We start from the raw sequence: 55,910 nt of genomic DNA, 5'->3' as shown, positions 1-55,910 counted from the left end.
CCATCGCCTGCGATGTGTCCGACGCCGCAGCGGTGACGTCGCTGCGCGACGCGACAAAGGCGGCGTGGGGCGGCCTCGATGTGCTCGTCCATTGTGCGGGCATCATCCACGAGGCCCCGCTTCTGGAAACCCCTGTGGCGGACTTCGACCGGGTCATTGCCGTCAACTTGCGCGGCAGCTTCCTGATCGGGCAGGCGGCGCTCGGCCTGATGAAGCCGGACGCCGCCAGCCCGCCGAGGGTCATCCTGATCGCCTCGGACATGGCCTACTACGGGCGCGAGACATTTTCGCCCTATGTCGCCTCGAAGCATGGCGTTCTCGGGCTTGTCCGAAGCTGGGCGAAGGAGTTTGCCCCCGGCATTCTGGTCAACGCCATCTGCCCCGGACCGATCGACACCGAGATGCTGGGTGCCGCCCAGATGAGCGCGGAATGGCGCGCAAAGGAGCTTGCCATCCCGCTGGGACGGTTTGGCCGACCAGAGGAAATCGCCTCGGTCGCGACCTTCCTTGCGGGCGACGGCGGTCGGTTTTTCACCGGGCAGGGTATTGGCCCCAACGGCGGGAGTATCATGCCATGATCGCCAATCCGATCCCCTGGCCGAACGGCGCAACATGCGCGGCCTGCATCACCTTCGACATGGACGCCGACAGCCTTGTCCACCTGGCCCATCCGAAAGACGGCCACAGCCGCGTCGCGGCGATCTCGATGCTGCGCTACGGGCCCGAGATTGCCATCCCGCGGATCGTCGAGAGCTACCGTCAGCTTGGCATCCGCCAGACCTTTTTCATTCCGGCCTGGTGCATCGAGACCTATCCCCAAGCGGTCGAGACCATCCTGGAGGGCGGGCACGAGATCGCCCATCACGGGTTCCTGCACGAACATCCGCGCGAGCTTTCCGCCGAGGATGAGGCGCATTGGCTGGACCGCGGCATCGAGGTGATCGTCAAGGCCACAGGCCAGCGCCCGCGGGGCTGGCGCGCGCCGCTCTACAACTTTTCGCACCGGTCCGCCGACCTTCTGGCCGAACGCGGCTTTGTCTACGACGCCTCGCTGATGGGCGACGATCAACCCTATCTGCTCGAAAGCGCGGCGGGCCGTCTGGTGGAACTGCCGTCGCACTGGGGCATGGATGACTGGCCACAATACGTTCAGTCGATGGATCTCGACTACATGATGCCGATCCGCGCGCCAGAGCAGGGTTTTCTGCCCTTCGCGCAGGAATTCGAGGCGGCCCGACGTCACGGCGGGCTTTGGGTGCCGGTGGTGCATCCCTTCGCAACCGGCCGCCTGGCCCGTTGGGAGGTCGTGCACCGGTTCCTCGAACAGGCAGCGACGCAGGGCGACGTGTGGTTCGCACCGATGGAGGAGATCGCGGCCCACGTTCTGAACGTCGTCAAGCAGGGCGACTGGCGACCGCGAGTCGACAGGCTGCCCTATTACGCGGACCCGGTCCGGGTGGGATGACGCCGCACGGCACGGGAACTGAGGAGATGCGGGCCAGGGCGGCCCGCCTGAACGGGAGGAAACCATGGAAAGATCGAGTGCCGACTGGCGCGCCGAGATCGGCAGACGCGCCGAAGTCTACGAAGCCATCGGGGACGAGGCCGAAGGCCGCATGACTGCGGTCGATTATCTCGGGATAGCCGCGCTGGTGCTGTCGCTGACCGTTGGTTTCTGGATGTGGGTGGCCTGACATGACAACAGATACGCTGCAAGACACCTTCCCGCAGTCCCCGACGCCACAGACATCGGCACAAGACTATTCCGCCGCTGCCGAACGCGGCGACGCGCCGCTTCTGCCGCGCGAACGTCTCTGGGGATTCAAGGAATTCACCTTCGCCAATTCCGCATTGGCGATTGCCACCTGGGCCTTCCTGATCGGCGGCGCGGTCGGGCTGTTCGTAGGCCCCAAGGAGGGCATCGCGGCCATCGTGATCGGCAACATTTTCGGCGTCGTGCTGACCGCTCTGGCCACCACCGTGATGGCGGGGCGCTACGGGGTCGAACAGTTCACCGGCATCCGCAGCCAATACGGCTACAACGGCAGCCGCCTTGTCTATCTTCTGGCGGTGATTGTCCTGACCATGGGATGGCTCGCGGTGCTTGCCATGATGTTCGGGCGCTCCATCGACGGGCTGACCGCGCTCGCGACCGGAGGAACTGCGAACCCGACCGGGGTCAAGGTCGCGATTGCGGCGGTCGGGGCGATCCTTCTGACCTGGCTGATCGTCGCGCGCGGACCGACCTCGATCAAGATGTTCAACATGATCGTGTCGCCGCTTCTCGTGCTGCTGATGATCGGCATGCTCTGGCTGATCTTCCGCCAGCACAGCTTTGCCGAACTGATGGGGATGGAGGCGCTCGATCCGCCCTTCGACGACAAGCGCCTGAACTTCATCATTGCCATCGAAATCAACATGGCGGCAGGGTTTTCCTGGTGGCCCTACATCGGCAATCTTGCCCGCCTGACCAAGACCGAGCGCACCGCCTTCTGGCCGAATATCTTCGGCATCTTCGGCGCGGCGGTCCTGGGCGAGATTGTGGGTCTTTTCGCGGCGGTGTCGATGGGCGACAGCGACCCGACGGTCTGGATGACGCAGATCGCCGGCGTGGGTGTCGGGATTACCGCGCTCGGCTTCATCGCCTTCGCCAATGTCACGTCGATGGCCAATATCCTCTACACCTCGATCGTCGGTCTGCGGCAGGTCGGGACGGCGGGCCTGCGCAAGATCGGCTGGGGGACGCTGCTGATTGCCTTCTGCATCATTCCGCTGGTGCTCGTCGTGGCCTATCCGCAGATGTATGACGGGTTCTTCAACTTTCTGGTGTGGACCTCCGCCCTCAACTCGGCGCTGGCCGGGATCGGGATCGCGGACTACTTCTTCCTGCGGCGTCAACGGCTTGACCTGCGCGCCTTGCATGGGCCGCAGACCGGCGGTGCGTTCCAGTTCCTGGGCGGTTTCAATCCGATTGGCCTATTCGCACTGGCCGTGGGCTTTGTCACCTATGTCTGGCTGTTCAATCCGCAGACACTCGATAACGTGACGGCCTTCCGTTACCTGACCGCCTCGCTGCCGTCCTGCGTGATCGCCGGACTGCTCCATTACCTGCTGACCCGGCTGTTCGCCAAGGGGCCGCAGTGGGGCGACTATCCCGGCAACTGAGCCTGCCTCGGGCGGCGGGCGCCTGCGCCCGCCATGCCACCAACCAAGCAATCCAATTTCAACGACGGAAGGTGCTTCATGAGCCAGTCCTTCGACTATATCATCATTGGCGCAGGGTCTGCCGGCTGCGTCCTTGCGAACCGGCTGAGCGAGGACCCGGCGACACGTGTCCTGGTGCTGGAATACGGCGGCTCGGACAGGTCCATCTTTATCCAGATGCCCACGGCGCTGTCGATCCCGATGAACGGATCGAAGTATAACTGGCGCTACCATACGGTGCCGGAACCGGGGCTTGACGGACGGCGGGTGCATTGTCCGCGCGGCAAGGTGCTGGGCGGGTCGTCGTCGATCAACGGCATGGTCTACATGCGCGGTCACGCCCGCGATTTCGACGAATGGGAAGAGCAGGGCGCGAAGGGCTGGGGTTACGCGAACTGCCTGCCGTATTTCCAGCGCGCGGAAAGCTGGAAGGGCGGCGGGGACGACTGGCGCGGGGACAGCGGCCCCCTGGCCACGAATGCCGGCAACGAGATGAAAAACCCCCTTTACCGTGCCTTCGTCGCGGCGGGGCGCGAGGCGGGTTATGTCGCCACCGACGACCCCAACGGCTATCTGCAAGAGGGTTTTGGCCCCATGCACATGACCGTGAAGGACGGCCGCCGCTGGTCCACCGCCAATGCCTATCTCAAGCCCGCGATGGCGCGGCCGAACCTGACCGTCGTGACACGGGCCATGACCCGGAGGATCGTGCTGGAGGGCAAGCGCGCCGTCGGCGTCGAATACGACCATGGGGGCAAGCGCCACATCGCCCGTGCCTCGCGCGAAGTGCTGGTGGCCTCCGGCCCGATCGGTGCGCCGCATCTGTTGCAGCGCTCGGGCATCGGTCCGGCGGACGTGCTGCGCAAGGCGGGCGTCGAGGTGGTGCACGACCTGCCCGGTGTGGGTGAGAACCTTCAGGATCATTCCGAAGTCTACATCCAGTATGCCTGCAAGGAGCCGATCACGCTGAACGGCAAGATGGGCCTCTGGAGCCGTTTCCTGATCGGGGCCGAATGGCTCCTGTTCAAGCGCGGGTTGTCGACCACCAACCATTTTGAAAGCGGCGGTTTCATCCGCTCCGACGCCTCGCTCGAATGGCCCGACATCCAGTTCCATTTCATGCCGGCCGCCGTGCGCTATGATGGCAAGCAGCCGCTCAAGGAACATGGCTTCATGGTCCTGACCGGACCCAATAAGCCGAAGAGCCGAGGTCATGTGCGTCTGCGCTCGGCCGATCCCTATGAACAGCCCGACATCCTGTTCAACTATCTCGACCGGGAGGAGGACCGCGAAGGCTTTCGCCGGTGCCTGCGGCTGACGCGCGAGATCGTGGCCCAGCCCGCCTTCGACCGCTTTCGTGGCGAAGAGATCGCGCCCGGCAACGATGTGCAATCGGCTGACGAGATCGACGCCTGGGTGCGCGAAACCATGGAGAGCACCTATCACCCCTGCGGAACCTGCCGCATGGGTGAGGATGACATGGCCACGGTCGACAGCGAGCTGAAGGTGCATGGCATCGCGGCGCTGCGGGTGATCGACAGCTCGGTCTTTCCCACCGAGCCAAACGCCAACCTAAATGCGCCGACCATCATGTTGGCCGAACGTGCCGCCGACATGGTGCGGGGACGGACGCTTTTGCCGCCGTCCAACGCCGCCGTCGGCACGGCGCCCGGCGTGGGCAAGTCCCAGCGGAGCGGCACGCCCCTGCGCCGGGTCGCTACGCAGTAGCGCGCCCGCGACGTACAAGTCGCGGCAGGCCCGGCATGGTGTCCGGGCTTGCCGTGCACGCCCCCTTGCGGGGCTTTCGCAGGTTTGGCGCCAGACGGCTGACGCTACGTGTCGGCCAGCCTTGCGATCACGGCCGCGTGCAATTCTGCATTCGCGGCCATGACCACGGTGTCGAACCTCCGGGCGTCGGGCAAAGCGCGCCCCTCCCAGTCGGTCACGACACCGCCCGCGCCCTGGATGATGCAAAGCTGGGGCAGGATGTCGTAGTCGTGGACATTCGCCTCAAGCAGCAGATCGACGGTGCCGAGCGCCAGAAGGCCGGCCGCGTAGCAATCGTGCGATGCCCTCTGAAAGCGCGCGTTGCGTGCAACGGCGTCGAAGCGGGCGCGCGTGTCCGCGCCGAAATGGTCGAGGGCGGATGTATAGACCACCGCGTCCTCGATCCGCCGCGTGTCACTGGTGCGGATCGTGACATCGTTGAGCGTGGTGGGGTGACCGGCCTTGCCGATCCAGCGTTCGCCTGTGATCGGCTGGTCGATGATCCCGAGCAAAGGCTCCCCGTCGTGGAGCAAGGCAATCTGGGTTCCGAAGGCGAGCGAGCCCGAGACAAAGGATTTGGTCCCGTCGATGGGGTCGAGAACCCAGCTCCACTCCGCATCCGGCTGGTGCAGCCCGTATTCCTCGCCACGGATCCCGTGGTCGGGGAAACGCGCCATGATCATCTGGCGCATCAACGCCTCGGCCTCGCGGTCCGCGATGGTGACGGGGCTGGCATCGGTCTTGGCATCCACCGTGATCCGGGTGCGGAAATAGCGGCGTATGACCCCGCGCACGGCGTCGCTCATCGTCACGGCGAGGTCCAGCATCGCGGGGGGACAGTCGTGGACGGTGCGGGTGATCATATGCTTGTGCTCCGGTGTTCTGCTTCGGCTGCGATGTCGTGCAGCATGGCCCTGACGGTTTCGACCTGTGTCTGCGCAGCGGCGGCCTCTTGCTTGAGCCGCAGGCCGAGGTCGACCGCGCCGGGGTCGGTGTAACTCTGGCTTCGCGCGGCGATAAATGGGTCGGGATCGTCCGTGGGACAGCGCAGGGCGGGTGCGAAGTACCCGTCTTCCTCTTCCAACCCGTAGGAGGTGACCTGCGGCCGCGTGTCGCCCAGCAGCAACAGTTCGGCCAACAGGGCATGCATGGGCAGATGCCCTTGCCCCGAAATGCAGGCGCGGTGACCCCAGCCGCCCCGGTCGGGAACAACGCAACAATCCTTGACATGCACCTCGGTCACATGCGCCGCCTGCCGTGCCAGCGCGGCCAGCGGGCGCTCATAGGCATTGATCATGTTGCCGAAGTCGAACAGCAGCGTCAGACGCGGATTGCCGACTTGTTCCACGATCCCGACCAGCTCGTCCGAGGTCAGGTCCTCGTGCTGTTCCAGCGTGAAGCACAGCCGACCGTCCGGGTCCAGATTGTCCAGCAGGCGGAGATCCTCTGTTGTCCGGGCGATGATTTCGGAGATGCGGCCCTCATAGCGCGGATAGCAACGTACCGACCGCGCGTTTGTCGACATGGCGATCGTCACAGCCTCTTCCAGCGCCGGGCGGTCGGTGCTGCTGGTTTCCACATGCAGGGCGAGCCCGCGCACTGCCGCAGCGGTGCCGAAGTTGTGCCGGGCTGTCTCGGTCATGGCCCGCAAGCTGGCGTCCTCGCCGTCCTCGACATGGATTTTCACCCCGTCCAGTCGTTGCGCTTGGGCAAAGTCGAGAAGGTCGGCGGGCGTCATCCCGCCAAACCGAAGGTTGAGGTGAAACGCATAGGCATGGGCAAAGAGCGGCGCGCTTCGGGCCCGTCCCGCCAAGACCCTGGCCCGATCCGCAGACAGCGCATGGATCAGCGCCCGCCAGTCGCCGCCGGGTTCCTCAATAGGAGAGTCCGGCCTCATTTCGCGGTCTCCGCGCGTCGTTCGCGTTGGCGCAGGATCGCCCAGCCGACGGCGCAGATCACCGTGACGACGATGAACAGGATACCGATCGCGTTGATCATCGGGCTCATGCCAAACCGCATCCGCGCGCCGATTTCCGTCACCAGCGTATGCCGGCCACCGATCGAAAAGATCGTCGTGTTGTAGTTCTCGAAGCTTTGCAGAAAGGCGATGACCGCGGCGGTGATGATTGTCGGGCGCAAAAAGGGCACGGTAATGCGGCGGAAGGCCTGGGCGCGTGTCGCGCCAAGGTCAAGCGCGGCTTCCTCCAGCGTCGTGTCCTGCCGCTGGAGCCGCGCCATGAACATCAGCATGGAGTAGGACGAGATAAAGGCCGATTGCGCAAGGATGGCGGTCACGATCCCCGCCGAGACCCCCAGATGTCGCCAGAACATCACCGTCGAGATGCCGATGATGAGCCCCGGCGTCAGCAGCGGCGACACCAGGATCGCGTAAAGCAGCCCACCGGATCGGCTGCCGAGCTTCGACAGCAGCAGCGCGCCCGACAGACCCATCGGCAACGAAAGTGCAATGACCGACGCTGCAATGATGAGCGAATTGGCCAGCCCGGTCCACATGCGTGTGTCTTGCCAGAGATCGCCGAACCACCGCAGAGTGAGCCCCTGCCAGACCGTGATCGAGGGCGGCGAATAGTTGTTGAACCCGGCGGCGACCATCACGAAGAGCGGCAGGAACATGTAAGCGAAGAAAAGCGCCATGTAGAGATGCAGCAGGGCCTGGCTGCGCGAAGCTGTCCGGGTCATTTCGCGATATCCTTCAGACTGACCTTCAGGAGCCGCATCATCACAAAGATGAAGACCATGCAGGCGGCCAGCAGGCTCAGCGCATAAGCGGCGCCGACGTTCCAGTTGGTCGCTTCGAAGAAGCGGTTGTAGATAAGCTGCGTGAACCAGGGCGCGGCGGTTCCCCGTGTCATGATGTAGGGCACGGCATAGGACCCCGCCGAGAGCATGAAGGTCATGATACAGCCCACGGCGATGCCGGGACGGGCGTGGGGAATGACGATCCGCATATGGATGCGCCATGTCGGCGCGCCGAGATCGCGCGCCGCCTCGATCAGATTGGTCTCAAGCGTCTCCAGAACGTTGTAGAGCGGGAAGACCATGAACAGGATATAGGCGTAGACCATCGCCACAAAGACGCCCGCCCCGCTTTCGAGAAAGGGAATGGGTTCGATGCCGATCAGGCCAAGGAGAGCGTTGGCGGGACCGCCGTAGTTCAGGATCATCTGCCACGCGAAAATGCGCAGCAACTCGTTGATGGCGTAGGGGATCACCAGCGCCAGCATGATCAGCGCGGCACGGTTCGGCGGCTCCAGCTTTGCCACCGCAAAGGCGATGGGGTAGCAGACCACGAGCGCGATTGCGGTCACCGCGAGAGAGGCCGCTATTGTCTTGAAGAAAATCGCCAGATGTGCCGTCCCCATCTGGGTGAAATTGGCCAGCGTATAGACCTTGACCGGCCTGCTTTCCTGTTCCTCGAGTTCCGCGATTTCGGTCTCGATCTGCGCCCGCGTGGTCGCAAGCTCGGCGAGCGTGGCAGCGCGCCCCTCGGTGTCGGCCCGCGCCTGGGCCTCTGCCTCATCAAGCGCCAGCACGTCGAGACGATTGTAGAGGCCGTCGATCCTGACCGAAATTTCTGCCGACCCGGCCGGGCGTTCCATGCGCCACAGCGACTGCTCGATCATGATGATTTGAGGCGCGGCGATCAGGCCAAGGATCCACGCCCCGGCAAAGAACAATATGAGTGCCGCCAATGGCGCCCCGAAGGCGCGGGTGAGCCTAGTCATGTGCCAGATCCCCTTGTGGCAGAACCAGAGCGTCGGCGGAATTGAACCCGAGCAGGACCTGCCCCTCTGTCCGGTCGACTCCGCCCTGATGCGGCAGGTGAACCGAGATAGAGCAATCTTTGGCGGACAGGGTCAGCGTCGAATAGGCCCCTTCCAGATCGCGACGCACCACCGCTGCCGGGAAACTGTTCTCGGCCGCGTTTGCGCTGTCCACCAGCCGCAGCCGTTCCGGCCGCACCATCAGCAAGGCTTCGCTGCCGACGGAAAGCCCCTTGGGATCGCGGGCGCGGAAGGAGCCCAGCGGCGTCTCCACCCGTGCGAACCCGTCGGCGGCCCCACCGACCCGACCGGGTATGACGTTCATCTCACCGACAAAGGTTGCCGCAAAGGCGGTGTCGGGATGGTCATAGACCTCGTCCGGGGTTCCGATCTGCGCGATCCGGCCTGCATTCATCACCGCGATGCGGTCGCTCATGGTCAGTGCTTCGCCCTGGTCATGGGTGATGTAAACGAAGGTGATGCCGGTGCGGGCCTGAATCTGTTTCAGCTCGGCCCGCATGTGCTGCCGCAATTTCAGGTCCAGGGCCGAAAGCGGCTCATCCAGCAGCAGCACCGAGGGTTCCACCGCAAGCGCGCGGGCAATGGCGACGCGTTGCTTTTGGCCGCCCGAAAGCTGTGCTGGCATCTTCTCGGCATGATCCGACAGCGCCACCGTGGCCAAAAGGTCCATGGCGCGTTCACGCCGCCGGGCCCGTGTCCAGCCGCGCATTTCCAGTCCGAAGGCGACGTTTTCCCAGATCGTCATCAAGGGAAAGAGCGCAAGGTTCTGGAAAATGAGCGCGGTGGGCCGGTCGGATGGACCGATACCCAGCATGGATCGCCCGCCGATGCGGACATCCCCTTCGGTCGGGTCGAGGAACCCCGAGAGGAGCCGCAGCAACGTGGTCTTGCCACATCCCGACGGGCCGAGAATGGAGAAAAATTCGCCTGCGCCGATCCGCAGGTCCGTAGGGTGAACGGCCTGGAAGGCGCCAAAGCGAACCGCGGCACGCTCCAGCTGTATTTCCGTTCCGACGGTGGTTACTGACATTGGACCCCCTATTTGATGCAAGGCGAAGGCCACTGGCGCGGTGACGTGACCGCGCCAGCGGCTGTCGAAACGCTCAGGCGTTGGTGAGCTTTTCGACGTATTCCTCGCGCACGGCCGAGAACCACGGCGTGAACATCGGCCACCACCAGAGGTTTTCGATCGCATCGCCGGCGTAGGCAAAGGCAAAGGCTTCTTTGTTGGCCTCGCTCAGATGCGCATCGGCACCGACCGCCGCCGAATTGTAGCCTGTGTTGTTGGCGAACATGCCGCCGATCTCGGGGCTGAGAAGGAAGTTCAGCAGGGCATAGGCTTGATCGACATTCGCGGCGCCCGAGGGAATCGCGGCAGTATCCATCCAGGCGAGAGCGCCTTCTTTCGGGGTCGTGTAACGCCATTTCCTGTCGACGTCGGAATGCAGCTTCAGCCCCGTCGTGTCCCAGGTCTGGCCGATGGTGCAGCCTGCATCCGTGAAGGCTCCTGTGGCCTCGGTCGCATTGTTCCAGTAAGCGCCGATGTTTTTCTTGCGCTCAGCGGCATAGGCAACGCAGGCCTCGAAGATACGGCGGGTATCCGCCTCGCTCTTGTACAGATCCATCGCGCGGTTCGACGGCACCTCGCCCGTCGCATCGAGATACAAGGCCAGACTGACCAATACCGATTTCTGACGCATCGCCACCTGTCCATCCAGCCCTTCGGCCCAGAGGTCGCCATAGGACAGTTGCCCCGGAGCGAATTCGTGAACGGAACTGTCATAGGTGATGCCCTCAGTGCCCCAGGAGAAAGGGACCAGGAAACGCTTGCCGCGCCGGGCTGCGCCCAGCGTCAGGGAATTGCGCCAGAGCGCCGGCTGAATCCGGTCGACGTCGAGCCGCGACTCGTCGATCTCTGCCAGAAGGTCGCCGGTGTCGTAGTTTGGCCGTGTATCGACCGAGGGAAAGATAAGGTCGAACCCCGTGCCACCGGCGGCGCGAAGCTTGCTGGCGGCCTCTTCGTTGGAGCCGTAGGTCGAGACGTTCAGCTTGATGCCAGTCTTGGACTCGAAAGCCTCCACGATGTTGGGCTGGAAGTAATCGCCCCAGGCGAACACGTTCACCTCCCCGGACGCGGCCAGGGCGCTCCGGACAAAGAGCGGCGCTGCAAGTGTTGCCGTGCCTGCGGCAAGAAGGGTTCGGCGGGTCATTGTGGTCATTGTGGTCATTGGCGTCTCCTCTGCTGGATGGGGCTTGGGTCAGAACCGGATCGAAGGGGTGTCGAAAGAATGGCCGCAACAGGGTCGAAGCGTCCGCGCAACAACGGTCGCGTAGAATGATTTCATCTTAAGGTTCCTCCTCTCCATGGCCGGGCGTGCGTGGCCCGTTGTATTTCTTGCCATGCTTGGTAATCTGGTTTAAACCAACAGTCAATACCTGGTTTAAACCAGATAACAACAGGACCCTGCATGACCGATCCGGCCCGTACCGACGCAACCACTTCCGCCAGTCTGGCGCGTGCCGCCATTCGCGACGCGTTGAGCACTGAAAAATGGCGCCCCGGCGAGCAATTGCCGGCCGAACGGGGGCTGTCGGAGATGCTGGGGGTCAACCGCATGTCGCTCCGCCAGGCGCTGCTGGCGCTGGAAAACGAGGGGGCGGTCTTTAGGGTTGATCGCAAGGGGTGGTTCGTTTCGCAAAAGCGGTTCGACTATGATCTGATGAACCACGTCAGTTTCGAACGCGCTGCTGCGGCGCAGGGAACGGCAACCTGGACGGATCTCGATCAGGACGTCGTCGAAGCGGACGCTGGCAACGCGGCGCTGTTCGGCCTGAACGCGGGCGATCCGCTGCTTCGCATTCGCGGCTGGGGCGCGTTCAATGGACATCGCGCCTTTATGCACGATGTCATGATCAACCTTTCCGCAGCCCCCGACTTTGCGGAACGTCTTGCCGGGCAATCCTTTACCACGGTCTGGATCGAACACTATGGCGTCGATCCCAGACTGTCCGGTCTCCGGATCCGTCCGGTTCGTCTAGAAGGTCTTGCCCAGCAGATCCTTGGCTGCACCAACGGCGCGCCCGGCCTCTACATCCGACGGATCAAGACAAACGCCGATGGTCAGGTCATCCAGATCGACCGTGAGTTCTGGCGCTTCGAATCGCTTGAACTGCATATTTCGCCGGACGCGGTCAGCCCCGGCGGCACAGACCGTTAGTCACCCGGCTCCGCTACCAACAAAGAGAGACAACGATGCACCCATTTGTGATCGTGATTCATCTTGCCGGGGCAGTGATGCTCCTGCTGTGGGCCGTGCGCATGGTCAGGACAGGGGTCGAGCGGGCGCATGGCCACGCTTTGAAACGGGCCCTGAGAGGCGCGCGCGGAGGACATGTCAGTACGGCCATGGCCGGGGCCGTTCTTGCGGTCGTGCTGCAAAGCGCGACGGCGGTCGGCATTCTGGCAGCTGGCTTCGCGTCGAGCGGCATCCTCTCGGTCGGCAGCGGCATCGCCGCGCTTCTTGGCGCCGACCTCGGGTCGGCGCTGGTGGTCAAGATCCTGTCCTTCGATCTCGGCGGGCTGATCCCGGTCCTGCTGTTCATCGGCGCAACGCTGTTTCTCAAGTCCGAACGCCGCACCTTTCGGCAGTCGGGCCGTATCGTGCTGGGCATCGCCTTTATCCTGATGTCGTTGCAGATGGTGGGCGAGGCGACCGAGCCGCTGCGCGAAAGTGCGGCGCTGCCGCAGGTTCTCGGGTATCTGCGCGGTGACCCGCTGACCGCCTTCGCGCTCGCCGCGATACTGGCCTGGATGGTTCATAGCTCTGTCGCGACCCTGCTTCTGTTTGTCACCTTCGCGGGCGCGGGCATGCTGCCTCTGGAGGTTGCCCTTCCCATGGTGCTGGGCGCAAACGTGGGTGGTGGTCTGATCGCTGTCTGGCTCACGCGGGGCATGGGCTATCAGGCGCGCCGCATTCCGTTGGGCAACCTTATCTTCCGCACTGTGGCGGCTCTGGCGGTCCTGCTCGTTCTTCCGCTGGACGTCCTGCCGATCGACCGGCTCGGCCCGACAGAGGGCCAGCAACTGGTGAACTTTCACCTGCTTTTCAACCTGCTGCTCGTGCTGGTCTGCCTGCCGTTCACCCGTTGGATGGAGCATTTGACAGCTTTGCTCCTGCCGGCCTCGCAAAAGCCAGCGCCGCTGCCCGGAGCCGGACGGCCGGCCAGTCTGCTTGACCGTTCGACGATCGGCACACCCGCCCTCGCCATCGCCAATGTCAAACGCGAGCTTCTCCGGATGGGCGAAGCTGTAGAGACAATGCTCGCACCTGCGATCGACCTTCTGGACGGCGGCAACGCAGAGCAGATCGCGCGTGTCCGGGCGCTCGACCAGGACGTCAACCGCCGCCATACCGAAATCAAGCTTTTCATTGCCGAACTCAGGCGCGGAGGGTTGACCGAGGAGGAGGCGCAGCAGGGTATCGAACTGACCGGCTTTGCGATCAACCTCGAACATATCGGCGATCTGGTCGCCAAGTCGCTCTTGACGCTGGCCGAAGAAAAGGCCCGCAAGTCGCTTCGGTTTTCACCCGAAGGCTGGGCCGAGATTTGCAGCCTTCACGCGCGTGTCCAGACAAACATGCACCTCGCGCTGAACGTGCTGGTGTCCGGGGACCTCGGCAGCGCCCGAGCCTTGGCGCGGGAAAAGCAGGAGATGCGCCGCCTCGAACGCGAAAGCCACAATCGCCACCTTGCGCGGTTACAATCCGGCAACGCCGAAAGCATTGAGACAAGCGACATTCACCTGGAATGCGTCCGCACGCTGAAGGAGATCAACTCTCTGCTCGTGAAAGTCGCCTATCCGATCCTGGCGGAAAGCGGCCAACTTCTGGACAGCCGTCTGGTTCAGCCTGCTGAATAGCGTGGGGGGCACCTCACGGTTCTCCTTGGTCTTCGCCTTCATCCCGCCATACGTCGCCCGCCACTTGTAACGTGCAACGCTGATCGGGCCCTGTTCTCAGGTTCGATATGCGGATGCCCGTCAGCGCCGAAACCTCGGCAGGGTCGAACTTGTGCAGCATCTCTGTGCTGTCCGATTGAAAGCTGGTGCGTATTCGGCGGTTCAGGGCATCCGACAGACGCGCCGCGTTGGCAGAAATGGAAACCGCAAGTGTTTCTGCGCCTTGGAAATCCGCCTATGTGTTCTGGCTGCCGTCGCGACCCTGTGGTGGGTCGGTTCTGTTTCGTCGCGCAAGCGCGCGCATTTCGCATTTTTGCGACTAATGCGCGGGTGGCGCGCAACCTGTGCGCACCGCTCACCCACGCATCTCAAGCTCGGCCTCCTGCCGCAAGTGCGGGAACTCAGCGACGCGCACCGCGCCTTCGGCAAACAATATGGGCTGAAGGATCACGGCTATCTTCTGGGCGAGGAAGGGTCCGAAGGCCTTTCCCACGCCATGATGGCAGAAAGCCTGCTGGTCCAACTGGACGGCAAGATGAAACCCGGTGTAACGGCCAAGGACGTGGTGCTGACGTTGCTTGCAGCCGATCTGATCCAAAGAGGTGGCGGCCTTGGCAAGGTCTTGGGGTTTGCCGGACCGGTTGTCGACTCAATGTCTATCGACGAACGCGCCACACTGACAAACATGGTGGCGGAACTCGGCGGGCTGACCGGACTCTGCGCGCCCGATGCAGAAACCATGAGATTTTGGAAGGAGCGTTGTAGGATAGACGTCGAGACAGGGCCGTGGATGTTTTCCGATTCCGGGGCGCATTACGCCAAGAGCGTGACGCTTGATTGCAGCACAATAGGTCCGATGCTGGCCCGTCCTGCGGAGCGTGCGGGCAATGCGGCCCCGATGTTTCGGAACCGGTGGGTCAAATTACAATTTCGGCCATCAACAGGAACTTTCCGGGTCGTGGCGGTCCGGGAACGACCTGGCTGGCAAGTCCTCCGACTGTTGTTGCCAGCGCAATTGCGGGCCGAATAATGGCATTCGACCAATTGAGGGATGAAATGGGCGCGTGACGGGGCACCAACCCCCAAACGGGAATACCGGCCCGGTCTGTCTGAATCATTGCGGGCTCTGCCAAAGTGGCGTTCAGCCACGGGTCTGTCGGAGACCCTCAACTTAGGGAACGATGGTGGTGATGATAAAGGCAAAACGGCAAACCACCGCGCGCCATAGACCGCGCGCGTGTGGCCCTTGCACCCAAGATCGGCTGCATTCGCCGGACCCCGCGTGAAGAGGTCAGCGACTTTACTTGCGTGGCCACCTGGCAGGGGTTTGTCTAAAGGGCCTTTGTGATCGAGATATGCGCCGGTCGTATCGTTGGTTGCAAGACTCGGGGACGGTCTGCCTCACTAGTTGAGGATGACCCGGTTCGCAGGCAATGTGACACCCGATCGGCAAAGGGCACCGCCATAAAGCGGTGCCCTCGGTTCGATCCCTTTGGATAACCGGGAAACTCAGCCAGTCCAGCCGGTGAGCTGCGCCCCGATCACGAAGGCCAGAGCGATGGCCACCCAGAGCCCGAACAGCGGCGCGAAGAAGCGCACCCACCGGTCCCAGCTGACGCCGCCAAGGGCAAGCGTTGCCATAAAGTAGCCGGAGGTCGGGTACAGGATGTTCGAAAGTCCATCGCCCAGCTGGTAGGACAGCACCGCGTTCTGCCGGGTCACGCCGATGATATCCGACAGGGGCGCCATGATCGGCATCGTCACCAGTGCCTGTCCGGAACCCGACGGGATGATGAAGTTGAAGCCCAGTTGGCTTATGAACATGCCGGCGGCGGACAGCGTGTCAGGGAAGGACCCCACCAGCCCGCCCAGACCATGAACCAGTGTATCCATCACCTGGCCCTGCTCAAGCATCACCGCAACGGCACGGGCGATCCCGACGATGATCGCGCCAACCAGCACGTCGCGGAACCCTTCGTTGAAGGCTTCGCAGATCCGGGTGGGTGTCAGCCCGGCGATCAGGCCCACGGTGATGCCCATCAGCACGAACAGCCCGGCCATCTCCATCATGAACCAACCGCGGGTCAGCACGCCCCAGACCATCACGCCAAAGAAGGCCAGCGCCGCGAGCCCCGCCCAGAACTGGCGCGGGGTGAAATGCATGGCCGCGCCTGCCTCACCGTGCTGGTAAAGCTTGCGCTTCTCAAGTTCGCGGGCTGAATCGGCCATCAGGCTTGCGTCCGGATTGGCGCGCACCTTGAGCGCGTAGATCACAACGTAGACAACCGCCGTACCCAGAAGCGCCAAGAAAAGCGCCGCGCGCAGGCCGGCCCCGGAATAAAGCGGCACCTCGGCAATGGTCTGGCCCAGCCCGGTGTTGATCGGATTGAGCACGCCCGCGGTGAAACCCGCGGTGGTGGCCAGCAGCGCCACACCGACTGCGGTGATGCTGTCAAAGCGCAGGGCGATCATCAACGGCAGGATGACGGGCACGTAGACGAGCGCCAGTTCCTGTGTGCCGATCAGCGTTGCCACCACGGCGAAGGTCACCATCAGCACCGGCAGTATCAGCACCGAACGCGCAGCGAAGCGCCGCGTCAGCTTGTCCACCGCGACGTCGATGACGCCGGTGTGACGGATCACCATGAACATGCCGCCGATGATGAAGGTGAAAAATACCACGACCGACGCATCCACAAGACCCCGTGGCACCGCCATCATGAAGTCCTCCAGTCCCACCGGGGTGGCGGCGACCTCGCGGTAACTGTCGGGGTCGATCGCGCTTCGACCGTTGGGCAGGGTGATCCGGTCGAACACGCCCGCCGGAATGAAATGGGTCGCCAACGCCGCGAGCGCGGTGAAGGCGAACAATATCACGTAGATATGCGGCATTTTGAAGCCTTCGTCCTGCGTCTCCACCGCGTCCTCCCTGTCTGTTGTTTCAATGGTGCTGGTCATCTCGGCCTCCCAACCGCTGTGGCGCGCGAGGATGCCAAGGCATTCTCGGCGGTGCGCACATGAACTGAACTTGCAGCTAAAATGTTAGATGACATCTTGTCTGAAAGACAATCAGGCATATCATATATGTGACTTCGCAAATTCTTGATAATAGGGTGCGGGAACACGGGCCATGGAAGGGACGGCAGATGGACGGATCATCAAAACCACTGGCGGATCAGGCATTTGACGCTCTGCTTGCGGCGCTGCGATCGGGCAGGCTGGCCGCCGGTGCGTTCTTTTCGATGCCGGAACTGTCCCGCGCGCTGGGGTATCCCATCGCCTCCATCCGCGAGGCGACCAAGCTGGCGGCCGCGCGCGGATTGCTGTTCATCCTGCCGAAACGCGGAATCACGGTGATGGACGCGGGCCCGGAAAACACCCGTATCTGCATGGACATGCGCGCCGCGCTGGAGCGCGAAGGCGCGCGACGGATCATTCTGGGCGGTGCAGCCATGCCGACCGGGGACCTGCGGCGCAGCCACGAGGAACTGTTGAGGCAAGCCCTCGATCGCGACCCCGAGGCCACCGGGAAGCGCGCCATAGACATCGACCTGAGCCTGCACAACGCCCTGGCGGCAGGGCTGGACAACCTGTATCTGCAACAAGCTTACGCCGCGAACCGCGACCGTATCGCAGTGATCCAGCAAAGCCGTCCGTTTCTGCAAGACCGGATCGTTTCGGCGATGCAGGAACATCTGGAGATCATCGCCGCGATGGAAGCGGGCGATTTGCCGAGGACGATCGAGTCCATCGACGTCCACCTCATGCAAACGCTGCGGTGGTGGGGCGTTTGAGTGACCGGGTCGCTTCGGGCTGGGCTGGGTTTCCGACATGCGCCACATCAAGGTGCTGATCCGCGTGGAACAAGATTGAACCTGCACCGGATACGTTCCGGTCGGGTGCTCCTGTTATGCGGTCAGGTGTTCGTGGGCCACGGGTGGTGTCGCGCCGCGACCACAGGCGTCTGCGCCCGCGACGTGCTGACCGACCTGCTTGAGAAGATGCGCCTGCGCAGCAACTGAAAATCCGAGCGCCGCCTTGTTCAGCGGACGGCGCGGAGCCAGCCAAGCGTTGCTTCGGTCGCGCCGCCGGGTTTGTATTCCGCGCCAAGCGGCGCGGCATAGCCCAGAGCGGCGATATGCGCAAAGACATGGCCGTACGCCACCTCGCCATGGTCCGGCGCGCCACGGTCGGGGACCGAAGCGAACTGGATGTGACCGATCTGCGGCAGCAGCGCGGTGAGCCTGTGGGTCAGGTCGCCCTCCATCAGCTGCACGTGGTAGCAGTCGAACATCAGCTTGAGATTGGGCGCGCCAACCTCTGCGATGATCGACAGCGCCTGATCGGTGGTGGTCAGGAAATAGCCCGGCGCATCGTATCTGTTGAGCGGCTCGATCAGGATGGTGATGCCATGCGGGGCGGCGCTAGTGCAGGCATAGATGAGGTTCTCGACAAAGGTGGCCCGTGACTCGGCACCAGTGGCAAAGCCCGCCATCACGTGGATGTTGGGCGTGCCGAGCGTGCGGGCGAAGGCGATGGCCTCGTCGATGGCGGCGCGGGCCTCTGGCACGCGATGGGGCAGGGCGGCCAGACCGTTTTCGCCCGCCGCCACGTCTCCACGGCGGGTGTTGAGGCCCAGCATCTTGAGCCCGGTCTCGTCCAGCGCGGCCTTTGTCTCTGTCACTGGGACGTCGTAGGGCCAGTGGCATTCCACCGCGTCGAAACCGGCGGCTTTTGCGGCGCGAATGGCGTCCGGCAGCGGGCGGTCATTCCAGAGAAAGCCGAGGTTGGCGGAAAATTTCATGCGTCCCACTCCACGTCGAAACTTGTGACCAGAGCCTGAACCTGATCCTCGGTCAGCCCGCGCGGTTGCATGCCACGGGTCATCATCGCCAGCCTTGCGGTGTCTTCCAGCTCTTCGATGGCGTTGCAGGCCGCCTCGATGTCCTTGCCGGCCACCACCGGGCCGTGGTTCGCCAGCATCACCGCCGAGCGTTTGCCGGCAAGGCCGCGCACCGCCGCGCCCATCGCCGGATCGCCGGGCAGGAAGAAGGGCAGGAGCTTGACCTTGCCCAGCTTCATGATGCCATAAGGTGTAAGCGGCGGCAGAAAGTTGTCTTCGTCCACATCCGGCAACATCGACAGCGCGACCGCGTGGCAGGAATGCAGATGCACCACCGCGCCTGCGGTGCTGCGGGTGTCGTAAAACGCGCTGTGCAGCGGCATTTCCTTGGTCGGTCTGTCACCGGCAACATGGCTGCCCGAGGCATCGAAGCGGCTGAGCCGTCCGGGATCGAGCCGGCCAAAGCTGGTCCCGGTGGGTGAGACCAACAGCCCGCCATCCCCGGTCCGGGCCGAGATATTGCCGGTGCTGCCGCCGGTCAGCCCGCGGTCGAACATCGACTTGGCCAGCAGGCAGATCTGCTCGCGCAGTCGGGCCTCTGCGCTCATGATGGCAGCCTTTGCTGGGCGTCGGTAAAGAAGGTTTCGGTGCCGAAGTTTCCGGATTTCAGCGTCAGAGCGATCTGCTGGCCGTCTGACCGGCAATAGGTCCATGGCACGCCCGGCGCGATCTCGGTGCCGATGTCAAGCTGGCTGACGCCAAGCGCCTTGGTCACCGCGCCCGACGTCTCGCCCCCGGCGACGATCACCCGCCGTGCCCCGGCATCGCGCGCCGCCACGGCAGAGGCCGACAGCGTCGCCTCTACGATCTCACCGGCACCGGCGACGCCCAGCCTCTCCTGCGCGGCCCGCACGCTTTCGGGATTGGCGGTGGCGTAGATCAGCGGCGCAGCATCGAGATCCTGCGCGGCCAGCCAGTCGAGCACCGGCTGCGCACCGTTTTCGGCCAGGTCCAGCGGATCAAGTTTGAAGGACGGGGCACCGCGACGGGTATAGTCGGCGACCTGCCGGTTGGTCATCGCCGAACAGCTGCCGGAGAGCACGATGGTGCCGGTGCCGAGCTGCGGCCGCTCTGCCCCACGCGCATCCGCCGAGAGCGTGCCATCGGCGAGATAGAGCCCCGGCAGCGGCATGGCCAGCGCGCTGCCGCCGGTCATAAGAACCATGTCGCGGCAAGCCTCGGCAATCACTGCGAGATCCTCGTTCGCCACGGCGTCGACCACCACATGCGCCACGCCCTGCGTCTTCAGCGCGGCAAGTTCTGCCAGCAGCGCCTCGGGGCCGCGCGCCACAGTCAGCCGGTCGGCCAGCCCGACGGGCCGGGTCACCTGCGGTTCCAGCAGGCGCATCAGGTTGCTGTCGCGCATCGGGGTCAGGGGGTGATCCTTCATCGGGCTTTCCGCCAGCGGCTGACGCCCGACAAAAAGATTGCCCATAAAGATCGACCGGCCGTTTTCCGGGAAGGCCGGGCAGTAAATCGTCTGATCGACGCCGAGATCAGTCATCAGCGCCTCGGCGACCGGGCCGATATTGCCCTCGGCGGTCGAATCGAAGGTCGAACAGTATTTCCAGAAGAAACGCTGCGCGCCGGCGGCTTGCAGCCAGCGCAGCGCCGCGCGGGTCTCGGCCAGAGCCTCTGCCACCGGCGCGGTGCGCGATTTCAGGGCGATCACCTCGAAGGCGGCGGTGTCGCGTGGCGGGCCGTCGGGCACGCCGATGCGCAGCGAGACGCGCACGCCGCTGCGCGCCAGCAGTCCGGCAATGTCGGTGGCCCCGGTGAAATCATCGGCGATGCATCCAAGGACGGTTGTCATGGGGGTGTCTCCCGGAAGTATGAGCCCGGCACTGCGAGCATGGGTCATGGCTGCGGCGGCGTCATCATTTAACGAAACCTTGCAGGTCAACGTGTAGAACGAAATCAATCAATACCGGTACCGATACCGGTATTGATACCAGTTGCATATTTACCTTATTCTGTCAACGTTCCGTCCTCGGGTTGAGAGGCGGGGGGCATTCGCCGCGCGGCAACAGACAGGGTGACAGCAAGGGCATGAAGCAACGCAAGACCCTGGCCGATGTCGCCACCGCGGCGGGCGTCAGCAAGATGACGGCCTCCCGCGCGCTGCGGGGCGACAAGGACGTCTCGCAGGCCAATGTCGCAAAGGTGAAACAGGCCGCGCGTGACATTGGATACTACGGAAATCACCTTGCGGCCTCGCTGTCGAGCAAGCGCACCGACCTGATCGGCGTCGTCGTGCCCAGCCTGTCGAACATCGTCTTTCCCCAGGTCATGTCCGGCGTGACCGACGCGCTGAAGGGCACCGCGCTGCAACCGGTCTTCGGTGTGACGGATTACGACACCGAGGTCGAATACGAAACCATCCGGAACATGCTGTCCTGGCGCCCGGCCGGGCTGATCCTCACCGGCCTCGATCAACCCGAAGATACCCGTCTGCTGCTGCGCGACGCTGGCGTTCCGGTTGTCCAAATCATGGATACCGACGGCGACCCGATCGACGCCTGCGTCGGCTTTTCCCACGTCGAGGCGGGCCACGACATCGCCATGGCCTTGCTTGGAACGGGCCGACATCGGTTTGGCTACGTCGGCGGGAACCTCGACATGGATCTCAGGGCCGACAAGCGAAAAGAGGGTTTCCGCAACGCCCTGCGCAAACGGGGCCTCGACTTCATCGACACGAGAGACGCGTCGGACCTGAAAAGCGAGGAGGCCACCCAATCCGCCGTGATGTGTGGCCGCCGCATGACCGAAGTCCTGCTGGCCGTCCGGCCCAACCTCGACTGCATCTATTTCGCAAACGACGACCTTGCCTTTGGCGGATTGTGCCACTGCATTGCCGCCGGCATCGACGTGCCGGGCGCGGTCGCTCTGGCGGGCTTCAATGGTCTCGGGCTCATCGAGGGGTTTCCCGGCAAAATCGCGACCTCGCGCACCGCCCGCCGGAAAATCGGCGAAACAGCGGCGCGGATCATCCTTGAGGCCGTGGAAGGCTCTGCCGGTGTCGGGGGCAACATCCACGTCCTTAAGCCTACGATCTCGCTCGGGGAACTGGAGAGCGATCACGTGAAGCGCACCTCTGATTAGTCACCAAGGGGTCGATGACGTCGATCACCGTCGGTCACACGCTCTCGGCACCGGTCGATCCGGTAGTCTTTCGCCGAACGAAAACCGGGGCGATCAGAGAGCTTGTCAGGTCTGTGGTGCCCTGCTTGTCAAAGTCGACAATGATGCCCACCGCCTTGTCAGCCAGCTTGTTGACAGGTTGCCGGATCGTGCTGATTTGGTAGGCGCCAAGGGCCGCGCCGGGAATGTCATCGTATCCCACGACGGCAACATCGCCCGGCACCGAAAGGCCAAGATCAAGCCGGAGCGCATCCATCCCCCCCAGTGCCATCATGTCATTTCCGAAAAAGATACCATCGGGCCGGGGGGCGCCCGCCATCAGAGCCAGGGTGGCGGCACGGCCCGCCTCGTAGGAGCCTTCCGTTACAACCGACCGGGCACAGGCCACCCCGGCCAGATCGAGAACATGTCGGAACCCGGCGGCCCGCTCTTCATAGATCTCGGTCTCGACTTGCCGTGTCATCACGGCGGGCTTCGTTACGCCGCTGTCAAGAAGCGCGCGGGCCGCCAGCATGCCACCGCTGAAATGATCCGTTGTGACGATCGCGGCCTCGACATCCCGGCGCACCCCGAGATTGAGCACGATAGGTATCGGAGACTGACTGGCAAAGACCTTCGAGATCTGAGCGGAGGGCGATATCCCCATCACGATGGTGGACACCATGTTGTACTGGGCAATGAAGGGCAGGACGCTTTTCACGTCCCCGTCCGTCCCCACCTTGAACAGGGTCGGAAGAAAGCCCTCCTCCCGCAGTCTGTCTGACAGCTTGTCGAGCAGATCGGCCAGGAAGGGATTGAGCAGGGGACCGATGAGAATGCCCACGACGTTGCTGGACTTTCCCGCCAGAACCCGCGCCGCGATATTGGGCTCGTAGCCCAGCTTCTCTGCGACCGCCAGCACCAGCTTTCGCCGCTTTTCAGAGACCGATGCGCCTTTGGTAAAGGTCCGTGACACCACCGATCTGGAAACACCCGCCGCACGCGCAACGTCATCGGCAGTTACCCGGCTTCCGGCTGATTTCTTGCTCATCCTGCGTCTTTCACCCTTTCCCCGTCGCCGCGCGTATCGACACGTTATCGGAAGCCCTGCGTTACCACAAACCTCTGTGAACCCGTTCGCTTACACCATGCTCGGCAGCCAGAGGACGATCATGGGAAAGGCGAACAGGATCGCGATTGTCACCAGATCCATCACCAGAAAGGGAATGACGCCCTTGAAGATCCCGCCAAGCGGAATGTCGGGACGCACGCCGGCCACGACGAAACAATTCAAACCGACAGGTGGGGTGATCAGTCCGATCTCGACGACCTTGACCACGAGGATGCCGAACCAGATCGGATCAAACCCCAGCTCGACAATCGCCGGAAAAATGATCGGCAAGGTCAACAGCAGCATGCCGATCGCGTTCATGAACATCCCCAACACGACATAGGCGGCAAGGATGATGCAGAGGATCACCGAGGCCGGCATGTCCAGCGCGACGATCCAGTTGGCAACCGCCCCCGGCAACCCGCTGAATGCGAGGAACCGTGCAAGGATCAGCACCCCCCAGATGGTCGCGAAGATCATCACGGTCAGCCGAATGGAATCCATCAGGCAGGCGTGCAGTTCCCGGATCGAAAATCTGCCCGAAAGCAGGAACATGACAAAGACAATCCCGGCCCCGACGGCCCCGGCCTCTGTGGGTGTGGACCAGCCCGACGACATCCCGATGATGATGACCAGAATGACCGCGATGATGGGAAGCACGCGCGGCACCTCGGCCAGCCGGTTGCGCCAGCTTGCCCGGATGATCTGAGGGCGCTCTCCGGAGGTCGTCCGGGCTGCGAACACGATATAGGCGGCATAGACGACGGCGGAAAAAAAGCCGGGAATAAAACCGGCAAGAAGCAGCTTGCCAATCGATTCCTCGACGATGATGCCATAAACGACGAGGATCGTGCTCGGCGGGATCAGCGACGCCAATGTGCCGCTCGCCGCCACCAAAGCGGCAGAGTTCCGGAGCGAATAACCGCTTTTCGTCAATTCGGGAATGGCGACCCGAGCAAAGACCGCGGCGGTCGCCGTGCTGGCGCCTGACACCGCTCCGAAACCGGCACTGGCAAAGATCGTGGCGACGCCCACACCGCCCGGCATCCAGCCAAGCCACGCACGGGCGAACCTGTAGGCACCGTTTATCATGCCGGCCGAATTTGCCAGAAAGCCGATCAGGATGAAGAGCGGAAGAACCGACAACTCGTACCGGGCGGTGCTGTCATAGGGGATCAGACCCGAAATATTGGTGGCGACCGCAAAGCCTTTCAGAAAACTCAGCCCGAGAAAGCCGGTGATGGCTGCGGCGAACACAATGGGAAAACCGGCGAGAATAAGAAGAAACAGCCCGGCAATGCCGATGAGTCCCACGGTGATAGGGTCCATGTCTCGATCCTTTGATCAGTTCTGCAAAAGGGGGCTCAGTCGACGGCTTCGGTCACGGGGTCCGGGGGAACCGGCGTGGCGATCGGCTGTCGGCGCGGGTCCAGAAACAGCCGCCCATAAGCCCAGATCGTCAGCACCAGACGCGCCGAGAGCACCGCAAATGACAGCGGGGCTATGAGCTTGGACGGCCAGGTCGGCCAGTCCATCGCGATGGTGGTGTCACCGATCATGTAGGAGCGGCTGAAGTGGGAAAACGACCCCTGAAACAGCTGCACCGTGATCAGCATGGCGCAGAGGGCGATTATGAGCTCGACCAGATGCGCGCGGCGTCCGGTAAGCTGGCGGCTCACCAGATCCATGCGGACATGCCCCGCCTTGCGATAGCAATAAGACAGGCCCAGCAGTCCGTAGATCGGACCGACCAGCACCAGCACGTCAAACTGCCCGCGCAGCGGTGCCCCCAGTAGATTGCGGGACAGGATTTCAGCCACGCTCAGCCAGAGCAGGCCGAAGATGACCCAGGCCCCAAGCGCCGCGCCGATGTTTTCGATCGCGCCGACGCCCCGGTCCAGAGCAACGAGACACTTGTCGGGTCTGTTCATGGTCTGCGCCATTGGGTCTCCCCTCTTTGATAAGGCCGACGTTTCAAACCGTTGCGACGGGCGAGACCGGTGAGCCGACCGCACCGGGCAGGCGCAGCGGCGGTGCGCTCAGGAAAAAGCGGGTCCTGCCGGTCCGGTCCAGCCAAGCGGCCAGATCCGACAGGTACCAAAGCTCGCCCAGCGGCAAACCGAGCTTGAACAGGCAGTGATTGTGCAACGGCAGCAGCACGCCTTCGCTGCGCGGGGCCGCGGGCCTGTGCTCGACCACGGCATTGTCCGCCACCAGCGCCGCGATACCCGATGCCGTGATCCAGTCCAGAAGGTCGCCGTCCGCGCCGTCAAACTCTGTTCCGATCCGGGCCAGCGCCTCCGCATCGGGCGCGTCACCCATTTTCCAGAGTTCCCGCGCAAATCCGGTGTGCAGGCACATGATGTCGCCCGGACCGATCTCGACCTTGAGCACATCGAGGGCATGCAGAAGATCGCTCCGTCCGATCTGCCTTCGGGCCGGGCCGAAGGCCTTTTCAAGATCGACCAGAACGCCCCGCCCCTGAACGCAGCTTTCCGCCAGCCGGTCGATGCCAAGCGGGTTCTCACCCGAGCGCCCGGTGTCGGCGTCAGGCGCGCTTACATCGACGCGCGCCCGATAGCCGTTGTAGTAGACCTCTTCGTTGATCCCATCGCCGTCGGCATCGAAAAGCGCGCCATTGTGGGCAAGAGAATCCCACTGGGTGGAGTACTGGCTGTAGATGGTGATGACATCGTCGCAGGAGACGTCCACGACGCCGGCGTGTTCCTGTTCCACACGGTAGTGATACGCCTCGCCGTGACGGCGGACCACCGGTCGGATGGTCGGCGCTTTCCGGTTGGGATTCAGAACATTGCGTCCGGGAATATCCAGCGGGAGGCTGAGACAGAAGGCGAGGCCCTCGCGGATTTCCTCGGCCGCCTTTCGACGGCGTTCGGGCGTGATCAGGTTCAGCCGCCCAAGACGGTCATCCGGCCCGAAATCACCCCAGTTCGATCCGGGCGGGCGATGTCGAAATCGCCGCTGCCCGCCATTATCCTCAGTCATGTTTTCAGGCCTCCATTCAACCGACCGTCACGCGGGGGTTACTTGCCGGGAACGGCAGCCATCATCCGGTCAAAAAGCTCCTGTCCGGGAAGCCCTTTCGCCTCGGCCTCGGCAATCCACTCCTGCCAAAGCGGCACGCCGGCCAGATTGCGGAACTTTTCGCGCTCTGCGTCTGAGAACGACACGATCTCAAGCCCGTCATCGCGGAACGTCTGCAACGCCTTGTCACCGGCAACCCCGTAGGCCTCCGCGTAGGCCGCATAGGCCACTTCCCGCGCCTCAAGCGCAATGTCGCGATACTCCTGAGGCAGCGTGTCCCATGCGGTCATGCTGACCACCCACGGGCAATTCACCGTGCCGGGTGCCAGATTTTCGGTCACCCAGTCGGACGGCTCGTAAAGCCGATAGGACGCCATCGCGTAGTGCGCAATTGCGACCGAATCCAGCACGCCCTGCGACAGCGCCTGATAGGTCTCGGGGGCCGACAGCGACATCGGCACCGCCCCGGCCTTTTCATAGGCGGACCCAAGCGGGCCAAGCGCACGCACCCGAAGCCCTTCAATCGCCGCGACGGAATCCACCGCATCGCCCCGGCCGATCAGTTCCATCTGCGGCAGGACGGAAGAGATCATCCACTTGGCATTCCAGCGGGCCAGCTCTGCCTCGACGGCAGGGTGCGAATAGACCGCCTCATGTGCGGCCCGTTGATCGGCCGGATCCTTGAACGGCAGGAACGGCAGCTCGACCACCATGGACGCCGGGTGCTTTCCAGGATGGAATCCCCCGCAGTAATTCGCGACCTCGAAGGCCCCGAGTTGCAGATTATCAAGATTGTTCCGCGGCGCCGACAACTCTCCCCCGTAGTGGATCGAGATCTGAAACGCGCCGTCCGTGCGGCGGGCAATTTCCTCTGCCCAGGCCTCGGCTCCGGCGGTGGCTGCGCGCGGCGTACCCCATGTGGATGCCTGCCACCGGACGTCCTGCGCCTGCGCCGAGGTTGCTCCGGCCAGCAGAATTGCCCCGGCGATGAACGCCGCGGGCGTTGTGAGTGCTTCGAGATAGGTCACGTAAGTCTCCTCCGATTCGCGATCTCCCTCAGCAACCGTAGCAAAATTTTGGTACCGCGTGCAATACAGCGTGAAGAACTTGTGACGCGACAAACCGAAGAGAACCGGCTGACAACAGCTTTACCCCCATAAATACCTGACAATAAGCCATATATCCCCGTCAAAAAATATCCTGTTGCATTTCAAGCCTCACGGTCAATAATGCACACGTGTGCTAAATAGGATGAGAAAATGAGTGAAAGCTTCTTGATCGGCAACGGCTCCGGGTTCTCCGGCGACCGGATCGACGCACCGATCCCGGTGGTTAAGACGCTTGTCGAAGACGGCAGGCCAGCGGCGATCTTCTTCGAGGTTCTGGGCGAGCGTACGGTCGCTCTGGCCCAGCTCGAACGCACGGCCTCCAATGACAGCGGCTACGAGCCCATGCTTGAACCGTTGCTCGAACCCATTCTGAAAGACTGCTTTGACAACAGCATCAAGATCATCGGCAACTTCGGTGGCGCCAATCCGATGGGGGCCGCACGCTGCATCAGTCGGCTGGCGAAAAGACTCAAACTCTCCGGGCTCCGTGTCGGCGTGGTGACGGGCGACGACATCCGGGAACGGGTTTCGTTGGATGAACTCGAAGTTTATGAGGCGGATGAGGGCATTGACGTCCATGACGGCACACTCGTGTCGGCGAATGCCTATCTCGACGCCCAGCCGCTTGTCGACGTGCTGGCCAAAGGGGCCGATGTCGTGGTTTGCGGCCGCACCGGCGATCCGTCGCTGGCATTGGCACCCCTGATCCATCATTTCGGCTGGTCGGCTGACGACTGGAACCTGCTGGCCGCGGGCGCGACCGCAGGACATCTTCTGGAATGCGGGTCGCAAGTCTGTGGCGGGGTGTTCTTCGAACCCGGCTACAAGGAGATCCCGTGCCCGGAAAACATCGGCTTTCCAATTGCGGAAATCGGCGCGGACGGCTCGATCATCATCGGCAAGGCCGCAGACACCGGCGGGCTTGTCGATGTGCGCACCATCAAGGAACAGTTGCTCTACGAAATCCACGACCCGTCGCACTACATCACCCCGGACGTGACCGTCGACCTCAGCAACGTGACCCTGCGGCAGGTGGCCGAAGACCGCGTCCAGATCCTTGGCGTGTCGGGCCGCGCCCGTCCCGAAAAGCTCAAGGTCACGGCCTGTTTCGGCGGCAGCTACCTGGGAGAGGGCGAGGTGTCCGTCGCCGGCCCCAATGCGCTGGCCCGCGCCGAGGCCACCCGGCAGGTGCTGCGCGACCGGCTGAAGTTTCGGGGCCTCGATGTGACCGCGCGTTTTGACCTGATTGGTATATCAAGCGTGCATGACGCCGACGATGGCGCGCTCAGCAGGCAGGATCACGGGGCAGGCCCGTCAGACATCCGCGTCAGGCTGGCCGCTGCCGGATCGAACCGAAACGATGTCGAGCAATCCGCCCGCGAGGTGCTGGCGCTTCTGTGCTGCGGCACGGCGGGCACAGGCGGGGCAAGATGGCGCGTCACCCGCAGGGTCGTGACGCGATCCTACCTCGCGGAACGGTCCGCGATCGAAACCCAATCCCAGTGCTTTGCCAGCGAGGATCTGCTGTGACTGACAACGACCCGATTATCAGAGTGCCGCTGCATGAGGTCGCGCACGGGCGCGCCGGCGACAAGGGCAACAGGCTGAACATCAGCATCATTCCCTACAAGAATGGCGCCTTTGCCCCGATCGCTGACCAACTGACCGCCGAGCGCGTGCATGACGTTTTTCGCTATCGCGGCACCACGAAAGTTCAGCGCTACGACCTGCCGCAGCTGCACATCTTCAATTTCGTGATCGACAATGTGCTGGAAGGGGGCGTGAATTCCTCGCTCAATCTCGACGGCCATGGAAAAACCCTGTCGTTTCGCCTGCTCGCCGAAGAAGTGGATGTTCCGGAAAGCGCGCTGCACAGCGCAAGCCCCTACCGGAGGTCGCCGGAATGACGGCCTCTTCCATCGAGACGTCCGACACCAGAGCGGCCATCGCGGCCCATGTGACGCGCGACCTGCCGGAACTTGAAGATATCCGAAATCGCGACCTGCGCGCCAAGGTGGTGGAGGCGTGGAGCTATGCATTGGCTGAGGAAGGGCTGCGCCGCATATCCGACATGGAAGGATGCGGCTCTCCGGGTCGGCTTCAGCTCAGGACCGGCAGCCAGCTCACCCATATCCGGGCGGTGACAAACATGGCCCGCGCCAGTGGCGAGGCGCTGAAAGCGTCGGATCCGGATCTGCCGCTTGACGTCGATATCCTGATAGCAGGAGGGCTTTTGCACGACGTGGGAAAGCCCTTTGAATTCAATGCCGCGCGACGGGCAGGGTGGACCGACCGGCCGTCTTCCTGCGGTTTTCCCGCCATGCGTCACCCGGCGCATGGCTGGCACATCTGTCTCACGGTTGGCCTGCCCATCGAGGTTGCGCATATCGCCGGAGCGCATTCGCACGAAGGCGAGCACCTGCAACGGTCACTCGAGTGCATTCTGGTGCACCATGCGGACTTCGCCTATTGGAAAGCCCTGAAAGTCTCTGGACTGCTGATTGATCCGCCTCTGTCCTGACAGTGTCGGCGGCGCTTTGCGCAAGTCTATCCGCCGCACGGTCTTCGGTCGTCGCGGCACCGGGAATGCGGCCAACGACGATGCCGCACCCCGCAATAGGGTCCGGGCATGTGTGCCGTGTCAGATCAGATCAGGCCCTTGCATAACGTGGTGGTTCACCGCCTCTGCACAGGCTGCCGGGTCCTCGACAAGGGCATAGTGCCCAAGGCCGGCCAACGGGATCGCCCGCCCATGGCGCGCAACGTTGGCCGCATCCTGCGCCATCCAGAATGGCGCGGCCGCATCTCTTGTGCCGGTGAAGAGGCTGACCGGCGCGCGTGCTTGGGCCAGCGACTCCAAGGCCCCCGGACGGCTCAGCGCCAGCTCCGTCTGTGCCGGAATCGCGTCCGCCGTTTCGTCCGCCATCGCCAGGATCTGTCTTCGCGCCGCCTTGGGATCGGGACCGCAGAGAGGCGCCAGCCGCTGCGCAAGAGCGGCCGCGCCACCAGTCACAGCAACGTCCCGAGCAAGACGCAACCGGCCTTCGCGCTTGGCGGGATCGTCGGCATGAGGGTTCAGTCCGAACAGGATGAACTGACTGGCGAGCAACCTGTCGGCCAAGTGCGCCGCCACCAGAGCGCCAAGTGAAAAGCCGCAGACAACCGCGCCGGGCAGGCAGGCTGCCCGCAGTTCCGGCAGGTAATCCTCGACTGCGGGACGCCGCAGGGCGACGGGTCTGCACGAGGCGGAGGGCACGCCAAGCGCATCCAGCAACCCGTCGAACACCGCATCGGTGCACAGCGTCCCGGACAACAACACCCATGGCCGCCCGTCCGTCAACTCAATAGCCATGGGCCGCCTTTGCCGGAGGCGTGGCCGGGGCACGGTCGCCCAGCACAGCGCCGACCGCGCCGGACATGCTGCGTGTCAGATGCCCAAAGTCATTGCCCGGCGTGACAAGCGCGCAGCCCTGAGCATGGCGGGCCCTTGCGTCCTCGGCGTCGGCGCAAAAGATACCGACAGGCACGCCTTTGCGCCGCGCCGCGTCCAGCACCTTGGTGATCGCCGCCTCTGAACCCGGACGCGATGACCCCACGTGACCGTCGATGGAGAACGCCAGATCGTTGGGCCCGACATAGATCATGTCGATCCCGTCCACCTCAAGGATGTCGTCGATCCGGTCGACGGCCTCGGCGGTTTCTATCATCGGGATGGCCATCACTGTCTCGTTGGCCAGAGCGACATAATCCTTGCCGCCATAAAGCAACCCGCGCGAGGGGCCAAAACTGCGGTTGCCATGCGGCGGGTAGCGGCAGGCGGCAACAAAGGTGGCAGCCTCCTCAGGGGTCGAGATCATCGGGCAGATGATCCCGTAAGCCCCGGCATCGAGCAGATGCATGATCTTGGCCGGATCAAGGTCCGGCACCCGCACCAGCGGCACCGCCGGGGTGGCCGAAAGCGCCTGTAGCATGTGCAGCGCCTCCTGAAAGCCCATCATCCCGTGCTGCAAGTCGACGGTGACCGAATGCGCACCGGAATGTCCGATGCCTTCGGCGGAATAGCTCGACCCGATGGAGAGCCAGCCGTTGACCACGACCTCTCCCGCCGCGAGGCGGTTTTTGACAAGGTTCTCGCGCATCATCCGGCCCGCTTGTAATCGGGCAGCAGCGCCGCCTTGGCCACGTAACCGCCAGCGTCGAGCGCCTGTCCCGCCGCGCGCGCGGAAGCGAGCACCGCATCGCTGAACTGCGGACGCTTGCGATGGTCGCCAGACACCACGACCAGCGCCTCGGCAGGGGTGTCGCCCAGCGTTTCGATGCTGCGGACCACACCGGCGGGGATGGAATAGGTGTCGCGCGCGTCCAGATCGACGGTGACATCGGCACCCTCGTTGAGGCTCAGCCGCAGCTTGCCGGAGCGGAGGATCAGCACCATCTTGTCGTCAAGCGTGAAGGGGCTGACCTTTTGACCCGCGCCGATGCGCAGCCATTCCACTGAAAAACCGTGCGGATTGGTGATCGGCGAGGCGTGATCGCGATTCTGGGTCAGGCCGAAACCGATCACCGGGGCGATTTCTGCCCCGCAGCCGGGCAGGGCGGCGTCGACAAAGGCAGGCCGGAAATCGCGCGCCTCGGCGGTGACCACCCGCTGCATCATCTCTTCGCGCGATACCTTGCGCAGGTCCGCGAATTCACTGTCGGGCATCGGCGGGATGCGTCCGCTTTCGTCGGGCACCTTGTCGCCACGGCTGGCGTCGATCAGCGTGTTGTCGTTAGAAATAAAAAGCCCGTAATCCGCCGCCTCGCGGATGATTTCGGGGTGAAAGATCACGCCGCCGGTGTTGTCGCCGCCCAACACGGTGAACAGCCAGCCATCGTCCGGCCCGGCATTGGTGAAGCCGCGGAAAATCCATGTCGGGACCGAAACGATGTCACCTTCGCGGCCCAGCACCTCGTTTTCGCCGTTCGGACCCCAGCGAAAGGTCCACTCGCCTTTCTGCACGATGAACACCTCGGCGGTGAAATGGATGTGCAGGTTGTTGGTGATGCCGTTGGGCATGGCGGCTGCCCCGATGTTGAAGCCATGCGGCTCCGGCAGGTTGATGACCTGCTCATCGGACGAGGTCACACCGGGGCCGATGATCGAATAGTTTTCCTTGAGGTGTGATCCGGGCTTCTTGCAGTCGATAAAGGCCACGGTGCAGGAGACATAGTCATCCCGCGTGATGTGCCGCGCGTCGGCGTCGGTCTGTGAAAGTTGAGACATCCGATTTTCCTTTCCTAAGGCTCAAGCGTCGATGCGCTGGCCGGACTTCTTGTCAAACAGGTGAATGCGTGCGCCGGGTTTCGGTGCAAAGGCGCAGGGCGCGTTGATCGGGGCGTCGAAATCCGCCGGTCCGCGGGCGCAGATCGAGGTGGTGCCGTCGCGCAGCGTGGCCAGCGTCGAGTCTCCGGTCAGTTCCAGGGCGTAGAGCTTGCCCGCGATCGGGGCCTGGCCCTCGGTCACAAGCTGGAGATCCTCGGGGCGGACGCCCATCACCACGCCGTCACGGTCCGGACCGGACACCGGCAAAGCGACGCCGGGTGCGTTGAATACCCCGCCGGTGATGCGGCCTTCGACAAGGTTCATCGACGGCGAGCCGATGAAGCCCGCGACAAACAGATCGACCGGTTCCGAGTAGATCTTTTTGGGCGTATCCAGTTGCACGATCCGACCTTCGCGCATCACCGCGACGCGGCTGGCCAGCGTCATCGCCTCCATCTGGTCGTGGGTGACATAGACGGTCGTGACGCCCAGCTCGTGATGCAGGTGCTTCAGTTCCGCCCGCATGGTCACCCGCAGCTTGGCATCAAGGTTCGACAGCGGCTCGTCCATCAGAAAGATCTTGGGCGTGCGCACGATGGCGCGGGCCAGAGCAACCCGCTGGCGCTGGCCGCCCGACAGTTCCGAAGGGCGGCGTTTCAGCAAGGCTTGCAGTTCGACCTTCTCGGCGGTTTCCTGAACCCGTGCCTCACGCGTCTTGCGATCCATGCCGCGCAGCTTGAGCGGATAGCCGATGTTCTCGGCCACCGTCATGTGGGGGTAGAGCCCGTAATTCTGGAACACCATCGCGATGTCGCGGTCCTTGGGCGGCTTGTCGTTCGCCCGCTCGCCCGCGATCAAAAGATCACCCGAGGTGATATCCTCAAGGCCCGCGATCATCCGCATGGTGGTGGTTTTACCGCAACCTGACGGCCCGAGCAGGACAAGGAATTCGCCTTCTTCGATGGTCAGGCTCTGTTTCGGGACGGCAAGGAATTCGCCATATTTCTTTTCCACGTCGACAAGCTGAACTTCGGCCATTTCCGGGCCCCCTTATTTGACCGCGCCGGCTGTCATGCCGCGCGTGAAATGTTTCTGGATGAGCAACGCCATGATGAAGATCGGCACCGTGATCATGACCCCGGCGGCGCTCATCAATTCCCACAGGTCGCCGCGTTCGGTACGGAAGCTGACCAGCCCCACGGGCAGGGTGACGGCGTCGCGGCGCGTCAGGATCAGCGCAAACAGGAACTCGTTCCAGGTCAGGATAAAACAGAAGATGGACGAGGTCAGAATGCCGGGTGCCGCCATCGGCAGCACGATGTCGCGGATGACCCGCAGGCGCGACGCGCCATCGATCATTGCCGCCTCTTCGCTGTCGGTGGGAATGGCGTCGATAAACCCCTTGATCATCCAGATCACGAAGGGGGTCACGATGGCGAGGTTGACGATGATCAGAGCAGCCCGCGTATCCAAAAGGCCCAAAGAGCGGAACATCAGGAAGAAGGGCAGTACGATCACGACCGCCGGAATGAACTGGGTCGACAGGATCAGGAAGAACAGGAACTTCCGCCCCTTCACGCGGAACCGCGAGAAGGAATAGGCCGCAAGCGAGGCGCAGGGCACCGCGATCAGCACCGTGACAGAGGCCACGATCACCGAATTCATCACCATGTCGCCCAGGTTCCATGGGTCCGAAAACACGGTGACAAAGTTCGACAGCGTCGGGCTGAAATCCAGCGACAGGGAATAGGCGTCCTTGGGGCGTTTAAACGCGGTCAAAAACATCCAGGCGATCGGGAAGAGGACGATGGTGGAGATCAAGAGCAGCAGCGCGCGCTCGACCCACCAGAAAACGGATTTGCTCATGCCGTGGCCATCTTTCTTTCGCTGAGCAGCATCCGGACGTACCAGATCGAGATCAGCATCATGATTGCTGTGAGGATCCAGGCCAGCGCCGAGGCATAGCCCATGTCGAACCATTTGAAGCCGACGTTGAAGATGAAGAACGCCAGCGTTTCGGTCGATGTGCCGGGACCGCCGCCGGTCAGGGTGACCACCTGGTCAAACATCTTCAGCGCGAAGATCGTCTTCAACACGGCAATCACCAGCAGCACGCCTTTCATCTGCGGCAGCACGATGCCAAAGATGATCCGCAGGCTGGAGGCGCCGTCGATGCGGGCGGCTTCTTCGGTTTCGCGCGGCACGGAGGCCAGCCCGCCAAGACACATGAAGGTCATGTAGGGCGCCCAGTGCCAGACATCGGTCAGCACAAGAATGGCCATCGCCAGATCCGGGCTGGCCAGCCAGGGCACGCCTTCGAGCGCCGGAAAGACCGCGCCAAGGCCCTTTGCGATGACGCCGAATTCCGGGTTGAACATAAAGCGATAGCTGACCCCGATCAGCGCCGGACTCATCGCGAACGGCAGAATCAGGATCACCCGTGTGAACGTGTGCATCTTGCCCTTGCGCCGCAGCAACAACGCCAAAGACATGGCCAGCACGAGGGTCAGGGCAACGCTGGTCACGACAAAGATCGTGGTGACCCAGAGCGAGTTCTGAAAGCCCGGCTCGGTAAAGGCGAAGCCATAGTTGTCAAGGCCGACGAACTCTCCGGGGCGGCGTTGTTTGGTCAGGTCCCATTCGCGGAACGAGGTGACCAGCGAATAGGCAAGCGGATAAAGCGTGGTGGCCAGCACGATCAGGAATGCCGGGACCAATAGCAGGTAAGACAGGGATCGATCCTGCATGACGCACCTCTGTAAGATTGAGAAAGTGGCGCGCGCGGGGAGCAGCGCGCGCCAGTCGCCCCGGATCAGCGGATTCGCTTGATCTCGTCGGCGGCATGGTTCAGCGCGGTCGCCGTGTCGGTCTCCTCACCGCTGGCAAGGCTGGAAATCGCGGTTTCGAGGATCTCGGAGACACGCGGCCAGTTGTCGCCGAACGCCATGCCTTCGGCTTTCTCCAGCGCGTCGGCGGCCGCCGCATGCATGCCACCCCAACGAGCGTTGACCTCTTCGTCGCGCAGGTTCGAGAAATGCACCGCAACCACCTCATCAAGGCTGTCGTCGAGCAGAACATCGCGCTCCAGCGCCGGATCGGTCAGCCATCCAAGGTATTCGGCGGCAGCGTCCTTGTTGTCCGCGTGTTCGGTCACCGCAAAGACCCAGGTGTTGGTAAAGGTCGTCTTGGCCGCATCGCCCACCGATGGCAGCGAGGTAAAGCCAAGCTGATCGGCGCTGATACGCGATTGCTCGGGATCGGTCAGTTGCGAGCGGACCCACCACCAGACGGGCAGCATCGCGGAATTGCCCTGTTTGAAGCTGTTGACCGCGTCCTGCTCGACAAATGTGGCGGACCCGGCGGGGGCGATCTTTTCCTCGGTCAACAGGCTGATGTACTGCTTGGTCGCGGCTATCCCGGCCTCCGAGTTGAACAGCGGCTCGCCGTCTTCGCCGAACAGCTCGCCACCGTGACCCCAAAGCAGATTGATCCAGACCATCAGGTTCTGACCGTTCAGCTTGCCGTAGGGCAGCGCGATCCCCGAAGCGTCGGTCGACTCCTGTACCGCCTTGGCGGCGGTGACGACCTCTTCCCAGGTGCTGGGGGGTTCGACACCCGCCTGTTCCAGCAGATCAGTGCGATAGAACAACAGTTGCACGTGGCCGCGCACCGGCAGACCCACAAGCTCACCGTTCAACATGCCATGGCGAAGATGCGCAGCCGGGAAGTCATCAAGGTTGGTGCCCTGTGCGGCGATCTCGTCGCCGATTGGCTGCACCAACAGCGACAGGGACGGCACCCACTGATCCATGATCGAGACGACATCGTAGTCCCCGCCGGCGACCATTTCGGTTGTCAGCGCTTCTTTCATGTTGGGAAAAGGCACGTAGTCATAGACAACGTCGATGCCCGTAGCGGCCTCAAAGGCCTCGACCCGTGCTTCGTGGGCCTCGAACTGGCTGGATTTGACAGCCAGGACATGCACTATTTCGCCGTCATAGGGTTTGCCTTCGGTGGCTTCCCAAGCGTGTGCCCCGGTGGCGCAGAGTGCTGCGGTGATCGCAAGCGCGCTGGTTAGATGCTTCATGATTTCCCTCCCGATTTGAAACTTTGGCGACCATACCAGTCGCCTAATTTTTTGACAATAAAATTATCAATAATAATATTGATGGAGCTTTCCCGGACTATTGGGTAAAGTGCGAACAGGACCCAAAAACGAGGATCAACGATGCCGACGTCGCTGCTGAAGGACCTGGAAAACGACATTATCTTCGGGGTTTATCCGCCGGGCTCACGCATCACCGAAGACAGCGTCATGGAGGCGTATGACGTCAAACGTCACGTCGTCCGCCACGCCTTTGCGGAGCTTGAGAGCCACGGACTTCTGGTGCACCGGCCCCGTCGTGGCGTGGAAGTGGTCGACTACACGCCCGATGAGGTCGACGCGCTATACGATCTTCGAATCGTGCTTGAAACCGCCGCGGCCCGACGAACTCCTTTGCCGGTGGCTCCGGCCCTTATCGAACAACTTCGCGACATCGCCAGCCAGCACGAAGCCGCCCTCCGGCGTGAGGATTTTCGAGGCGTCTACGAGTTGAACCAGCGGTTTCACGAACGTCAGTACAGTTGCTGCGATAATCCGCGCTTGGCCGATCTGATAGCGCGGCACGCCCGCATGGCCCAGCCGATCCGGGTCGTGAAATACGACGACAAGGGCCATATGACCGCAATCGTCGATCAGCACAGGGCCATCATTGACGCGATGACCCGCACGTCCACCGACGCGTATGAGACCGCTGTCCGCAATCACTTGCCCGCGTCCGCCGAGGCCTATCGGATTCTCTACGAACGCCGGTTCGGCCAACGCCGGGCGGGCAGGCCGTGAACCTGCCTGCACAAACACCATGAAAAGCTGGTGCCGCAAACTCGGCCTCTAGATGTAAGGCGACGCGGCCCATCCGGTCGGCGTTCTCCGGCATTTTTGCTTCGTGCCATTGGCCGATATGACGACTGATAATCAGAGTTATGTTAATTATCAGAATACTCTGATGCCGCCGCCGTTCCAGAAAACCTGTCGGACATGCCACCATGTATCTTCGCCATGAAGACCTGCGGGTCAGCTTATCTCTAGGCGCGGATCGCGCAAGCTGCGGGCCATGAGGCTCGTCTGATCCCGGCGCTCTACGTCAAAGCCCCCCAATCTGCCCAATCAACGGCCCGACGACGGCGCGCGGAAAACCCGCCACGCAAGAGGAACCAAACAGGCCGCAAGACTCAGCTTCAGGGCATCGCCCAACAGGAATGGCAGAACGCCCCATTCCATCAGCGGCTTGTCCCAGCCGAACAGAACGCCGAGCCACAAGACACCGGGCAGGTAGATGACAATGTTCCCGCCCAGCAGGGCCAGGGCCATGCGCGGCGGAGTCCTGTCCCAGCCCGCGCGGGCAGCCAGACCCAGTGTCAAAACAGCGAGAACATACCCCACCAGGTATCCGCCAGTCGGACCGGCCATGTAGCCCAGGCCGTTAACAGAAGCAGAGGACCCGGCAAAGATGTCCAGCCCCAGCGTCCCACACAGCAGGTAGGCGAGGATCGTGACCACGCCCAGTCGCGGCCCGTACACCGCGCCCATTGTCAACACCGCGAAGGTTCCCATGGTCATCGGGACAGGCCACATCGGCACAACCATCTTGGCACTGACAGCCATACCCACCACCCCCAGCACCACAAGTCCCAGTTTGTGCAAGGCCATCTTGGCAGGCGTATCGCCCAGCATCGCTTCGGCCAGCACGGCGCGTTTGTTCGTAGCCAACATTGCAAGCTCCTCAGGCTGTGGTCCGCCAGGACGGCGTTTCCCTGGCAAAGAAGGCGGCAATGCCCTCTTGCGTTTCCTTTGTTTCCCAGCGGTCGGCAAGGGCGCCCGCCGTTATGTCCGCGGCCTGCATCGGGTCCGGACCGGCAAGGTTCCGACACAGCGCCTTGGCCGCCGCAACGGCACCCGGCGCGCAGTCGAGAATGGCGGACACTTCCTCTTGTACCGCATCGGCAAGCCCGTCAGACGTGCAGATCCGGGCCACCAGACCGGCGCGCATCAAAAAAGCCGCGTCAAACGGGCGCGCGGTAAAGAACACCTGCCGGGCAAAGGCTTCGCCCATGCGGCGCACGACAAAGGGGCCGATGGTCGCCGGGATCAGGCCAAGCCGGGTTTCCGTCAGCGCAAATCGTGTGTTTTCCTCGGCGATGACGATATCGCAAACCGCGATCAACCCGATGCCGCCGCCATAGGCCGCACCGTGCACCTGTCCGATCACCGGCTTGGGCAGCGCATCCCACAGCCCCAGCATCCGCGCCAGCGATTTTGCCTCCTGCATCTTGCCCGACCGGTCTTTTTCAGCCTGCGCGCGCATCCAGCCCAGGTCCCCACCGGCGCAAAAGCTGCGCCCCTCACCGGTCAGGATCACGGCGCGGACTGCCGTGTCCGCACCCAGTGACAGCGCCGCCTCTGTCAGTTCGGCGATCATCGGGGCATTCATCACATTGTGTTTGTCGGGCCGCGCCAGAGTGACCGTCGCCACGCCGCGCGCATCTTGGGTTACGCGAATGGTTTCAAAGCTCATGCCGAATGCTCCTTGAGAGGGGCAGGATTGCCGGAGAGACCGGCAACCAGACGCTCGGCCTGTGCCAGGCGGTCCAAGTCGATCCCGGTGCGCAATCCGCGTTCTGCGAGGAACGTGGCCAGAGTCCGCGTCGATAGATTGCCCCTTGCGCCGGGGGCATAGGGGCATCCGCCCAGACCGCCCACCGCGCCGTCGAACGTCCGCAGGCCAAGCTCCAGCGCAACCGCGACACTGTCCAGCGCCTGTCCGCCGGTATCGTGAAAATGCCCGGCAAGGCGCGCGGGCGGGATGAAGTCGAGAACGGTTTCAAGCATGGCAAACACCGCCTCGGGTTTCGCGCGACCGATCGTGTCGGCAAGCGAGATCTCGTAGCATCCCATCTGATCCAGCGTCACGGCCACGTCTCGGACCTGTTCCGGGTCCACCGCGCCGGAATAGGGGCACTCTACCGCGCAGGACACGTAGCCTCGTACAGGCAGGCCAGCGGCGCGCGCCGCCGCCATCAGCGGGGCGAACCGATCAAGGCTTTCCGCGATCGAACAGTTGATGTTCTTCAGGCTGAACGCCTCGGAGGCCGAGGCGAAAACCGCGACTTCATCCGCCCCGGCCGCAAGCGCCCGTTCGAAGCCTGTCAGGTTCGGCGTCAGAACCGCGTAGCGCACGCCCGCCTTGCGGGTGATACCGTCCATCAAATCGCCCGCATCGGCCAATTGCGGCACCCATTTCGGGGAGACAAAACTGGTCGCCTCGATCCGGTCGAACCCGACAGAGGACAAGATATCAATCAGCGCGATCTTGTCCGGCGTCGGAATCAGCGAGGTTTCGTTCTGCAATCCGTCGCGCGGGCCGACTTCAAAAATACGGACATCGCGGGTCATAGGGCCACCTCCGTTTCGAAATTGACAAGGATCGCGCCCCCCTCGACTGCGTCACCCGCAGCGCAGAGCACCTCGGCCACGGTGCCGGCCCGCGGGGCAATCAACGCGGTTTCCATCTTCATCGCCTCCATCACGCCCAGCCGCGCCCCCTCGGTGACTTCATCCCCGGCGGCAACGTCAAGCGCGACGATCATGCCGGTCATGGGGGCCACCACGCTGTCGCTGGTATCGACAAGCGTGGCGCTGCCTGATCTTGGATCCGGAAGCAGAAACTCGCAGGTGGTTGCTTTGGTCAGGACAGAGACCAACAAGACCCCGTCCCGTCGGGCAAGGCAGACGGAGGCAGAGACCTGCGCATTTGTCGTTCCGCTGCGGGCAGAGAATGCCGCGCCATCAAAGACAATATCCCGCAGGCCGATGATGTCCTGCCCGTCTTGCAGCAATGTCACCAACCCTTCTGGGGACAGCGTCAACCGGCAACACAGCGGTTTGCCGTCGTGCAACAAGGTCAGGTCATGCACCGCATCGCCCCAAAGCCGCCAGCCCAAGTGCGGCGAGGCCGGTTCGATCCCCAGCGCCGCAAACGCGGCAATGGCAATATGCACGCCGCCCGGCTCCGGGGCGGTCACGAGGTCCGCCAGATCACGCTCGATCAGACCGGTGTCGAACTGCCCGGCGGCAAAGCCCGCATGATCCGTCAACGCTGCAAGGAAACCCGCATTGCTGACGGTCCCGACCACATGCGTCTTGCGCAGCGACGACAACAGCGACAGGCGCGCGCTGTCGCGGTCGGTGCCATTGGCAATGATCTTTGCGATCATCGGATCGTAGAACGGGCTGATCACATCGCCCCCGCGTACGCCGGTGTCATTGCGGGCATGATCGCTGAACGCAAGGTGCTCAAGCTTGCCGGTGGCGGGCAGAAACCCGTTGGACGGGTCTTCGGCGTACAGCCGCGCCTCGAAGGCATGGCCCGTGATCGACAGGTCTTTCTGCCGCAGCGGCAGTCGCTCACCCGCAGCCACCCGGATCTGCCATTCGACGAGGTCGACGCCGGTGATCGCCTCTGTCACCGGGTGTTCGACCTGAAGGCGGGTGTTCATCTCCATGAACCAGAACCCGTCCGCGCGCAGCGGGCCAGATCCGTCGGCAATGAACTCGATGGTCCCCGCGCCGGTATAATCGATGGCCTGCGCGGCTTTGACCGCCGCATCGGCCATGGCCCGACGAACGTCATCCGTCATCCCCGGCGCGGGGGCTTCCTCGATCACCTTCTGGTGGCGCCGCTGCAACGAACAGTCCCGCTCGAACAGGTGCACGACCTGGCCGTGATTGTCGCCAAAGACCTGCACCTCGATGTGGCGCGGGGTGGTGATGTATTTCTCAATCAGCACATGCGGGTCGCCAAAGGCGCCCTGCCCCTCGCGCCGCGCAGATGTCAGCGCGTCGGCAAAATCCTCGGGCCGGTCGACCTTGCGCATGCCTTTGCCGCCGCCCCCGGCGCGAGCCTTGATCAGCACGGGATAGCCAATGCGCTCGGCCTCGGCCGACAGGAACGCCGGATCCTGGCTTTCGCCCTGATAGCCGGGCACGACGGGAACGCCCGCCTGTTCCATCAGGTCCTTGGCGGCGTCCTTCAGGCCCATGGCCCGGATTGCCTGCGCCGACGGGCCGATAAAGACCAGCCCCGCCGCCTGCACCGCGTCGACAAAATCCGGGTTCTCGGACAGGAACCCATATCCCGGATGGATCGCCTGCGCACCGGTCTGCCGTGCCGCATCGATGATCCGACCGGCCAAAAGATAGCTCTCCGCGGCCGGTGACGGCCCGATGTGGATCGCCTCGTCGGCCAGCGTGACATGCAGCGATCCTGCGTCGGCGTCGGAATACACGGCCACCGTGGCAATTCCCATGTCGCGGGCGGTGCGGATGATCCGGCAGGCGATTTCGCCACGGTTGGCGATCAATATCTTTGAAAAGGTCTGGGTCATCGTCACATCCTGAACAGGCCGAATTTCGTATCCCCGACGGGCGCGTTCAGCGCCGCGCGCAGCGACAGGGCAACCACGTCGCGGGTCTTGCGCGGGTCGATGATCCCGTCATCCCACAGTCGGGCCGAGCCATAGATCGGCTTGGACTGCTGCTCGAACATGTCGAGCGTGGGTTGCTTGAAGGTTGTCTCGTCCTCTGCCGACCAGGTGCCGCCCTTGGCCTCGATCGCGGCGCGTCGGACATCCGCCAGCACGCCAGAGGCCTGCGCACCCCCCATCACGGCAATCCGTGCGTTGGGCCACATCCAGACGAACCGGGGCCCGAAGGCGCGCCCGCACATACCGTAGTTGCCCGCGCCGTAGGATCCGCCGACAATCACCGTGATCTTGGGCACCGAGGCGGTCGACACCGCCGTGACCAGTTTGGCGCCGTCTTTTGCGATACCGCCCGCCTCGTATTTCGAGCCGACCATGAAGCCTGTGATGTTTTGCAGAAACAGCAGTGGGATCTTGCGCTGGCAACACAGTTCGATGAAATGCGCGCCTTTGGTAGAGCTTTCGGAAAACAGCACGCCGTTGTTGGCGATGATCCCCACCGGCACCCCGTCGATATGAGCAAATCCGGTGACCAGTGTGGTGCCGTAGCGCGGCTTGAACTCGGCAAAGTCCGAGCCATCCACCAGTCGAGCGATCAATTCGCGCGCATCATAGGGGGTCTTTTCACTGGCGGGGACAATGCCCATGATTTCGTCTGCCGGGAACAACGGAACCTTGGGGGGCCGGAAATCCACGTCGGGCCGGGGCACCGGGCCAAGATGGCTGACGATCTCGCGCGCCAGAGCCAGCGCATGCCGGTCGTCGTCGGCAAGGTAGTCGGCCACGCCGGACAGGCGCGTGTGGGTATCTCCGCCGCCCAGAGTCTCGGCGTCGACGACCTCGCCCGTGGCAACCTTGACCAGCGGCGGCCCGGCCAGAAAGATCGTCCCCTGTTCACGCACGATGATCGTCTGGTCGCTCATCGCGGGCACATAGGCGCCGCCCGCGGTGCAGGACCCCATGACAACGGCGATCTGGGCAATCCCTTTGGCCGACATCCGCGCCTGGTTGAAGAAGATCCGCCCGAAATGGTCGCGGTCGGGAAAGACCTCGTCCTGATTGTTCAGGTTCGCGCCGCCGCTGTCGACAAGGTAGATGCAGGGCAGGCGGTTTTCCTCGGCGATTTCCTGCGCCCGCAGGTGCTTTTTCACTGTCATCGGGAAATAGGTGCCACCTTTGACCGTGGCGTCATTGCACAGGATCATGCAATCCCGCCCCTCGACCCGGCCGATCCCGGCGATGGCCCCGGCCGAGGGCACCTCGTCGCCGTACATGCCCGACGCGGCGAACAGCCCGACCTCCAGGAACGGAGACCCGGCATCCAGAAGGCCCTCGATCCGGTCACGCGGCAGGAGTTTCCCGCGCGAGACATGCCGCTGGCGCGACCCTTCGGAACCGCCCTTCATGATCTGCGCCGCCCTGTCGGCGACCGCAGCGTACTGCGCCTCCATTGCGGCGGCGTTCTCGGCAAAGTCCGGCGTGTTGGGGCCTAGGCTGCTTTGCAAAATGCTCATCTGTTTTCGGTCTCCGTGTCTTGTCTGCGCACGGCTCTCCCGTCCCTTCAGGTGAAGGGTGAAAAAGCCTGCGTCGGGAAAGCGGGTGCGCTGTTACCGCGTCATCAGATCGGGCAGAAAAAGCGTGATCTGCGGGAAGGACAGCAACAGGATCAACACGACAAGCTCCATCCCGAGAAACGGCAGGATGCCGCGAAAAATCGTGCCAAGGGGAACCCGTGTCTGGGCCGCTGCGACATAGGCATTCAGGCCCAGCGGCGGTGTCAGCAATCCGATCTCGACGGTCTTGGTGACGACGATCCCGAACCAGATCGGGTCATAGTCCAGTGCCATCGCCGTCGGAAAGGCCAACGGCATCGCCAGCGACAGGATCGCGAGCTGGTCCATGAACATGCCCATCACCAGCAACACCAGGATGATGATCCCCATGATGACCTCGCGGCGCATCTCTGTCGCGGCGACGAATTCCAACATGGCATGGGTGATACGCGTGAATGCCAGATAATTCGAGAAGATCGCCGAACAGGCCACAATGGCGACAATCATCACCGTGGCGCGGATCGCGCTGCTGATCGACTTGTTAAGCTGAACAAAGCTGAGCGTGCGCTGCATCAGCACGATAACCAGCGACCCCATCACTCCCAGCGCCGCCGCCTCTGACGGAGAAGCAATACCGCCGTAGATCGCGCCGATAACCGCCACCATCAGCAGCACCATCGGGATGACGTGACGGCTTTCCTTGACGGCTGTCTTCATGACGAAGGCCTCGCCTCTGGGGGCCTGATCGGTGGTATGCGCGATGATCTTGATCACCACGGCAAGACCTGAGGCGGTCAGCAGGCCGGGAAGGATGCCGGCGATAAACAGCTTGCCGATCGAGGTTTCCGTCAGCACGCCATAGACCACAAGGACAATCGAGGGCGGAACGACCACGGCAAGGGTGCCGCCGACGCTGACCACCGCCGCCGCGAGCCGATCGGAATAGCGGTGCGCCCGCATTTCCGGAAAGGCTGAGGCCGACATCGCCGCTGTCGAGGCGGTGGAACTGCCGACCAGTGCGGCGAGGATCACCGAGGCGGCGACCGTCGCCATGGCCAGCCCGCCCCTGACGTGGCCAATCCACGCCTGACAGGCGATGATGGCGCGTCGCGTGACATCCCCGGCGGTCAGAAGCTCGGCCATCAGGATGAACAGCGGGATGGCGACAAGGATAAACGAGGCGGAGCTGTCGAAGAATGTCCTCTCGAGCACCGCGAGGGCCGGGCGCATGCCCAGCTGGGCCGCAAGACCAAGCGTTCCGGCGATCCCCATTGCAAAGGCAATGGGCACGCGGAAGGCCATGAGCAGGGCCAATAGGACGAGGATGGCAATGAAGGTCAGCATATGTGGCCTTTGCGATTTCTTGGATGGAGGGCCGGCCGCCGGATGCGGCGGCTGGCCGTAGGCGGTGATACGAAGGGCGGCTCAGTTGCGGGTCAGGGTGCCGTAGCTTTCCAGAACCGTTGCGGCCTTGTCGTTATTGATGCGCTCGGCCCAGTCCGCGCTGACGGTCGTCAGTTGCTGCGCAATGTCGGCCAATTCCTCGTCCGTGAAGGTGTAGGTGTCGATGCCCTCTGCCTTCCATTCCTCGATCAGACCGGCAACCGAGGCATCCTGCGCTTCGGCGACGTGCTGCGCGGTCTCGCCGCCCAGCTTGAGCAGCGTGGCCTGCGTTTCCTCGGGCAGGCTGTCGAACAGGTTGCTGCGGACCACCATGACAAAGCTGTAGCCGCCGAAGGATCCGTTGGTGGAAATGTGGCTGACCACCTCGTTCAGCTTGTAGCCGGGCACAGAGGCCAGCGGGAACAGCACCGCATCAAGCCGACCGCGTTCCACAGCGGTGTAGACTTCGGGACCGGGGATCGAGATGCCGACGCCGCCAAGGGCACGCGCCGTCATCGCCTGTGTCGACCCGGAGGTGCGGATATCCTGCGCGTCCCAGTCGGCGGGGGCACCCAGCCGGGTCTTGGCCAGCACCTGGTAAGGCGGCAGGACAAAGCCAAAGATCGGCGTGACGCCGGTGGCGAGGATCTCGTCGCGCAGCGGGCCCGCGTCCAGCATGGTCTGAAGCGCCACCGTGCCCTCGACAGCCGAGCCGTAGTACCCCGGCAGCGCCACCACGGAATTGAGCGGAAGCACATCGGCGTGATAGGGCGTACCCAGCAGCGCCGCATCAAGGATACCGTTGTTCACCGCATCAAGCTGGGCCTTTGACTTGGCGGCCTGCTGCGACGGAAAGTGCTGGAACGTGATGCCTCCGCCGGTCGCCTCTTCGACAGCGGCCATCCAGCGGGTTGTGCCCTCGACGGAAACGATATGGCTCGTGGACTGGAAGTCGCCCAGGCGCAGCGTCTCGGCCTGGAGGCCCGTAGTTCCGAGCGTGATCGCGGCCATCAGCGCCGCTGCGAAAGACTTTGTGGTCTTCATTGTGTTTCTCCTCCCATGGATTTTGTTCAGGTGTCTGCCGCGACACGCGGATTCAGCGCATCGTGCAGCAGCCGCAGGACCAGCACGCCGCATCCCAAGGGGACGACGGCATAGGCCCATCCAAGCGGCCAATCGATCACGCCGTATTCCACGTCGCCGTGGGCAAGGGCGCCAAAGGCGAACTTTCCGGACATGATGGTGACGGCGGCAAAGAAGGCCGCCGGCAACAAAAGGCGCAGCTTTGCGATCACCATCCCGAATACGCCAGGAAGGCGTTCGGGGGTGAATTCCAGCGCCAGGTGGCCACCGTCGCGGAAAACCCGCGACAGTGACAGGGTGGCAAGGGCCGGCATCAGGTACAGTTCGGTCAGTTCGAACTGGATTTGCACCGGTCGATTGGCGATCAGGCGCAGCAGGATATCGCCGTTGATCAGCACCGCCACCGTGACAAGGCTGAGACAGCCCGCGAGGTGCAGCACGTCCTCAACCTTGCTCAGAACCTTTTCAAACATCGGCCTTGCCTCCCTTTGCCGTTGCAGTTGCCGGCCTCAGCGCTTGGGCAACTCGACGATGGCCGAGCCCATGGCCGACAGCTCACCGTCCTGCTGTTCGGCGCGCTGCTGGATCTCCAGCAGGTAACGACCGTCTTGCTCGAATTTGCGCGTCACGGTTCCGTGGATCAGGATGATGTCGCCTTCGGGATTGTGCCGACGGACCTGACACTTGGCCTGACGCAGGAAGGCGTCGTCGCCCATCCAGTTGGTAATCTGGTGCGTCAGCCAGGAGGTGCGCTCGGGGCCGTAGTCATAGGCGCCGGGGGCGCCGACCTCCAGTGCGAACTCCTCTTCCCAATGCACCCGCTCGGGGCAGTCGGGAATGCCGTATCGGTTTTTCGGGCCGGCGCTGGGATGCTTCTGCTGCAATTGCCACGCCAGCTTGTTTGCGCGGATGTAAAGACCACCCCAGCCCTGCGCATAAGCGATGAAACCGGTGGCGGTCATCGGCCCCTTGACCATGGTCGGCAGTTCTTCGCCCTCGGCGACGTCGTCCCAATAGCGGGTCTCAGAGCCGCGGATCGTCTCCTGCTCGTAGTATTTGTAGTATTTCTGAAGTTCCTCTTCGGTCCAGACGCGACGGCCCTTTTCCTTGGCTTCGGTATACTTGGTGCCGTTTTCGCGAGCCTGATCCCGGTCGGTGCGGAAACACCAGCTGTCGGCATCGGCCACGAGGTCACCCGTTGCGGCATCGTAAAAATCCACGTGGTAGATCTGCTGCACGGCGCGTCCGGCAAAACGGGTGTCATGTTCGATCAGATCCTTCAGCACAGCTTCGGTGCGGAATACCATGTTGCGGGTGATCGTCTTGTGCCAGTTCCAGTTGGCGCCGGACCACATGGCGTGGACACCCGGAAGACCGCCGACATACCCCGAAATGATCCGATTGGTGGCAAAGAGGAAGCTCGGCAATGCGATCACGTCCCCATATTTCGTGGTTTTCGCATAGTCGGGATCGCACCACAGCGGGTTGTCGTCGCCGATGCCGTGGGCGTAGTGGCGGATATTGTCGCGGGTCGCCTCGTAGCACCAGGGCTCAACCGTTTTTTCAATCTTCACGCCGATGCGCTTGCGCAGATCGTCCAAGCCTTCCTGCGTGATCTTTGGGAATTTCTTGTGGGTCATTTCGTTCATGTTCTACTTCTCCTCGGAACTTGATTGGGGCGCGCGGATCATTCCGCTGCGCGAGATTTCGTGGCTTCGCGGTCGCGCAGGATCTTGCGGTTGACCTTGCCAGCGGGCGTTTTGGGCAGATCGGTGACAAACTCGATCCGACGGGGGTATTCGTGCCGCGCGAGACGGGCGCGGACATGGTTCTGGATGTCCTCGACCAGACCTTCGGACTCGGGGTGCTTGAGGATGATGAACGCCTTCACCACCAGACCGCGCACCGTATCGGGTGCACCGACCACGCCACATTCGGCCACCGCCGGATGGCTCAGCAGCGCGTCTTCGACCTCGACCGCGCCGATGGTCCAGCCGGCCGAGATGATCACGTCATCCGCTCGACCGCCGTGGTAGAAATATCCATCCTCGTCGACACGACCCAGATCTTTGGTCGGGAACCATTCGCCACGCTTCTTCACCATTAGCTCGCCGGTCTCGCCGGGATCGGCAGACGTGCCGTCGCCGCGCTGCACCTCGACCTCGACGCCGGGCACGGCCTTGCCCATGGCACCGTCGCGCACCTCTAGATCGTCGGCGCCGGGATAGTTGGCGATGATCACGCCAATCTCGGTCGTGCCGTACATCGACCGGACCTTGGTGCCGAACACGCGTTCGACATAAGCGGCCGTCTCGGAGTCGATGGGTTCGCCGGTAAAGGACAGCTTGTCGAAGCAATAGGTGAACCGCTCGGCCTCACCGGAATTGCGCATCATGCGATAATGCGTGGCGGCGGCGGTCAGATTGGTGATCTTGAAGTCCTGCAAGGCCTTCAGCAGGCGAACCGGATCGAACTTGCCGCTGAAAGTGCCGGTCGAGACGCCCATCGCCAACGGGGCAAGCGTGCCATGCCACAGCCCATGACCCCAGGCCGGAGAAGACGGGCAAAAAAACCTGTCGCCCGGACGGATGCCGGTGGCGTAAAGCGCGGCGACCATCAGTGTCACGATCGACTGGTGACTGTGCTCGACCGCGGCGGGCAATGCGCGCGTTGTCCCCGAGGTGTATTGCAGGACCGCCAGATCGCGGCCCGCGGTGTCCCACTCGAATGTTGCCGGAAGATCGGCCAGCCCGTCGAGAAAAGCCTGATCGACCACGGTGACGTTCTTGGCGCCGCCCTCGATCGCCTCGGGCGCTTTTTCGGCGTTGGTGAAAAAGATCTCGGGCTTGCAGTCGCCGACGCGCAACCGGATACCGTCAGGACCGAACAGCGAGAACATCGGCACCGCGACAGCACCGGCCTTGATCACCCCGAACAGCGCGCAATAAAAGGCCAGCGACGGGTCAATCATCACCGCGACACGGTCGCCCTTGCCAAGTCCCCGGCCCTTCAGGAAATGCGCGATCTGGGATGACCGGCGTGAAACCTCCTCGAAGGTGACGATTTCATCTGCGCCATCCGAATGCGCGACCCGCAAGGCCACGGCGTCGCCCTCCGCATGCCGGTCGATACACTCATGAGCGATGTTGAACCGCTCTCGCGTGCCGTCGAACAGGGCCCAGAGCCCCTCCTTCGAATAGTGCTTCTGAGCGTCTGCGTAGGACGTGAAATTCGTCAGGCGGGTCATGTCGCGCTGCCTCCCAAGTCTCGTATCCGGTGCACCGCGAGGTGGTCATCCGGTTCGTTGACAACGGTAAGGATCGCAGGCAAGTATTGTCAATACGCTATTCTTATTGTATATAGACAATGAATTTCAGCGTAAACGAGGCGAGAAATGACCAACGACAAGACCAGTTCATCGACCAAACGGCAGGTGCCGGCGGTCTCCAGAGCATTGGCAATATTGAGGTTTCTGGCACGATCATCCGAACCGGTCGGCGTTAATCCCATGGCGCGCGAACTGGATCTCGTGCCAAGCACATGCCTGCACATTCTCCGGGTCTTGCAGGATGAAGGCCTGGTGGATTTCGATTCGAGCACCAAGCGCTATTCGATCGGAATCGGCATCCTGCCACTTGCCAGATCGGCCTTGCAGCGCAACTCGTTCTCGACGCTGATCCAGCCCAAACTGTCCAACCTGTCGGAAAAGTTCGGCGTCACCGGCATTGCAACCCAACTGGCCGAACCCAGCCAGATGATCGTGGTCGCGCTGTCGCAATCCACCCTTCCCTTCCGTCTTCAGGTCGATCTCGGCAGCCGCTTCCCGGCACTGATCAGTGCGACCGGCCGTCTGTTCGCGGCCTTCAACGTGGCGGAGAAAACCGCGCTCCGCGACGGGTTCGACAAGCTGGTCTGGGACCATCCGCCGTCCTTCGAGACGTGGCTGGACGAGGTTCAACAGGCGCGGGACCGCGGCTATTCCGTCGATCAGGGGAAATACATCTCGGGCGTGACCGTCGTGGCGGTCCCCTTCTTCCGACAAAACGGTGCAATGTCGCGATCCATTGTCGCCATCGGCATCTCCGAGAGGCTGAAGGACAAGGAAATCCCAAAGCTCGCCAAAGCCATGCAAACGGTCCGCGATCAAATACAGGACCTTCAGATCGATACAGGGAGTTAATCATTGACCAACCAAGACACGCCACCAGATGGCTGGAAGCCGATCCGGATCGAGGGCTTCATGGGGCAGATCGGCCCCCTGCTGCGCTCGACCGGATTCGAGGATCAAAACACCTACGGTTTCCAGACCAACGACGGACACAGGAACCATATCGACCTTGTGCATGGCGGCGTCCTGACCAGCCTTCTGGACCAGGTGGCCGCCATCGTCGCATGGAACGCGGCTGACCGGCAGCCCACGGTCACGGTCCAGATGGATACTCGTTTCCTTGGGGCTGCGCGGGCTGGCGACTTTCTTGAAACACGCGCCACGATCCGCCACAGCACGCGATCGCTGATCTTTGTCGATGCCGAAATCACGTCGGGCAACGGGCCGGTCGCGTCCGCGTCGGCCATCATGAAAATATCGTCTCAAGCGGGGCAGACAACATGACTGACACAAACACACGTTCGGGGCCGCTGGCCGGGGTCAAGGTTCTGGATTTTTCGAGAATCCTGTCGGGCCCCTATGCCAGCATGGTGCTGGCCGATCTTGGCGCCGAGGTGATCAAGGTGGAACCGCTGGACAAAGGCGACGAGACGCGAAACTTTCCGCCGTTCCAAGGCAAGCTCAGCCATTACTACATCGCGCTCAACCGGTCCAAACAAAGCATCGCGCTGAACCTCAAATCGCCCGAGGGTGTCAGGATCGCGCGGGATCTTGCGCGGCAGAGCGACATCGTGCTGGAAAACTTTCGCCCCGGCGTCATGGACCGGCTGGGTATCGGATACGAAACCCTGAAACAGGATAACCCGCGCCTGATTTACTGCTCGATCACCGGCTTTGGACAGAACAGCCCGCTTGGCGACAAACCCGCCTTCGACATTGTCGCGCAGGCCCTGTCCGGTGTGATGAGCGTCAACTGCGAACCGGGTCAGGCGCCGAACAAGCTGGGCGTTCCGCTGGGCGACATGGCCGGCAGCATCTTTTCGGTCTTCGGCCTGCTGGCGGCGCTGCACGAACGCAATGCAACCGGAACCGGACGCCATGTCGAGGTGGCGATGCTCGACAGCCTCATTGCCCTGCAAGGCTACCTGTCTCAGATCTATCTCGTTACCGGGCAGAGCCCGCAACCCGTCGGCACCCAGCACCCCAGCATCGTGCCCTACGGGTCCTTCCCGACATCGGACGGACACGTCATCGTCGCCTGCCTGACCGAGCGGTTCTGGCACAATTTCGCGCGCTGTCTGGATCATGACGAGCTGATCGAGGACGCGCGCTTCGCCGCTTACGAGTCGCGTCTCGCACATCGGGATGCCTTGCAGCAGATCATCCACGACCGGATGTCACGGGACACGACAGAATTCTGGCTGCAACGTCTCAGCGAGTTTGATGTGCCCAACGCTCCGATCCTGTCCATCGGCGATGCGCTGGAGCAGCCTCATGTCGCCGCCCGCGGGCTGCTGGAAACCGCCCATCATCCGACCGAGGGCAAGTTGCGTTTGGTCCGCAGCCCGATCCGGTTCGACGGTGAAGGACCCTCAGCGGCACGCGCACCCAGCTTGCTTGGGGAGAATACCCGCAGCGTCTTGAAAGAGGCCCTTGGCTGCGACGAAGCAGAGATCACAAGCCTTGCGGCGCAGGGCGTAATTCAGGGGGCGGATTGACCCCTTGTTGGCGCGCCGCGTGCAGCAATTTCCGGCAGCCCAGAACGAGGGCTCCGGGGCCTCTACCTCTACCCGACAATCCCGCGCAGGGGCAACTGGCGACATATCCCGATTGGCGGACGGCTTCGGCCCGCAGCTTACCCCGCAGCGTACGGCCAGCCCCCGCCACTGGCGCGAACTGCTGGACCATAGACAGGACAAAACGAATTTGGGCGCCCCTCAGCGGGACGCCCTCCATCACCTGAACGCTGGGCGGCTCTATTATGGGTCACCGTCCCATCCAGCCGCCGTCGACCACAAGGATCTCACCGTTCACATAGTCCGACGCGGCGGAGGACAGGAACACCGCCGGACCGGCAAAATCGGCGGGGGTGCCCCAACGGCCTTGCGGGATGCGCGCAAGGATCGCCTCGGAGCGGTCCGGATCGTCCCGCAAGGCCTGCGTGTTGTCGGTGGCGATATAGCCCGGCGCGATGGCGTTGACGTTCACGCCCCTGCCCGCCCATTCATTGGCCAGCGCCTTGGTCAACTGCCCGATCCCGCCCTTCGACGCCGCATAGCCCGGCACGGTGATCCCGCCCTGAAAGGTCAACAGCGAAGCGGTAAAGATGATCTTGCCCCTGCCCCGTTCAGCCATCCCGCGCCCGATTTCGCGGGACAGCACAAACTGCGCCGAGAGGTTCACCTCGATCACCTCGTCCCACCACTCATCCGGATGCTCTGCCGCTGGCTTGCGCTTGATGGTGCCGGCGTTGTTGATCAGGATGTCGGGTTTGACCCCATCCGCCTCGACCTGCGCGGCAAACCCCGTCACCGCCGCCCGGTCGGAAAAATCGTACTGGTAAGCGGTGAACTTGCGCCCCAGCGCCGTCACCGCCTGCTCCACCTCGGATCCCGGCGCCAGAGACGCGCTGACACCCACGATATCGGCCCCCGCCTGCGCCAGTGCCTCGGCCATACCGCGCCCGATGCCGCGTTTGCACCCGGTCACAAGGGCGGTTTTTCCGGTCAGGTCAAAGGCGTTCATCACGTTCATGCGGTCTCTCCGATCTTGATCAGGCTTTTCAGCGCGGTCGGGCTGGCGTCAAGGCTTTCAAAGGCGGCCTGAATGTCGCGCAGCGGGCTGACGTCGGTGATCACCGTTTCCGCGTCGATCTTGCCGTCCGCAACCAAGGCAATCGCCTTGTCGTAATCCTCGGGCTCATAGACCCGCGCGCCGATCAGCTTCAGCTCGCGCCAGAAGAACTGGAACATGTCGACGGTCGGTTTCTTGGCGTGGATCGCCACCATGATGATCCGCGCGCGGGTGGCGGCCACCGCCGTCATCGCGTCCACACCGGGCTGCGAGCCTGAGACTTCGAACACCACATCGGCACCCTTGGTGCCGGTGCGCGCCTCTATCACCGCTTTCAGATCCTCTTTGGCCGGGTTCACCGTGTCAAAGCCCAGCTTGCGCGCAATCTCCAGCCGGGTCTCATTGACCTCGGACAGCACCACCTTGCCGCCCGCCTCGCGCGCGACCATGGCCACCAGCACACCGATGGGGCCGCCGCCGATCACCACCACGTCCTCACCCGGCTGCACGGCGGCCATGCGCACGTCATGGCAGGCCACGGCGACGGGTTCGATCAGCGCGGCGTGGTCCAGCCGCATCCCCTCTGGCAGGATATGCAGCGTATGGGCGGGCGCGTTCCACAGTTCCTGCATGGCGCCATCGGTATCAAGGCCAAGGAACTTCTGGTTATGGCAGATGTGGGAATGCCCGCGCGTGCAGGCCGGGCAGGTGCCGCAAGGATCCAGCGGGCGCACCACCACGTTCTGGCCGGGCGTGACATTGGTCACGCCCTCCCCCACCGCCGCCACCACGGCGGACATCTCATGCCCGACGATGCGGTTCAGGCCGACGCGGGCGTCCATATTGCCGTGAAACACGTGCATGTCGGTGCCGCAAATGCCGCAATAGGCAATGCGCAATTGCACCTCACCGGGGCCGGGCGCGGGGGCCTCGGCCTGTTCAACGGTAAAGGTGCGGTTGCCGCGATAAAAGGCGGCGTCGATCTTTGTCATCCGTGCATCTCCTCATGAGCGGCTTGCAATCTGTCCCAGTCGAAAATCACCCCTGTGCCCGGCGTATCCGGGGCGACGGCCATGTGATCTTCGACAACCAAAGGGCGGGTTGTGTAGGTGTCGATGGGAAAGGAATGCACCTCGATCCAGCCAATGCCCTGCCCTGACACCAGACTGACGTGCAATTCCTGCATCCCGTGGCTACAGACCGGAATGCCATGCGCGCGCCCCAGCCCGGCAACCTGCAACCAGCCGGTGATCCCACCACAGTTGGACGCATCCGGTTGCAGAAAGCTCAAGCGCGCGTCGGCAACCGCGTATTCGAACTCATGGATCGTGTGCAGGTTCTCCCCCATTGCAAGGGGCATCCCCGTCGCCTCTGCGATACGGCCATAGCCCTTGTAATTGTCGGGGATAATCGGTTCCTCGAACCACGTGATGTCATAGGGGGCAAAGGCGCGCGCGGCCTCGATCGCCTGATCCACTTCCATCGAATAATTGGCATCGACCATGAATGTCACATCTGGGCCGATCACCTCGCGCACCGCTTTCACCCGCGCCACATCCTCGGCCAGCGTCGGCTGCCCCACCTTGATCTTCACCCCGTCAAAGCCGCCCTCCAGATAGCCGCGAATGCTGTCCAGCAGTTTCGGCAGGGGAAAGTTCAGGTCGATCCCGCCCGCATAGGCGCGACAGCGGTCCCCTGCCCCGCCCGCCATCTGCCACAGCGGCTGGTCTGTGCGTTTGCCGCGCAGATCCCACAGCGCGATATCGACGGCAGAGATTGCAAAGGACGCCACGCCGCCGCGCGCCACGTAATGCACATGCCATTGCATCGCGTCATACAGCGCCTCGACATCCGTCGCGGATTTGCCGACCAGAAACGGTGCAAGGTCATGTTCGATCATCGCCGCAATCGCGCGCCCGCCCTTGCCGCCGGTATAGGTATACCCGGTCCCCTCGCTGCCGTCCGCCAGCGTGATGGTGGCGGTGATCAACTCAAAATGTGTATGATCGCCGTGTTTGGCGTCACTCAGCACCTCTGCCAGTGGCACGTCAAAACGGCGGACAGTGACGCGGGCGATGCGGTCGGCGGGGGATGCAGGTGTCATGGCGGTGGCCTCGGGCAATTTTGATCGTACCAAGATTGCGCCATTTGCCCGATGTTTCGGCTGAAAGTCAACACATAACCGAAACTTTCCAGTTTTAGTCGTACCAAAACGCGGCAAATTGACTTCTGCGCCGAAGCTGGTCCAATTAGGAACGCCGGTTTCCCAAGAAAGCACAGGACCAAGAGCCATGGCACCACAGGACGACTCCGGGCGCGCCGCAGATCAGGTTGTGCGCAGCATTGCAGACCGCATCCGGGCCGGAACATTGGCCGATGGCCAGCCGCTGCCGCCGGAACGCGACCTGATGGAAGAATACGGCATCTCGCGCACCGTCGTGCGCGAGGCGGTGCGCACCCTGTCCTCGCGCGGGTTGATCGAGGCGCTGCCGCGCCATCGCCCGGTGGTGCGCAAACCCGGCTTTGACGCCGCGATTGACGCGGTGGGCAGCATCGTCACCCACTTGCTGGGCGAACCCGGCGGGGTCAAGAACCTCTTTGACAGCCGCATCATGGTCGAGGCCGCGCTGGTCCGTCAGGCGGCGAAAGAGGCCAGCAAACACGACATCGCCGCGCTGACAGCGGCGCTGGAGGCGAATGGCGCCTCGATCCTCGATAGTGAGGAATTCTATCGCACCGACAACGCCTTTCACGGCGTGCTCTACCAGATCCCGCAAAATCCCGTCCTGCCCGCGATCCACCGCGCCTACACCACCTGGCTGGCCCCGCAATGGTCGCGGATGCCCCGCCTGCCGGACCGCAACCGCGCCAACCTCGAGGCGCACAAGGCGATCTATGACGCGATCCTGATGCGCGACCCCGACGCGGCAGAGGCCCGGTTGCGCGATCACCTGGCCACGGCCTGGGCGCAGGTGCGCGAAACCTTTGGCGACGTCTGACCCCTCAGAACGCCTGATACACCGTCCGCTTTTGCAGATAGCCCTCAATCCCGTGCATGCCGTCCTCACCGCCAAGGCC

At 63.1% G+C, this 55,910-nt stretch carries 53 protein-coding genes and 1 pseudogene (1 of these 54 running past the window's edge); 19 read left to right on the top strand and 35 right to left on the bottom strand.

The features are described 5' to 3' along the window. The 5 genes from ACN0S5_RS18380 to betA all read left to right on the top strand — a co-directional run. Nucleotides 1–578: the 3' portion of an SDR family NAD(P)-dependent oxidoreductase gene (locus ACN0S5_RS18380; RefSeq protein WP_417210196.1), read on the top strand. Its footprint begins 160 nt before the window's first position; the window shows 578 of its 738 coding nt (coding positions 161–738); the start codon falls outside the window, past its left edge; it ends in the stop codon at nt 576–578. Continuing rightward, entirely contained in the window at nt 575–1,465 is an 891-nt protein-coding gene (locus tag ACN0S5_RS18375) for a polysaccharide deacetylase family protein (RefSeq protein ID WP_417210195.1), read from the top strand. The genes ACN0S5_RS18380 and ACN0S5_RS18375 overlap by 4 nt, the downstream gene beginning before the upstream one ends. A 64-nt stretch (nt 1,466–1,529) precedes the next feature. After that, nucleotides 1,530–1,694, top strand: coding sequence for a hypothetical protein (locus tag ACN0S5_RS18370; RefSeq protein WP_417210194.1), 165 nt, complete (start codon nt 1,530–1,532; stop codon nt 1,692–1,694). Between the two features lies 1 nt (nt 1,695). Continuing rightward, nucleotides 1,696–3,165, top strand: a complete 1,470-nt coding sequence (locus tag ACN0S5_RS18365) for a purine-cytosine permease family protein (protein ID WP_417210193.1) — start codon at nt 1,696–1,698, stop codon at nt 3,163–3,165. A gap of 78 nt (nt 3,166–3,243) precedes the next feature. Next, the gene (betA, locus tag ACN0S5_RS18360; protein WP_417210192.1) at nt 3,244–4,932 is read left to right on the top strand and encodes a choline dehydrogenase; all 1,689 of its coding nucleotides are present in this window, start codon (nt 3,244–3,246) and stop codon (nt 4,930–4,932) included. 104 nt (nt 4,933–5,036) lie between these two features. Here the strand turns inward: betA and ACN0S5_RS18355 are convergent, their stop codons facing one another. The 6 genes from ACN0S5_RS18355 to ACN0S5_RS18330 form a co-directional block, all read right to left on the bottom strand. Continuing rightward, a complete protein-coding gene (locus ACN0S5_RS18355) occupies nt 5,037–5,834 on the bottom strand; it encodes an inositol monophosphatase family protein (protein ID WP_417210191.1) in 798 nt (265 codons plus the stop codon). Next, the gene (locus tag ACN0S5_RS18350) at nt 5,831–6,868 is read right to left on the bottom strand and encodes a sugar phosphate isomerase/epimerase family protein (RefSeq protein ID WP_417210190.1); all 1,038 of its coding nucleotides are present in this window, start codon (nt 6,866–6,868) and stop codon (nt 5,831–5,833) included. Before ACN0S5_RS18350 ends, ACN0S5_RS18355 begins: the two co-directional genes overlap by 4 nt. Then, nucleotides 6,865–7,671 carry an ABC transporter permease gene (locus ACN0S5_RS18345; RefSeq protein ID WP_417210189.1) on the bottom strand — a complete coding sequence of 269 codons (807 nt, stop codon included), beginning with the start codon at nt 7,669–7,671 and terminating at the stop codon, nt 6,865–6,867. Before ACN0S5_RS18345 ends, ACN0S5_RS18350 begins: the two co-directional genes overlap by 4 nt. Then, on the bottom strand, nt 7,668–8,717 hold the full coding sequence (locus ACN0S5_RS18340; RefSeq protein WP_417210188.1) for an ABC transporter permease: 1,050 nt from the start codon (nt 8,715–8,717) through the stop codon (nt 7,668–7,670). The genes ACN0S5_RS18345 and ACN0S5_RS18340 overlap by 4 nt, the downstream gene beginning before the upstream one ends. Then, nucleotides 8,710–9,807 carry an ABC transporter ATP-binding protein gene (locus tag ACN0S5_RS18335; RefSeq protein WP_417210187.1) on the bottom strand — a complete coding sequence of 366 codons (1,098 nt, stop codon included), beginning with the start codon at nt 9,805–9,807 and terminating at the stop codon, nt 8,710–8,712. Before ACN0S5_RS18335 ends, ACN0S5_RS18340 begins: the two co-directional genes overlap by 8 nt. Before the next feature lie 73 nt (nt 9,808–9,880). Continuing rightward, the gene (locus ACN0S5_RS18330; RefSeq protein ID WP_417210186.1) at nt 9,881–11,005 is read right to left on the bottom strand and encodes an extracellular solute-binding protein; all 1,125 of its coding nucleotides are present in this window, start codon (nt 11,003–11,005) and stop codon (nt 9,881–9,883) included. 240 nt (nt 11,006–11,245) lie between these two features. On the opposite strand from ACN0S5_RS18330, the gene ACN0S5_RS18325 reads away from it, so the two are divergent. The 4 genes and pseudogenes from ACN0S5_RS18325 (at nt 11,246) to ACN0S5_RS18310 (ending at nt 14,805) form a co-directional block, all read left to right on the top strand. Next, entirely contained in the window at nt 11,246–11,995 is a 750-nt protein-coding gene (locus ACN0S5_RS18325) for a GntR family transcriptional regulator (protein WP_417210185.1), read from the top strand. 35 nt (nt 11,996–12,030) lie between these two features. Next, nucleotides 12,031–13,698 carry a Na/Pi cotransporter family protein gene (locus ACN0S5_RS18320; RefSeq protein ID WP_417210184.1) on the top strand — a complete coding sequence of 556 codons (1,668 nt, stop codon included), beginning with the start codon at nt 12,031–12,033 and terminating at the stop codon, nt 13,696–13,698. A gap of 361 nt (nt 13,699–14,059) precedes the next feature. Further along, nucleotides 14,060–14,599, top strand: a pseudogene (locus ACN0S5_RS18315) (aconitase family protein); the annotation flags it as partial. Between the two features lie 50 nt (nt 14,600–14,649). Then, a complete protein-coding gene (locus tag ACN0S5_RS18310) occupies nt 14,650–14,805 on the top strand; it encodes an aconitase family protein (RefSeq protein WP_417210183.1) in 156 nt (51 codons plus the stop codon). Between the two features lie 441 nt (nt 14,806–15,246). Here the strand turns inward: ACN0S5_RS18310 and ACN0S5_RS18305 are convergent, their stop codons facing one another. After that, the gene (locus tag ACN0S5_RS18305; protein WP_417210182.1) at nt 15,247–16,695 is read right to left on the bottom strand and encodes a YfcC family protein; all 1,449 of its coding nucleotides are present in this window, start codon (nt 16,693–16,695) and stop codon (nt 15,247–15,249) included. A gap of 188 nt (nt 16,696–16,883) precedes the next feature. Here ACN0S5_RS18305 and ACN0S5_RS18300 point away from each other — a divergent pair, with 188 nt between their 5' ends. Beyond that, entirely contained in the window at nt 16,884–17,531 is a 648-nt protein-coding gene (locus tag ACN0S5_RS18300; RefSeq protein WP_417210181.1) for a GntR family transcriptional regulator, read from the top strand. Between the two features lie 248 nt (nt 17,532–17,779). Here ACN0S5_RS18300 and ACN0S5_RS18295 read toward each other — a convergent pair whose 3' ends face one another. The 3 genes from ACN0S5_RS18295 to otnK are packed head-to-tail and all read right to left on the bottom strand — an operon-like array spanning nt 17,780 to nt 20,453. Continuing rightward, entirely contained in the window at nt 17,780–18,541 is a 762-nt protein-coding gene (locus tag ACN0S5_RS18295; protein ID WP_417210180.1) for a hydroxypyruvate isomerase family protein, read from the bottom strand. Next, entirely contained in the window at nt 18,538–19,188 is a 651-nt protein-coding gene (locus tag ACN0S5_RS18290; RefSeq protein ID WP_417210179.1) for an aldolase, read from the bottom strand. Before ACN0S5_RS18290 ends, ACN0S5_RS18295 begins: the two co-directional genes overlap by 4 nt. Then, nucleotides 19,185–20,453 carry a 3-oxo-tetronate kinase gene (gene otnK, locus ACN0S5_RS18285; RefSeq protein ID WP_417210178.1) on the bottom strand — a complete coding sequence of 423 codons (1,269 nt, stop codon included), beginning with the start codon at nt 20,451–20,453 and terminating at the stop codon, nt 19,185–19,187. Before otnK ends, ACN0S5_RS18290 begins: the two co-directional genes overlap by 4 nt. Before the next feature lie 236 nt (nt 20,454–20,689). Here otnK and ACN0S5_RS18280 point away from each other — a divergent pair, with 236 nt between their 5' ends. After that, nucleotides 20,690–21,742, top strand: coding sequence for a LacI family DNA-binding transcriptional regulator (locus tag ACN0S5_RS18280; protein ID WP_417210177.1), 1,053 nt, complete (start codon nt 20,690–20,692; stop codon nt 21,740–21,742). A 34-nt stretch (nt 21,743–21,776) separates the two neighbouring features. On the opposite strand, the gene ACN0S5_RS18275 is transcribed toward ACN0S5_RS18280, so the two are convergent. The 5 genes from ACN0S5_RS18275 to dctP (ACN0S5_RS18255) form a co-directional block, all read right to left on the bottom strand. Continuing rightward, nucleotides 21,777–22,811 carry a LacI family DNA-binding transcriptional regulator gene (locus ACN0S5_RS18275; protein WP_417210176.1) on the bottom strand — a complete coding sequence of 345 codons (1,035 nt, stop codon included), beginning with the start codon at nt 22,809–22,811 and terminating at the stop codon, nt 21,777–21,779. Nucleotides 22,812–22,901: 90 nt separating this feature from the next. After that, complete coding sequence (locus tag ACN0S5_RS18270) at nt 22,902–24,200, bottom strand: TRAP transporter large permease (protein WP_417210175.1); 1,299 nt, start codon at nt 24,198–24,200, stop codon at nt 22,902–22,904. Between the two features lie 35 nt (nt 24,201–24,235). Next, nucleotides 24,236–24,814, bottom strand: coding sequence for a TRAP transporter small permease (locus ACN0S5_RS18265; protein WP_417210174.1), 579 nt, complete (start codon nt 24,812–24,814; stop codon nt 24,236–24,238). Between the two features lie 31 nt (nt 24,815–24,845). After that, nucleotides 24,846–25,877 (bottom strand): cyclase family protein, encoded by a 1,032-nt coding sequence (locus ACN0S5_RS18260; protein WP_417210173.1) that lies wholly within the window; start codon nt 25,875–25,877, stop codon nt 24,846–24,848. Between the two features lie 38 nt (nt 25,878–25,915). Then, complete coding sequence (gene dctP, locus ACN0S5_RS18255; RefSeq protein ID WP_417210172.1) at nt 25,916–26,944, bottom strand: TRAP transporter substrate-binding protein DctP; 1,029 nt, start codon at nt 26,942–26,944, stop codon at nt 25,916–25,918. A 231-nt stretch (nt 26,945–27,175) separates the two neighbouring features. On the opposite strand from dctP (ACN0S5_RS18255), the gene ACN0S5_RS18250 reads away from it, so the two are divergent. From ACN0S5_RS18250 to ACN0S5_RS18240, 3 genes are read left to right on the top strand one after another with little or no spacing between them, the layout of a single operon-like run. After that, a complete protein-coding gene (locus ACN0S5_RS18250; RefSeq protein WP_417210171.1) occupies nt 27,176–28,555 on the top strand; it encodes an acyclic terpene utilization AtuA family protein in 1,380 nt (459 codons plus the stop codon). Continuing rightward, the gene (locus ACN0S5_RS18245) at nt 28,552–28,932 is read left to right on the top strand and encodes a hypothetical protein (RefSeq protein ID WP_417210170.1); all 381 of its coding nucleotides are present in this window, start codon (nt 28,552–28,554) and stop codon (nt 28,930–28,932) included. The genes ACN0S5_RS18250 and ACN0S5_RS18245 overlap by 4 nt, the downstream gene beginning before the upstream one ends. Further along, complete coding sequence (locus ACN0S5_RS18240) at nt 28,929–29,546, top strand: HD domain-containing protein (RefSeq protein WP_417210169.1); 618 nt, start codon at nt 28,929–28,931, stop codon at nt 29,544–29,546. The genes ACN0S5_RS18245 and ACN0S5_RS18240 overlap by 4 nt, the downstream gene beginning before the upstream one ends. A gap of 120 nt (nt 29,547–29,666) precedes the next feature. On the opposite strand, the gene ACN0S5_RS18235 is transcribed toward ACN0S5_RS18240, so the two are convergent. From ACN0S5_RS18235 to ACN0S5_RS18205, 7 genes are all read right to left on the bottom strand, one after another. Further along, on the bottom strand, nt 29,667–30,377 hold the full coding sequence (locus ACN0S5_RS18235; protein WP_417210168.1) for an alpha/beta fold hydrolase: 711 nt from the start codon (nt 30,375–30,377) through the stop codon (nt 29,667–29,669). Then, nucleotides 30,367–31,167 carry an HpcH/HpaI aldolase family protein gene (locus tag ACN0S5_RS18230; protein WP_417210167.1) on the bottom strand — a complete coding sequence of 267 codons (801 nt, stop codon included), beginning with the start codon at nt 31,165–31,167 and terminating at the stop codon, nt 30,367–30,369. The genes ACN0S5_RS18235 and ACN0S5_RS18230 overlap by 11 nt, the downstream gene beginning before the upstream one ends. After that, nucleotides 31,164–32,291: a hypothetical protein gene (locus tag ACN0S5_RS18225; protein ID WP_417210166.1), complete on the bottom strand. Its 1,128-nt coding sequence runs from the start codon at nt 32,289–32,291 to the stop codon at nt 31,164–31,166. Before ACN0S5_RS18225 ends, ACN0S5_RS18230 begins: the two co-directional genes overlap by 4 nt. A 21-nt stretch (nt 32,292–32,312) precedes the next feature. Beyond that, a complete protein-coding gene (locus ACN0S5_RS18220; RefSeq protein ID WP_417210165.1) occupies nt 32,313–33,368 on the bottom strand; it encodes an ABC transporter ATP-binding protein in 1,056 nt (351 codons plus the stop codon). 12 nt (nt 33,369–33,380) lie between these two features. Beyond that, nucleotides 33,381–34,196: a carbohydrate ABC transporter permease gene (locus ACN0S5_RS18215; protein ID WP_417210164.1), complete on the bottom strand. Its 816-nt coding sequence runs from the start codon at nt 34,194–34,196 to the stop codon at nt 33,381–33,383. Beyond that, nucleotides 34,193–35,077, bottom strand: coding sequence for a carbohydrate ABC transporter permease (locus ACN0S5_RS18210; RefSeq protein ID WP_417210163.1), 885 nt, complete (start codon nt 35,075–35,077; stop codon nt 34,193–34,195). Before ACN0S5_RS18210 ends, ACN0S5_RS18215 begins: the two co-directional genes overlap by 4 nt. A 65-nt stretch (nt 35,078–35,142) precedes the next feature. Then, nucleotides 35,143–36,417, bottom strand: coding sequence for an ABC transporter substrate-binding protein (locus ACN0S5_RS18205; protein WP_417210162.1), 1,275 nt, complete (start codon nt 36,415–36,417; stop codon nt 35,143–35,145). A gap of 141 nt (nt 36,418–36,558) precedes the next feature. Here ACN0S5_RS18205 and ACN0S5_RS18200 point away from each other — a divergent pair, with 141 nt between their 5' ends. Next, complete coding sequence (locus ACN0S5_RS18200) at nt 36,559–37,215, top strand: GntR family transcriptional regulator (RefSeq protein WP_417210161.1); 657 nt, start codon at nt 36,559–36,561, stop codon at nt 37,213–37,215. 324 nt (nt 37,216–37,539) lie between these two features. Here ACN0S5_RS18200 and ACN0S5_RS18195 read toward each other — a convergent pair whose 3' ends face one another. The 10 genes from ACN0S5_RS18195 to ACN0S5_RS18150 all read right to left on the bottom strand — a co-directional run bounded on the left by ACN0S5_RS18195 (nt 37,540) and on the right by ACN0S5_RS18150 (nt 49,178). Then, nucleotides 37,540–38,145: a biotin transporter BioY gene (locus ACN0S5_RS18195; protein WP_417210160.1), complete on the bottom strand. Its 606-nt coding sequence runs from the start codon at nt 38,143–38,145 to the stop codon at nt 37,540–37,542. Nucleotides 38,146–38,155: 10 nt separating this feature from the next. Further along, nucleotides 38,156–38,947: a crotonase/enoyl-CoA hydratase family protein gene (locus ACN0S5_RS18190; RefSeq protein ID WP_417210159.1), complete on the bottom strand. Its 792-nt coding sequence runs from the start codon at nt 38,945–38,947 to the stop codon at nt 38,156–38,158. Beyond that, nucleotides 38,944–39,825 carry a hydroxymethylglutaryl-CoA lyase gene (locus tag ACN0S5_RS18185; protein WP_417210158.1) on the bottom strand — a complete coding sequence of 294 codons (882 nt, stop codon included), beginning with the start codon at nt 39,823–39,825 and terminating at the stop codon, nt 38,944–38,946. The genes ACN0S5_RS18190 and ACN0S5_RS18185 overlap by 4 nt, the downstream gene beginning before the upstream one ends. After that, a complete protein-coding gene (locus ACN0S5_RS18180; protein WP_417210157.1) occupies nt 39,822–41,816 on the bottom strand; it encodes an acetyl/propionyl/methylcrotonyl-CoA carboxylase subunit alpha in 1,995 nt (664 codons plus the stop codon). The genes ACN0S5_RS18185 and ACN0S5_RS18180 overlap by 4 nt, the downstream gene beginning before the upstream one ends. Before the next feature lie 2 nt (nt 41,817–41,818). Next, nucleotides 41,819–43,426, bottom strand: coding sequence for a carboxyl transferase domain-containing protein (locus ACN0S5_RS18175; RefSeq protein ID WP_417210156.1), 1,608 nt, complete (start codon nt 43,424–43,426; stop codon nt 41,819–41,821). 93 nt (nt 43,427–43,519) lie between these two features. Next, nucleotides 43,520–44,809: a TRAP transporter large permease gene (locus tag ACN0S5_RS18170; RefSeq protein WP_417210155.1), complete on the bottom strand. Its 1,290-nt coding sequence runs from the start codon at nt 44,807–44,809 to the stop codon at nt 43,520–43,522. A gap of 81 nt (nt 44,810–44,890) precedes the next feature. After that, nucleotides 44,891–45,892 carry a TRAP transporter substrate-binding protein DctP gene (gene dctP, locus ACN0S5_RS18165; protein WP_417210154.1) on the bottom strand — a complete coding sequence of 334 codons (1,002 nt, stop codon included), beginning with the start codon at nt 45,890–45,892 and terminating at the stop codon, nt 44,891–44,893. A gap of 26 nt (nt 45,893–45,918) precedes the next feature. Next, the gene (locus tag ACN0S5_RS18160; RefSeq protein ID WP_417210153.1) at nt 45,919–46,404 is read right to left on the bottom strand and encodes a TRAP transporter small permease; all 486 of its coding nucleotides are present in this window, start codon (nt 46,402–46,404) and stop codon (nt 45,919–45,921) included. Between the two features lie 36 nt (nt 46,405–46,440). Continuing rightward, a complete protein-coding gene (locus ACN0S5_RS18155; protein ID WP_417210152.1) occupies nt 46,441–47,580 on the bottom strand; it encodes an FAS1-like dehydratase domain-containing protein in 1,140 nt (379 codons plus the stop codon). 38 nt (nt 47,581–47,618) lie between these two features. Next, a complete protein-coding gene (locus ACN0S5_RS18150) occupies nt 47,619–49,178 on the bottom strand; it encodes an acyl-CoA synthetase (RefSeq protein ID WP_417210151.1) in 1,560 nt (519 codons plus the stop codon). Between the two features lie 147 nt (nt 49,179–49,325). Here ACN0S5_RS18150 and ACN0S5_RS18145 point away from each other — a divergent pair, with 147 nt between their 5' ends. Genes ACN0S5_RS18145 through ACN0S5_RS18135 form a run of 3 tightly spaced genes read left to right on the top strand, consistent with a single transcriptional unit; the run spans nt 49,326 to nt 51,757 of the window. Next, complete coding sequence (locus ACN0S5_RS18145; RefSeq protein ID WP_417210150.1) at nt 49,326–50,111, top strand: IclR family transcriptional regulator; 786 nt, start codon at nt 49,326–49,328, stop codon at nt 50,109–50,111. 3 nt (nt 50,112–50,114) lie between these two features. Next, on the top strand, nt 50,115–50,543 hold the full coding sequence (locus tag ACN0S5_RS18140) for a PaaI family thioesterase (RefSeq protein WP_417210149.1): 429 nt from the start codon (nt 50,115–50,117) through the stop codon (nt 50,541–50,543). After that, a complete protein-coding gene (locus ACN0S5_RS18135) occupies nt 50,540–51,757 on the top strand; it encodes a CaiB/BaiF CoA transferase family protein (protein ID WP_417210148.1) in 1,218 nt (405 codons plus the stop codon). The genes ACN0S5_RS18140 and ACN0S5_RS18135 overlap by 4 nt, the downstream gene beginning before the upstream one ends. A 268-nt stretch (nt 51,758–52,025) precedes the next feature. On the opposite strand, the gene ACN0S5_RS18130 is transcribed toward ACN0S5_RS18135, so the two are convergent. Genes ACN0S5_RS18130 through ACN0S5_RS18120 form a run of 3 tightly spaced genes read right to left on the bottom strand, consistent with a single transcriptional unit; the run spans nt 52,026 to nt 54,936 of the window. Continuing rightward, the gene (locus ACN0S5_RS18130; protein WP_417210220.1) at nt 52,026–52,784 is read right to left on the bottom strand and encodes an SDR family oxidoreductase; all 759 of its coding nucleotides are present in this window, start codon (nt 52,782–52,784) and stop codon (nt 52,026–52,028) included. 5 nt (nt 52,785–52,789) lie between these two features. Further along, nucleotides 52,790–53,824 (bottom strand): zinc-dependent alcohol dehydrogenase, encoded by a 1,035-nt coding sequence (locus ACN0S5_RS18125; RefSeq protein ID WP_417210147.1) that lies wholly within the window; start codon nt 53,822–53,824, stop codon nt 52,790–52,792. Next, nucleotides 53,821–54,936 carry a mandelate racemase/muconate lactonizing enzyme family protein gene (locus ACN0S5_RS18120; protein ID WP_417210146.1) on the bottom strand — a complete coding sequence of 372 codons (1,116 nt, stop codon included), beginning with the start codon at nt 54,934–54,936 and terminating at the stop codon, nt 53,821–53,823. Before ACN0S5_RS18120 ends, ACN0S5_RS18125 begins: the two co-directional genes overlap by 4 nt. Before the next feature lie 187 nt (nt 54,937–55,123). Between ACN0S5_RS18120 and ACN0S5_RS18115 the strand changes: the two genes are divergently transcribed. After that, nucleotides 55,124–55,831, top strand: coding sequence for a FadR/GntR family transcriptional regulator (locus tag ACN0S5_RS18115; protein ID WP_417210145.1), 708 nt, complete (start codon nt 55,124–55,126; stop codon nt 55,829–55,831). Nucleotides 55,832–55,910 lie beyond the last annotated feature (79 nt).

Source organism: Antarctobacter sp., from assembly GCF_048262615.1.
GTDB lineage: Bacteria > Pseudomonadota > Alphaproteobacteria > Rhodobacterales > Rhodobacteraceae > Antarctobacter.
Note: the sequence above shows the minus strand (reverse complement) of the source record. Positions and strands in the feature narration are given on the sequence as shown.

Excerpts from the sequence above, each read along its gene's own strand:
- ACN0S5_RS18320 (WP_417210184.1), top strand. The coding sequence starts at position 12,031 with ATGCACCCATTTGTGATCGTGATTCATCTTGCCGGGGCAGTGATGCTC.
- ACN0S5_RS18295 (WP_417210180.1), bottom strand. The coding sequence starts at position 18,541 with ATGAAATTTTCCGCCAACCTCGGCTTTCTCTGGAATGACCGCCCGCTG.
- ACN0S5_RS18120 (WP_417210146.1), bottom strand. The coding sequence starts at position 54,936 with ATGACACCTGCATCCCCCGCCGACCGCATCGCCCGCGTCACTGTCCGC.
- ACN0S5_RS18375 (WP_417210195.1), top strand. The coding sequence starts at position 575 with ATGATCGCCAATCCGATCCCCTGGCCGAACGGCGCAACATGCGCGGCC.
- ACN0S5_RS18250 (WP_417210171.1), top strand. The coding sequence starts at position 27,176 with ATGAGTGAAAGCTTCTTGATCGGCAACGGCTCCGGGTTCTCCGGCGAC.
- ACN0S5_RS18170 (WP_417210155.1), bottom strand. The coding sequence starts at position 44,809 with ATGCTGACCTTCATTGCCATCCTCGTCCTATTGGCCCTGCTCATGGCC.
- ACN0S5_RS18335 (WP_417210187.1), bottom strand. The coding sequence starts at position 9,807 with ATGTCAGTAACCACCGTCGGAACGGAAATACAGCTGGAGCGTGCCGCG.
- ACN0S5_RS18330 (WP_417210186.1), bottom strand. The coding sequence starts at position 11,005 with ATGACCACAATGACCACAATGACCCGCCGAACCCTTCTTGCCGCAGGC.
- ACN0S5_RS18365 (WP_417210193.1), top strand. The coding sequence starts at position 1,696 with ATGACAACAGATACGCTGCAAGACACCTTCCCGCAGTCCCCGACGCCA.
- ACN0S5_RS18305 (WP_417210182.1), bottom strand. The coding sequence starts at position 16,695 with ATGACCAGCACCATTGAAACAACAGACAGGGAGGACGCGGTGGAGACG.
- ACN0S5_RS18205 (WP_417210162.1), bottom strand. The coding sequence starts at position 36,417 with ATGAAGCATCTAACCAGCGCGCTTGCGATCACCGCAGCACTCTGCGCC.
- ACN0S5_RS18160 (WP_417210153.1), bottom strand. The coding sequence starts at position 46,404 with ATGTTTGAAAAGGTTCTGAGCAAGGTTGAGGACGTGCTGCACCTCGCG.
- ACN0S5_RS18190 (WP_417210159.1), bottom strand. The coding sequence starts at position 38,947 with ATGAGCTTTGAAACCATTCGCGTAACCCAAGATGCGCGCGGCGTGGCG.
- otnK (WP_417210178.1), bottom strand. The coding sequence starts at position 20,453 with ATGACAACCGTCCTTGGATGCATCGCCGATGATTTCACCGGGGCCACC.
- ACN0S5_RS18185 (WP_417210158.1), bottom strand. The coding sequence starts at position 39,825 with ATGACCCGCGATGTCCGTATTTTTGAAGTCGGCCCGCGCGACGGATTG.
- ACN0S5_RS18180 (WP_417210157.1), bottom strand. The coding sequence starts at position 41,816 with ATGACCCAGACCTTTTCAAAGATATTGATCGCCAACCGTGGCGAAATC.
- ACN0S5_RS18130 (WP_417210220.1), bottom strand. The coding sequence starts at position 52,784 with ATGAACGCCTTTGACCTGACCGGAAAAACCGCCCTTGTGACCGGGTGC.
- ACN0S5_RS18265 (WP_417210174.1), bottom strand. The coding sequence starts at position 24,814 with ATGGCGCAGACCATGAACAGACCCGACAAGTGTCTCGTTGCTCTGGAC.
- ACN0S5_RS18275 (WP_417210176.1), bottom strand. The coding sequence starts at position 22,811 with ATGAGCAAGAAATCAGCCGGAAGCCGGGTAACTGCCGATGACGTTGCG.
- ACN0S5_RS18290 (WP_417210179.1), bottom strand. The coding sequence starts at position 19,188 with ATGAGCGCAGAGGCCCGACTGCGCGAGCAGATCTGCCTGCTGGCCAAG.
- ACN0S5_RS18195 (WP_417210160.1), bottom strand. The coding sequence starts at position 38,145 with ATGTTGGCTACGAACAAACGCGCCGTGCTGGCCGAAGCGATGCTGGGC.
- ACN0S5_RS18175 (WP_417210156.1), bottom strand. The coding sequence starts at position 43,426 with ATGAGCATTTTGCAAAGCAGCCTAGGCCCCAACACGCCGGACTTTGCC.
- ACN0S5_RS18350 (WP_417210190.1), bottom strand. The coding sequence starts at position 6,868 with ATGAGGCCGGACTCTCCTATTGAGGAACCCGGCGGCGACTGGCGGGCG.
- ACN0S5_RS18325 (WP_417210185.1), top strand. The coding sequence starts at position 11,246 with ATGACCGATCCGGCCCGTACCGACGCAACCACTTCCGCCAGTCTGGCG.
- ACN0S5_RS18370 (WP_417210194.1), top strand. The coding sequence starts at position 1,530 with ATGGAAAGATCGAGTGCCGACTGGCGCGCCGAGATCGGCAGACGCGCC.
- ACN0S5_RS18225 (WP_417210166.1), bottom strand. The coding sequence starts at position 32,291 with ATGTCTCAACTTTCACAGACCGACGCCGACGCGCGGCACATCACGCGG.
- ACN0S5_RS18115 (WP_417210145.1), top strand. The coding sequence starts at position 55,124 with ATGGCACCACAGGACGACTCCGGGCGCGCCGCAGATCAGGTTGTGCGC.
- dctP (WP_417210154.1), bottom strand. The coding sequence starts at position 45,892 with ATGAAGACCACAAAGTCTTTCGCAGCGGCGCTGATGGCCGCGATCACG.
- ACN0S5_RS18125 (WP_417210147.1), bottom strand. The coding sequence starts at position 53,824 with ATGACAAAGATCGACGCCGCCTTTTATCGCGGCAACCGCACCTTTACC.
- ACN0S5_RS18240 (WP_417210169.1), top strand. The coding sequence starts at position 28,929 with ATGACGGCCTCTTCCATCGAGACGTCCGACACCAGAGCGGCCATCGCG.
- ACN0S5_RS18260 (WP_417210173.1), bottom strand. The coding sequence starts at position 25,877 with ATGACTGAGGATAATGGCGGGCAGCGGCGATTTCGACATCGCCCGCCC.
- ACN0S5_RS18135 (WP_417210148.1), top strand. The coding sequence starts at position 50,540 with ATGACTGACACAAACACACGTTCGGGGCCGCTGGCCGGGGTCAAGGTT.
- ACN0S5_RS18340 (WP_417210188.1), bottom strand. The coding sequence starts at position 8,717 with ATGACTAGGCTCACCCGCGCCTTCGGGGCGCCATTGGCGGCACTCATA.
- ACN0S5_RS18280 (WP_417210177.1), top strand. The coding sequence starts at position 20,690 with ATGAAGCAACGCAAGACCCTGGCCGATGTCGCCACCGCGGCGGGCGTC.
- ACN0S5_RS18235 (WP_417210168.1), bottom strand. The coding sequence starts at position 30,377 with ATGGCTATTGAGTTGACGGACGGGCGGCCATGGGTGTTGTTGTCCGGG.
- ACN0S5_RS18145 (WP_417210150.1), top strand. The coding sequence starts at position 49,326 with ATGACCAACGACAAGACCAGTTCATCGACCAAACGGCAGGTGCCGGCG.
- ACN0S5_RS18345 (WP_417210189.1), bottom strand. The coding sequence starts at position 7,671 with ATGACCCGGACAGCTTCGCGCAGCCAGGCCCTGCTGCATCTCTACATG.
- ACN0S5_RS18300 (WP_417210181.1), top strand. The coding sequence starts at position 16,884 with ATGGACGGATCATCAAAACCACTGGCGGATCAGGCATTTGACGCTCTG.
- ACN0S5_RS18200 (WP_417210161.1), top strand. The coding sequence starts at position 36,559 with ATGCCGACGTCGCTGCTGAAGGACCTGGAAAACGACATTATCTTCGGG.
- ACN0S5_RS18270 (WP_417210175.1), bottom strand. The coding sequence starts at position 24,200 with ATGGACCCTATCACCGTGGGACTCATCGGCATTGCCGGGCTGTTTCTT.
- ACN0S5_RS18220 (WP_417210165.1), bottom strand. The coding sequence starts at position 33,368 with ATGGCCGAAGTTCAGCTTGTCGACGTGGAAAAGAAATATGGCGAATTC.
- betA (WP_417210192.1), top strand. The coding sequence starts at position 3,244 with ATGAGCCAGTCCTTCGACTATATCATCATTGGCGCAGGGTCTGCCGGC.
- ACN0S5_RS18210 (WP_417210163.1), bottom strand. The coding sequence starts at position 35,077 with ATGCAGGATCGATCCCTGTCTTACCTGCTATTGGTCCCGGCATTCCTG.
- ACN0S5_RS18215 (WP_417210164.1), bottom strand. The coding sequence starts at position 34,196 with ATGAGCAAATCCGTTTTCTGGTGGGTCGAGCGCGCGCTGCTGCTCTTG.
- ACN0S5_RS18230 (WP_417210167.1), bottom strand. The coding sequence starts at position 31,167 with ATGATGCGCGAGAACCTTGTCAAAAACCGCCTCGCGGCGGGAGAGGTC.
- ACN0S5_RS18355 (WP_417210191.1), bottom strand. The coding sequence starts at position 5,834 with ATGATCACCCGCACCGTCCACGACTGTCCCCCCGCGATGCTGGACCTC.
- ACN0S5_RS18150 (WP_417210151.1), bottom strand. The coding sequence starts at position 49,178 with ATGACCCGCCTGACGAATTTCACGTCCTACGCAGACGCTCAGAAGCAC.
- ACN0S5_RS18155 (WP_417210152.1), bottom strand. The coding sequence starts at position 47,580 with ATGAACGAAATGACCCACAAGAAATTCCCAAAGATCACGCAGGAAGGC.